This is a genomic window from Caulobacter sp. GW821-FHT10C03 (genome assembly GCF_059415485.1).
This window is the reverse complement of the sequence record NZ_JBWKNI010000002.1, coordinates 367,445-414,583: the sequence shown is the minus strand read 5'-3', so window position 1 is coordinate 414,583 and position 47,139 is coordinate 367,445. Positions and strand designations below refer to the sequence as shown.

General features: G+C 68.7%; 43 protein-coding genes and 1 pseudogene (1 of these 44 running past the window's edge). 13 read left to right on the top strand and 31 right to left on the bottom strand.

The window, feature by feature from the left end; genetic code table 11:
- Positions 1 to 600: glucose PTS transporter subunit IIA (locus AC07NG_RS03980; protein ID WP_494592321.1), on the bottom strand; the 600-nt coding region annotated here is incomplete at its 3' end.
- Between the two features lie 271 nt (positions 601 to 871).
- Here AC07NG_RS03980 and AC07NG_RS03975 point away from each other — a divergent pair.
- From AC07NG_RS03975 to nagA, 3 genes are all read left to right on the top strand, one after another.
- Positions 872 to 1,612 carry a GntR family transcriptional regulator gene (locus AC07NG_RS03975; protein ID WP_487292608.1) on the top strand — a complete coding sequence of 247 codons (741 nt, stop codon included), beginning with the start codon at positions 872 to 874 and terminating at the stop codon, positions 1,610 to 1,612.
- Positions 1,613 to 1,704: 92 nt separating this feature from the next.
- The gene (locus AC07NG_RS03970; RefSeq protein WP_494592342.1) at positions 1,705 to 2,712 is read left to right on the top strand and encodes an SIS domain-containing protein; all 1,008 of its coding nucleotides are present in this window, start codon (positions 1,705 to 1,707) and stop codon (positions 2,710 to 2,712) included.
- Positions 2,712 to 3,860, top strand: coding sequence for an N-acetylglucosamine-6-phosphate deacetylase (gene nagA, locus AC07NG_RS03965; RefSeq protein WP_494592319.1), 1,149 nt, complete (start codon positions 2,712 to 2,714; stop codon positions 3,858 to 3,860). The genes AC07NG_RS03970 and nagA overlap by 1 nt, the downstream gene beginning before the upstream one ends.
- Positions 3,861 to 3,939: 79 nt before the next feature.
- On the opposite strand, the gene AC07NG_RS03960 is transcribed toward nagA, so the two are convergent.
- The 13 genes and pseudogenes from AC07NG_RS03960 to AC07NG_RS03900 all read right to left on the bottom strand — a co-directional run bounded on the left by AC07NG_RS03960 (position 3,940) and on the right by AC07NG_RS03900 (position 16,899).
- The gene (locus AC07NG_RS03960) at positions 3,940 to 6,789 is read right to left on the bottom strand and encodes a TonB-dependent receptor (protein WP_494592317.1); all 2,850 of its coding nucleotides are present in this window, start codon (positions 6,787 to 6,789) and stop codon (positions 3,940 to 3,942) included.
- Between the two features lie 266 nt (positions 6,790 to 7,055).
- A complete protein-coding gene (locus tag AC07NG_RS03955; RefSeq protein ID WP_110118610.1) occupies positions 7,056 to 7,511 on the bottom strand; it encodes a chemotaxis protein CheE in 456 nt (151 codons plus the stop codon).
- The gene (locus AC07NG_RS03950) at positions 7,508 to 8,110 is read right to left on the bottom strand and encodes a response regulator (protein WP_110118611.1); all 603 of its coding nucleotides are present in this window, start codon (positions 8,108 to 8,110) and stop codon (positions 7,508 to 7,510) included. The genes AC07NG_RS03955 and AC07NG_RS03950 overlap by 4 nt, the downstream gene beginning before the upstream one ends.
- A 7-nt stretch (positions 8,111 to 8,117) precedes the next feature.
- On the bottom strand, positions 8,118 to 8,507 hold the full coding sequence (locus tag AC07NG_RS03945; RefSeq protein WP_487289011.1) for a DUF8776 family protein: 390 nt from the start codon (positions 8,505 to 8,507) through the stop codon (positions 8,118 to 8,120).
- Between the two features lie 5 nt (positions 8,508 to 8,512).
- Entirely contained in the window at positions 8,513 to 9,091 is a 579-nt protein-coding gene (locus AC07NG_RS03940; RefSeq protein ID WP_110118613.1) for a chemotaxis protein CheD, read from the bottom strand.
- On the bottom strand, positions 9,088 to 9,477 hold the full coding sequence (locus tag AC07NG_RS03935) for a response regulator (protein WP_007675655.1): 390 nt from the start codon (positions 9,475 to 9,477) through the stop codon (positions 9,088 to 9,090). The genes AC07NG_RS03940 and AC07NG_RS03935 overlap by 4 nt, the downstream gene beginning before the upstream one ends.
- A gap of 4 nt (positions 9,478 to 9,481) precedes the next feature.
- Complete coding sequence (locus AC07NG_RS03930; RefSeq protein WP_494592313.1) at positions 9,482 to 10,510, bottom strand: protein-glutamate methylesterase/protein-glutamine glutaminase; 1,029 nt, start codon at positions 10,508 to 10,510, stop codon at positions 9,482 to 9,484.
- Positions 10,511 to 10,512: 2 nt separating this feature from the next.
- Entirely contained in the window at positions 10,513 to 11,391 is an 879-nt protein-coding gene (locus AC07NG_RS03925) for a CheR family methyltransferase (RefSeq protein WP_487289007.1), read from the bottom strand.
- Entirely contained in the window at positions 11,391 to 11,855 is a 465-nt protein-coding gene (locus tag AC07NG_RS03920; RefSeq protein WP_110118616.1) for a chemotaxis protein CheW, read from the bottom strand. The genes AC07NG_RS03925 and AC07NG_RS03920 overlap by 1 nt, the downstream gene beginning before the upstream one ends.
- Before the next feature lie 4 nt (positions 11,856 to 11,859).
- Entirely contained in the window at positions 11,860 to 14,178 is a 2,319-nt protein-coding gene (locus AC07NG_RS03915) for a chemotaxis protein CheA (protein WP_492854275.1), read from the bottom strand.
- Positions 14,179 to 14,235: 57 nt separating this feature from the next.
- Positions 14,236 to 14,601, bottom strand: a complete 366-nt coding sequence (locus AC07NG_RS03910) for a response regulator (protein WP_058347355.1) — start codon at positions 14,599 to 14,601, stop codon at positions 14,236 to 14,238.
- On the bottom strand, positions 14,598 to 14,882 hold the full coding sequence (locus tag AC07NG_RS03905; protein WP_370443997.1) for an STAS domain-containing protein: 285 nt from the start codon (positions 14,880 to 14,882) through the stop codon (positions 14,598 to 14,600). Before AC07NG_RS03905 ends, AC07NG_RS03910 begins: the two co-directional genes overlap by 4 nt.
- Positions 14,882 to 16,899 (bottom strand): annotated as a pseudogene (locus AC07NG_RS03900) (methyl-accepting chemotaxis protein). The gene AC07NG_RS03905 and the pseudogene AC07NG_RS03900 overlap by 1 nt, the downstream one beginning before the upstream one ends.
- 301 nt (positions 16,900 to 17,200) lie before the next feature.
- Between AC07NG_RS03900 and AC07NG_RS03895 the strand changes: the two are divergent.
- Entirely contained in the window at positions 17,201 to 17,512 is a 312-nt protein-coding gene (locus AC07NG_RS03895) for a hypothetical protein (protein ID WP_110118619.1), read from the top strand.
- A 251-nt stretch (positions 17,513 to 17,763) separates the two neighbouring features.
- On the opposite strand, the gene AC07NG_RS03890 is transcribed toward AC07NG_RS03895, so the two are convergent.
- The 5 genes from AC07NG_RS03890 to AC07NG_RS03870 form a co-directional block, all read right to left on the bottom strand.
- Complete coding sequence (locus tag AC07NG_RS03890; RefSeq protein ID WP_492854274.1) at positions 17,764 to 19,353, bottom strand: methyl-accepting chemotaxis protein; 1,590 nt, start codon at positions 19,351 to 19,353, stop codon at positions 17,764 to 17,766.
- A gap of 120 nt (positions 19,354 to 19,473) precedes the next feature.
- Positions 19,474 to 20,622, bottom strand: coding sequence for an acyl-CoA dehydrogenase family protein (locus tag AC07NG_RS03885; RefSeq protein ID WP_110118620.1), 1,149 nt, complete (start codon positions 20,620 to 20,622; stop codon positions 19,474 to 19,476).
- Positions 20,623 to 20,706: 84 nt separating this feature from the next.
- On the bottom strand, positions 20,707 to 22,962 hold the full coding sequence (locus AC07NG_RS03880) for a S8 family peptidase (protein WP_494592307.1): 2,256 nt from the start codon (positions 22,960 to 22,962) through the stop codon (positions 20,707 to 20,709).
- 33 nt (positions 22,963 to 22,995) lie between these two features.
- Complete coding sequence (locus tag AC07NG_RS03875) at positions 22,996 to 24,414, bottom strand: amino acid permease (protein ID WP_492854271.1); 1,419 nt, start codon at positions 24,412 to 24,414, stop codon at positions 22,996 to 22,998.
- 157 nt (positions 24,415 to 24,571) lie between these two features.
- The gene (locus AC07NG_RS03870; protein WP_494592305.1) at positions 24,572 to 24,835 is read right to left on the bottom strand and encodes a DUF6356 family protein; all 264 of its coding nucleotides are present in this window, start codon (positions 24,833 to 24,835) and stop codon (positions 24,572 to 24,574) included.
- A gap of 124 nt (positions 24,836 to 24,959) precedes the next feature.
- Here AC07NG_RS03870 and AC07NG_RS03865 point away from each other — a divergent pair, with 124 nt between their 5' ends.
- Positions 24,960 to 25,424: an Lrp/AsnC family transcriptional regulator gene (locus tag AC07NG_RS03865; RefSeq protein ID WP_494592303.1), complete on the top strand. Its 465-nt coding sequence runs from the start codon at positions 24,960 to 24,962 to the stop codon at positions 25,422 to 25,424.
- Between the two features lie 117 nt (positions 25,425 to 25,541).
- Here the strand turns inward: AC07NG_RS03865 and AC07NG_RS03860 are convergent, their stop codons facing one another.
- Positions 25,542 to 26,171 carry a TetR/AcrR family transcriptional regulator gene (locus tag AC07NG_RS03860; RefSeq protein WP_110118625.1) on the bottom strand — a complete coding sequence of 210 codons (630 nt, stop codon included), beginning with the start codon at positions 26,169 to 26,171 and terminating at the stop codon, positions 25,542 to 25,544.
- A gap of 310 nt (positions 26,172 to 26,481) precedes the next feature.
- On the opposite strand from AC07NG_RS03860, the gene AC07NG_RS03855 reads away from it, so the two are divergent.
- Positions 26,482 to 27,306, top strand: coding sequence for a UDP-2,3-diacylglucosamine diphosphatase (locus AC07NG_RS03855; RefSeq protein ID WP_110118626.1), 825 nt, complete (start codon positions 26,482 to 26,484; stop codon positions 27,304 to 27,306).
- The gene (locus tag AC07NG_RS03850; protein ID WP_492854268.1) at positions 27,306 to 28,397 is read left to right on the top strand and encodes a glycosyltransferase family 4 protein; all 1,092 of its coding nucleotides are present in this window, start codon (positions 27,306 to 27,308) and stop codon (positions 28,395 to 28,397) included. Before AC07NG_RS03855 ends, AC07NG_RS03850 begins: the two co-directional genes overlap by 1 nt.
- Before the next feature lie 11 nt (positions 28,398 to 28,408).
- On the opposite strand, the gene AC07NG_RS03845 is transcribed toward AC07NG_RS03850, so the two are convergent.
- The 9 genes from AC07NG_RS03845 to phnC form a co-directional block, all read right to left on the bottom strand.
- Positions 28,409 to 29,119: a hypothetical protein gene (locus tag AC07NG_RS03845; protein WP_494592300.1), complete on the bottom strand. Its 711-nt coding sequence runs from the start codon at positions 29,117 to 29,119 to the stop codon at positions 28,409 to 28,411.
- Between the two features lie 77 nt (positions 29,120 to 29,196).
- The gene (locus AC07NG_RS03840; RefSeq protein ID WP_494592298.1) at positions 29,197 to 30,006 is read right to left on the bottom strand and encodes a TIGR02281 family clan AA aspartic protease; all 810 of its coding nucleotides are present in this window, start codon (positions 30,004 to 30,006) and stop codon (positions 29,197 to 29,199) included.
- Positions 30,007 to 30,043: 37 nt separating this feature from the next.
- Positions 30,044 to 31,351 carry a hemolysin family protein gene (locus tag AC07NG_RS03835; protein ID WP_110118628.1) on the bottom strand — a complete coding sequence of 436 codons (1,308 nt, stop codon included), beginning with the start codon at positions 31,349 to 31,351 and terminating at the stop codon, positions 30,044 to 30,046.
- Positions 31,352 to 31,517: 166 nt separating this feature from the next.
- A complete protein-coding gene (locus AC07NG_RS03830; protein WP_494592296.1) occupies positions 31,518 to 32,561 on the bottom strand; it encodes a substrate-binding domain-containing protein in 1,044 nt (347 codons plus the stop codon).
- Between the two features lie 66 nt (positions 32,562 to 32,627).
- Positions 32,628 to 33,887, bottom strand: coding sequence for an OprO/OprP family phosphate-selective porin (locus AC07NG_RS03825; protein WP_494592294.1), 1,260 nt, complete (start codon positions 33,885 to 33,887; stop codon positions 32,628 to 32,630).
- A 221-nt stretch (positions 33,888 to 34,108) separates the two neighbouring features.
- The gene (locus AC07NG_RS03820) at positions 34,109 to 35,101 is read right to left on the bottom strand and encodes a polysaccharide deacetylase family protein (RefSeq protein ID WP_494592292.1); all 993 of its coding nucleotides are present in this window, start codon (positions 35,099 to 35,101) and stop codon (positions 34,109 to 34,111) included.
- A gap of 43 nt (positions 35,102 to 35,144) precedes the next feature.
- Positions 35,145 to 35,963, bottom strand: a complete 819-nt coding sequence (gene phnE, locus AC07NG_RS03815) for a phosphonate ABC transporter, permease protein PhnE (RefSeq protein ID WP_492854263.1) — start codon at positions 35,961 to 35,963, stop codon at positions 35,145 to 35,147.
- Positions 35,964 to 35,970: 7 nt separating this feature from the next.
- Positions 35,971 to 36,981, bottom strand: a complete 1,011-nt coding sequence (phnD, locus tag AC07NG_RS03810; RefSeq protein ID WP_492854262.1) for a phosphate/phosphite/phosphonate ABC transporter substrate-binding protein — start codon at positions 36,979 to 36,981, stop codon at positions 35,971 to 35,973.
- Positions 36,978 to 37,772 (bottom strand): phosphonate ABC transporter ATP-binding protein, encoded by a 795-nt coding sequence (phnC, locus tag AC07NG_RS03805; RefSeq protein WP_494592290.1) that lies wholly within the window; start codon positions 37,770 to 37,772, stop codon positions 36,978 to 36,980. The genes phnD and phnC overlap by 4 nt, the downstream gene beginning before the upstream one ends.
- A gap of 262 nt (positions 37,773 to 38,034) precedes the next feature.
- Between phnC and AC07NG_RS03800 the strand changes: the two genes are divergently transcribed.
- The 6 genes from AC07NG_RS03800 to AC07NG_RS03775 all read left to right on the top strand — a co-directional run bounded on the left by AC07NG_RS03800 (position 38,035) and on the right by AC07NG_RS03775 (position 45,293).
- Positions 38,035 to 39,294, top strand: coding sequence for a type III PLP-dependent enzyme (locus tag AC07NG_RS03800; RefSeq protein WP_487288984.1), 1,260 nt, complete (start codon positions 38,035 to 38,037; stop codon positions 39,292 to 39,294).
- 238 nt (positions 39,295 to 39,532) lie between these two features.
- Complete coding sequence (locus AC07NG_RS03795; protein WP_110118635.1) at positions 39,533 to 40,585, top strand: 1,9-bis(guanidino)-5-aza-nonane synthase; 1,053 nt, start codon at positions 39,533 to 39,535, stop codon at positions 40,583 to 40,585.
- 115 nt (positions 40,586 to 40,700) lie between these two features.
- Positions 40,701 to 41,183, top strand: coding sequence for a Fur family transcriptional regulator (locus tag AC07NG_RS03790; protein WP_110118636.1), 483 nt, complete (start codon positions 40,701 to 40,703; stop codon positions 41,181 to 41,183).
- A 70-nt stretch (positions 41,184 to 41,253) separates the two neighbouring features.
- Positions 41,254 to 42,201 carry a thioesterase family protein gene (locus AC07NG_RS03785; protein WP_494592287.1) on the top strand — a complete coding sequence of 316 codons (948 nt, stop codon included), beginning with the start codon at positions 41,254 to 41,256 and terminating at the stop codon, positions 42,199 to 42,201.
- Positions 42,202 to 42,216: 15 nt separating this feature from the next.
- Positions 42,217 to 42,828 carry a GyrI-like domain-containing protein gene (locus AC07NG_RS03780; protein ID WP_494592285.1) on the top strand — a complete coding sequence of 204 codons (612 nt, stop codon included), beginning with the start codon at positions 42,217 to 42,219 and terminating at the stop codon, positions 42,826 to 42,828.
- A 116-nt stretch (positions 42,829 to 42,944) separates the two neighbouring features.
- Positions 42,945 to 45,293, top strand: coding sequence for a glycoside hydrolase family 95 protein (locus AC07NG_RS03775; RefSeq protein WP_494592283.1), 2,349 nt, complete (start codon positions 42,945 to 42,947; stop codon positions 45,291 to 45,293).
- Positions 45,294 to 45,815: 522 nt separating this feature from the next.
- Here the strand turns inward: AC07NG_RS03775 and hisG are convergent.
- Together hisG and AC07NG_RS03765 are read right to left on the bottom strand one after the other, a co-directional pair.
- Positions 45,816 to 46,784, bottom strand: a complete 969-nt coding sequence (hisG, locus tag AC07NG_RS03770; protein WP_494592281.1) for an ATP phosphoribosyltransferase — start codon at positions 46,782 to 46,784, stop codon at positions 45,816 to 45,818.
- Positions 46,781 to 47,139, bottom strand: the final stretch of a protein-coding gene (locus tag AC07NG_RS03765) for an ATP phosphoribosyltransferase regulatory subunit (RefSeq protein WP_494592340.1). 814 nt of this gene lie beyond the right edge of the window; the window shows 359 of its 1,173 coding nt (coding positions 815-1,173); the start codon falls outside the window, past its right edge — the gene reads right to left on this strand; the stop codon is at positions 46,781 to 46,783. The genes hisG and AC07NG_RS03765 overlap by 4 nt, the downstream gene beginning before the upstream one ends.

The window sequence follows — 47,139 nt, the reverse complement described above, 5'->3', positions numbered from 1 at the left end:
GATGGCGACCTCGGCGGCGAAACCCCGCGCCGTCTCGGCGATCCGCGCCGCCGGACGGGCGTGGATCCCGTGCGCCAACGGCACGACGATCGCGCGGCTGATCTCGGCTTCGGCGGCGGTTTCGACCACCGCCGCGCCCGCCACCGGGACCAGCTCCATCAGGAAGCCACCGGCTAGCGTCTCGGCGTCCTGCGTCCGCCGGACGATCGAGAACGCCTCCGGATTGGTAATGACCACCGGCGTGATCAGGCTCTTGGCCTTGCGGGCCAGCAGGTCGAGATCAAAGCCGATCAGCGCCTGACCAGCCGCAACCGCCTGGCCCTCGGCGACGTGGACCTCAAAGCCCTCCCCGCCCAGCGCCACCGTCTCCAGCCCCACGTGCATCAGGATCTCCGCGCCGTTGCCGGCCCGGATCGTCACCGCATGACCCGACCGGTGCACGCTGAGAACCACGCCGTCGCAAGGCGAAACCAGCACCGACCCCACCGGATCGATCGCCACCCCGTCCCCCAGCATCCGCTGCGCGAACACCGCGTCCGGAACCTCCTCCAACGGTCCCGCCCAGCCCGCCAACGGCGATTGAAGCACCAGACCCGACATCGATGACTCCCCCGAAACCTGTCGCAGCGCAGCCTGTCCCGGCGCGCTTGCCTCTCTTGATCGAAGGCTGAGCATAGATGCCATTTTAATACCACTCAAAAAACGAACACCGACACCGGAAGCCGAAAATCGTTTGACACAAAAGCGATTTATCGCCCTGGTGCGATTTATCGGATCGAAGCGGCGGACAAAAAGGACTTAGATTGGTATGTGCGCAGTGAGATGCCCCGAAACGCGGCGCCTGGCTCCACTGGAGATGGAAATCTAACCCATGCTGCTCTCCGAACGCATCGGCCCGATCGAGACCACCGCCTCCGCGCCGCTCTATCTGCAGCTCCAGCGCGCCCTGCGCGAGGCGATCCAGCACAAGATCCTGACGCCGGAAGACGCCCTGCCGCCCGAGCGCGACATGGCCGAGGATTTCAACGTCTCGCGCATCACCGTGCGCAAGGCGCTTGAGGGCCTGGTCAGCGAGGGTCTGCTCACCCGTCGCCAGGGCGCGGGCACCTTCGTCGCCTCGCGAGTCGAGAAGAACTTCTCCAAGCTGACCTGCTTCACCGAGGACATGATCTCGCGCGGCCGCAGCCCGCACAGCGAGTGGCTGGCCAAGATGGAAGGCTCGGTGACGCCCGAGGAGTCGCTGACCCTGGGCCTGTCGCCCAGCACGCCGGTCTACCGCTTCCATCGCATCCGCTATGCCGACGGCGCGCCGATGGCCGTCGAATATTCGACCATCGCCGCCTTCGCCCTGCCCTCGGTCGAGGTAGTCGAGCACTCGCTGTACGAAGCCATGGCCGACGCCGGCTACCGGCCGGTGCGGGCGCTGCAGCGCCTGCGCGCGGTGCTGATCACCCCGCAGCACGCCACCCTGCTGGGCGTGAAGGCCAAGGACGCCGGCCTGCTGGTCGAGCGGCGCGGCTTCCTCAAGGACGGCCGGGCCGTCGAGATCACCCAGTCCTACTACCGCGGCGACACCTACGACTTCGTGGCCGAACTCAACGACCCCGCCTGACCCCTCCCTCTTTGTTTTTGTGTCCTGGAGTACGGCCCGTGACCGCGCAGCCCCTTTCCCATTTCCAAGCCCTGACGCCCGAAGCGACCCGCATGTTCCAGGAGGCCGGCGAGGCCTCGGGCGTGGTCGCCCGGCAGCTGGCGACCAATGCGGAGATCGTCGCCAAGGTGGCCGAGCGCCTGCGGAGCACGCCGCCCCGGGCCGTGGTCACCTGCGCGCGCGGATCCAGCGACCATGCGGCGACCTTCGCCAAGTACCTGATCGAGACCCGGGCGGGCGTGCTGACCTCGTCGGCGGCTTTGTCGGTGTCTTCAGTCTATGCCGCCCCGCAGGATCTGGAGGGGGTGCTCTATCTGGCCATCTCGCAGTCGGGGAAGAGTCCCGACCTGCTGGCGGCCGTCGAGGCGGCCAAGCAGGGCGGCGCTTTCGTGGTCGCCCTGGTCAATGACGAGAGCTCGCCGCTGGCGGCTCTGGCCGACGCGGTTCTGCCACTGCACGCGGGACCAGAGCTGAGCGTCGCGGCGACGAAATCCTACATCGCCGCCCTCGTGGCCATCGCCCAGCTGGTCGCGGCCTGGACGGGCGATGAGGACCTGACCACCGCCCTGACCGCCCTGCCGCAGGGCCTGGCGGCCGCCTGGGAGCAGGACTGGAGCGCCGGGATCGCGGCGCTGTCGGACGCGACCAACCTCTATGTCCTGGGTCGCGGCGTCGGCTTCGGCGTCGCCCAGGAGGCGGCCCTGAAGTTCAAGGAGACCTGCGGCCTGCACGCCGAGGCCTTCAGCGCCGCCGAGGTGCTGCACGGCCCGATGGCCCTGGTGAAGGACGGCTTCCCGGCCCTGGTCCTAGCCCAGCAGGACGAGACCTACGCCTCGACGCTGAAGATGGCGCAGGGCCTGGCCGAGCGCGGCGCGACCGTGCTGCTGGCGGGGGGCGAGGTTTCGGGCGCGACGACGCTGCCGAGCCAGTCCGGCCATCCGCTGCTGGAGCCGATCCTGCTGGTCCAGAGCTTCTACCGCATGGCCGCCGGCCTGTCGGTGGCGCGCGGCTACGATCCCGACAGCCCGCCCCACCTCAACAAGGTGACCCAGACCGTCTGATGGCCCCCGTCGCTCCAGTCACCGCGCTCGTAAACGCCGAGATCCTGACCCCGGCCGGCGTCGTCGCCGGCCGGGCCCTGCTGGTGCGCGACGGCGTCATCGTCGGCCTGGTCGCGCCCGAGGCCGTCCCGGCCGACGCCCAGGTCGAGGATCTGGCCGGCGGCCTGCTGGTTCCCGGCTTCATCGACACCCAGGTCAATGGCGGCGGCGGGGTGCTGTTCAACGACGCCCCCACCGTGGAGACCATCGCCGCCATCGGCGCGGCCCACCGGCCGTTCGGCACCACCGGCTTCCTGCCGACCCTGATCAGCGACGACCTGCACGTCGTCGACGCGGCCATGCGGGCCACGGAAGACGCCATAGAGCAGGGCGTGCCCGGGGTGCTGGGCGTGCACATCGAGGGCCCGTTCCTCAACGCGCAGCGCAAGGGCATCCACGACGCGGGCAAGTTCCGCGTCCTCGACAACGAGGCCATCGCCCTGCTGTCGTCGCTGAAGCGCGGCAGGACCCTGGTGACCCTGGCCCCAGAGACCACCACGCCCGACATGGTCGCCCGCCTGACCGAGGCCGGCGTCGTCGTGGCCGCCGGCCACACCAACGCCCGCTACGAGACCGTCCGCGCAGCGCTGGACGCCGGCCTGACCGGCTTCACCCACCTCTTCAACGCCATGTCGCCCCTGACCAGCCGCGCTCCGGGCGCGGTGGGCGCAGCCCTGGAGAGCCAGTCGGCCTGGTGCGGGATCATCGTCGATGGCCGCCACGTCGATCCGGCCACGCTGAGGATCGCGCTTCGCACCCGGCCGCTGGACCGCTTCATGCTGGTCACCGACGCCATGCCCACCGTGGGCATGAGCGACAAGCGCTTCGTCCTGCAAGGCCAGCCGATCACCGTCGAGGACGGCGTCTGCGTCGGCCCCGGCGGCACCCTGGCCGGCTCCGACCTCGACATGATCGGCGCCGTCCGCAACGCCGTCGCCATGCTGGGGCTCAGCCTGGAGGACGCGGTGATGATGGCCGCGGCCGCCCCGGCCGCGTTCCTGGGCCTGTCGGCTGCGCGCGGCTCCATCGCCCCGGGCCAGGCCGCCGACCTCGTGCTGCTCGACGAGGGCCGCAATGTCCTGCGCACCTGGATCGACGGGCGGGAATAAGAAAAGGGCGCTGGTCTCCCGACCAGCGCCCCTTCCCTGCCGCCCTCCCCCAAGGGCGGCGCGCGAAAGTCCTAAGCCCCTAGAACTTGTAGCGGACGCCCAGCAGGATCTCGCGGCCGGTGTGGTGATAGACCACCGGCATGTTCTGCTCGCCGCTGAACTGGTCCTGGTACTCGTCGGTCAGGTTCACCCCTTCCAGGGTGATCTTGAACTGGTCGTTCAGGGTGTATTGCAGCGAGGCGTCGACGTTGAAGGTCTCGTTGGTGCCGTCATAGAGCACCGGCGCGGCCGTGGTGTTCTCCTGGCCCAGCACGCGGGTCAGGTACTTGTCGCGGTACGAGGCCGAGACGCGGCCGCTGAACTTGGCGTCCTCATAGTAGAGGGTGGCGTTGTAGCCGTTGCGCGACAGGCCGGTCAGGTCGCCGGTGGCGACCACGGCGCCGGTCGAGTTGACGTACTTCACGTCCGACTTGACGTAGGTGTAGTTCAGCAGGACGCCGGTGTTGGCCAGCGGGCCCGGCAGGAACTTGAACGGCTGCTGGTAATTGATCTCGAAGCCCTTGACCTTGCCGCCGTCGGTGTTGACCGGGGTCGAGAAGTTCCATTGCGCCGAGGGGCTGCAGCCGGTGGTCGTGCCGCAGGCGGCGATGGCCACGCTGTCGGGAATGCCGAACGGATTGCCGGTGAAGGTGGTCGAGGTGGTGACCGTCTGCACCAGGCTGCCGATGTCCTTCTGGAACAGGGCCAGCGACAGCAGGGCCTGGCTCTGGAAGTACCATTCGAAGGCGATGTCGTAGGTCTTGGCGCGGAACGGATCCAGGTTCGGGTTGCCGGCGGTGACGCTGCGGGCGGTGCCCGAGACGCTGACCGTCGAGCCCGGGGTCAGGCTGCCGAGGTCCGGACGCGACATCACCTTGGCCGCGCCGAAGCGGATCAGGAAGTTGTCGGTCGGCTCGACCACCAGGTTCAGGGCCGGCAGGGTGTCGTCATATTCGCGGCCGGCCGTGATGCCGACGGGCGAGCCGCCGACATAGGTGAAGCCGCGGGCGTACTGCTTGGTCTTCACGTAGCGGACGCCGAGATTGCCGCGCACGCCGACGCCGCCGATCTCGGTGCGCAGGTCGCCCTGCAGATAGGCGCCGCGATCCTCTTCGGAAACGCCGCGGTTGTTGCCCAGCGACGGCTCGGCGCCGAGCTTGAAGGCGCCGCCATAGGCCGACTGGTCGTAGAGGCTCAGCACGCTGGCGGCCTTGGCCAGGTCCGGAATGATGGTCTGGACGCCGTTGAAGGTGGCCAGACGGCTGAAGCTGGCCAGCGACATCGCCGCGATCGCCGCCGGGATCACCGTTTCCTGGTTGGTCGTGGTGCCGATCGTGCGGCGCAGTTCGGTGGTCTCAAACTCGTACTGCTTGAAGTTCAGGCCGCCGCTGACGCTGAGCGCGTCGTTGAGCTTGTACTCCGCCCAGGCCTGGGCCGTGTCGTAGGTGTTGACCGCCGACTGCGGGCGCAGGCGGATCTGGGTCAGCTTCCACTTGGTCGGGTCGGTCAGGGCGGCGTTGCCGTAGCTGAACTTCGGATCGCGGCTGTTGGTGTAGTCGTAGCTGTAGCCGTCGACGTTGAAGTAGTCGAAGCGCAGCGTCGTCTGGACCGGGTTCTGGTGGTCCGACTTGGAGTGGCCGACGAAGCCGTGGATCGTGAAGTTGTCGCTGATCTGGTGGTCGCCGGTCAGCGAGAACTGGGTGAACTTGGTGTCGAGCTTGTCGAAGCGGTTCTCGACGGCCAGGTCGACGTCGTCGAACGTGCCCTTGACCATCACGCCGTTCTCGATGGTGCGCGCGGTCACGTTGGTGTCGGCGATGCCGCAGCTGCTGGCGACGTTGGCGGCCGTACAGGCGCCGCCGGTGCTGAAGGACGGGGCCTCCAGATAGGTCTCCTGGCGCGTGCCCTTGAAGTCGGCGTAGAGGGCGTCGAACGACAGGGTCGTGCCTTCGAACGGCTGGAACTGCAGGGCCAAGGTGGCGCCCAGACGTTCCTGGTCGCTCTCGAAGCGGTCGAGGCGCGGGAAGCGCGGGTGGAAGGCGGCATTATCGGCCAGGGCCTGGGCCGAGGGATTGACCGTGGTCGGCAGGCCCGCGCCGTTGTTGACGGCGTCGAAGCCCGGCGAGAAGGCGTTGCCCGTCGCCCAGCGCACGGTGCTGTTGCCCTCTTCGAGGATCTTGCGCTTGGTGTAGGCCACCGAGAACAGCGCCCCGAACCGGCCGTCCTGCCAGGTGTTGGAGATCATGAAGGCGCCGCGCGGCGTGGCCTTCTCGGAGAGGTCGTTGTAGCTGCCCTGCAGCGAGGCCGACATGGCGAAGCCGTTGTAGTCGAACGGCCGGGCGGTGCGCAGGTCGACCGTGGCGCCCAGCGAGCCTTCTTCCACCGACGCCTCGCCCGTCTTGCGCACGGTGATCGAGTTGAAGAGGTCCGAGGCGAAGATGTTGAAGTCGAACGAGCGGCCGCGGTTGGTGCCGCCCGAGGCGTCGGCGCCGCCGGCGGTCGTCAGGGCTTCCATGCCGTTGATGCGCACGCGGGTGAAGGTGGGGCCAAGGCCGCGCACCGAGATCTGGCGGCCTTCGCCGCCGTCGCGCGCCAGGGCCACGCCGGGGATGCGCTGGATGGATTCGGAGAGGTTGAGGTCGGGGAACTTGCCGATGTCCTCGGCCAGGATCGAGTCGGTGGCGGCGGCTTCCTCGCGCTTGACGTTGAGGGCCTTGGCCAGGCTGTTGCGGAAGCCGGTGACCACCACCGCCTCGACTTCGGAGTTCTCGGTCGTCGCACCGGCGTCCTGCGCCATGGCCGAGCCCGCAGCCGCCAGGGCCAAAGCCACCGCGCCGGCCGACACGCCGATCTTCAGAGCGCGCAGACGCGCGTTATGTCCGTAAGACATCCAGTCCTCCTCCCATACGTTTCGTTGCAACGCGGTCTCACAGACCCCGTCGTGGCTTCGAAACGACCGCGCGTCCTTCCCACGCGGCCGCTCTCGGCCGTCATTATGGAAACCGGTGTCATTGGCGTTTGCAACGCCCTGACACCGGTAGCAACTAACGCGTAACAAACACTGGAAGGCGTATCAAGCTGTGGGACCGGTAACAGTTGCAACGACCGACGCGAACGTGGCGCCGGCGCTACGCTAGGGTCTCATGGGGCGCTGCTTCAGCGCTGGGCGACCTTGTGCAGGCCGTCGAGCATGCCCCGGCGGTGCTCGGCCGGCAGGCTGGCGCCGACGTTGCGCAGCAGGCGCAGGGCCGAAAGGTGGACATCCACCGCGTCCCAGCGCCAGGCGCCGGCCTCGGCGCAGTTGTCGACCAGGGCGCACAGCGACACCGCCGCCTCGTCGACCCCGGCGTCGGCGGCGAAGCCGGCCACGTCGATGATCTTCAGGGTCAGGGTGTAGAGCGTCTCGAAGTCCTCGCCGGCGCGGCCGGCGGCCGTGGGGCCAAAGCGCGCCTCGATGGCTTCAAGGGCCTCGTCCAGGGCGGCGAGCGAGCTGTCGCGCAGCGTCTCGACATTGGCCTCGGCCGCGGCGACCGCGTCCTTGGCCAGGATCCCGCCGCGATCCTTGATCATGGCGGCGAGGCGGTTCGGCGGCCGGAACTTGCGGACGGTCATATCTGCACCTTCGCGACCTTCATCAGGCTGTTGATTTCTTCCTGCGACATGTTCGGCTCCTGAGCGTCGCCGACCTCCCCCGCCAGGTCGTCCTTGCGTCGGCCGTCCGTCCCCGGCGGCGGCCCCTCGTGCTTGAAACGGCGATCGGGCCCGACATAGGTGTCGCACTCGATGAAGGCTCGCTCTTCCCGCGCCACCCAGAAGATCCGCTCCAGCAGCACCTTGGGCGTGATCGGCTTGGCGACGGTGAAGTTGGATCCGGCGTCGCGGTTCTTGAACACCTGCGAGGTGCGGGTGTGGCCCGTGACCAGGATCACCGGAACATAGCGGTTGGTTTCGGGCCCCTCGCGGCGGAGCCACTGGATGAATTCGTAGCCGTCGACCTCGGGCATCTGCACGTCGCTGATGATCAGGTCGAAGGTGTGGATCTTGATCAGGGCCTGGGCGTCCTTGACCGACTCCGCGCGGTGCAGGGAGCGCACGCCGAAGCCGGAGACCACCCCCGACAGGATGTCCAGGGACGCGCCGTTGTCGTCGAGCACCAGCACGGTGGCCCGCTCGAGATTGATCCGAGTCGATGGATTTAGCGGCTCGGGCATCGACGCCTCAGAAGAAGTCGAGTTCGCCGGCCTCGGCGCCCCAGCCCGCATGGTCCTTGTCGGAACGCAGGCGGCCCACCAGGTCGGCCAGGCCCAGGCCTTCGAGCAGGGGCTCGATCGCCAGGTTCCATTCGCCGGATGCGTGCTGGCCGATGCGGGCCAACACGTCCGACAGGCCGTGCAGCCGCTGGCTCAGCTCGTCGAGCGCCTGCAGGCGGGTGATGTTCTCGAGCGCCGCGCCGCCGGTGGCCAGTTCGCCCGCCACGTGCTCGCAGTCGCGGCAGATCATCGCCGCGGCCGCCAGCTCGGCCGCCAGCCGACGCGACAGCTCGCCCACCGGAAGCTGATGATCCGGGGAGACGATGATATCGGCGGCGGCGGTCGACGTGGCGGTCATGAGGTCTAGAACAGCTCCAGGTCGCCGGCGTTGGACGCGGGCTGAGGAATCGGGGCGGGACGACGCACTTCTTGCGGCGCATTGTCGACGGCCACAAGGCGTTGACGCACCCGGCCGGTCACCGGCCAGAACTCGACTCGGCGGGCCGAGACGCCGCCGACGCTGGACGACACGATCGGAATGCCTTCGTCGCGCAGGAAACGCTCGGCGAAAGCCGCGTTGCTGGCGCCGACGTCCGACAGGCTGTCGAACAGCTTGCCGCCGCCGAAGATCTTGGCTTCCAGCCGCTCGCGGCGGGCGCCCTTCTTCAGCAGGCCGTTGATCAGCAGTTCCATGGCGTAGGCGCCGTAACGCACGGCGTCGCCGCCGCTACCGCTGCTGCGGCCGTCGCCCGCGTCGGGCAGCAGGAAGTGGTTCATGCCGCCGACGCCGGCCTGCGGATCGCGGATGCAGGCGGCGATGCACGAGCCCAGAACCGTGGTCATCACCACGTTCGGGTCGGTCGAGACGTGGCTTTCGCCCTGGGTCACGTGGACCTTGGTCGCGCGCAGCTCGTCGTCGTGAGAGTAGTCGCGCCCGATCATGTCAGCTGCCCGAAAACTTGTTCGATCTTGTCGCGCAGACCCTGCACGGTGAACGGCTTGACGCAGTAGTTGTTGACGCCGAACTGCACGGCGCGCTGCACGAGCTCGCGGTCGGCCCGGCCGGTCAGCATGACGAAGGCCGTCTGCCGGATCGGCGGGTGCGAGCGCACGGCGCGCAGCAGGGCCAGGCCGTCCATCTTCGGCATGTTGAAGTCCGAGATGACCAGGTTGGCCGGCTTGGCCAGGAGGTTCTTCAGAGCCTCCTCGCCGTCGGGCGCCTCGCGGATGTCCTTGAAGCCGATCTGCTGCAGGGCGTTTCGGATCAGCGCCCGCATGGTCAGCTGGTCGTCGACGACGAGAACGGAAATGGTGCTTGCTTGGGGCATGGGTCTATCGCCTCGCGGAGGCTAGATCGAGAATGGATTGGCCGATGGAGGACAGGGAAACCTGCTTCTCCACGGCCCCGAGTTCAAAGGCGGCGCGAGGCATGCCGTAGACGACGCAGCTGGCCTCGTCCTGGCCCACCGTGCGGGCGCCGGCCTGACGCATCTGCAGCAGGCCCTGGGCGCCGTCGCGGCCCATGCCGGTCAGGATCGCGCCCACGGCCTTGTCGCCGACGGCCTGGGCCACCGAGCGGAACAGCACGTCGACCGAAGGGCGGTGGCCGCTGACCGGGTCGCCGGCCGTCAGGCGGCAGCGCAGGCCGGCCGAGCGGACGACTTCCAGGTGCGTGGCGCCGCCCGGGGCGACATAGACCTTGCCGACTTCCAGCAGCGCGCCGTCGGTGGCTTCCTGCACCTTGGCCCCGCTGGCGCGGTCGAGGCGCGCGGCGAAGCTGGCGGTGAAGGTCGCCGGCATGTGCTGGGTGATGACCGTCGGCGGGCAGGTCTCGGGAAACTGGGTCAGGATCGACAGCAGGGCTTCCACCCCGCCGGTCGACGAGCCGATGGCCACCACGTCGCCGGTCGGCACGTAGGCGCCGCGGCGAACCGGGGTCGGGGCGGCGTCGGCCTTGGTGCGCACCGAGGCGCGGGCCGCGGTCTTCACCTTATCAGCGACTTCTGCGAGCGCTTCAGCGGTGCCGGTGGCCGTGGTCGGCTTGCCGACGCAGTCGACGGCGCCCAGCTCCAGCGCGCGCAGGGTCATCTCGGCCCCGGCCTGGGTCAGGCTGGAGACCATGACCACCGGCATCGGCCGCAGGCGCATGATCTTCTCGAGGAACTCGATGCCGTTCATGTTCGGCATCTCGATGTCGAGGGTCACGACGTCCGGGTTCAGGGCCTTGATCATGCCCCGGGCCTCGAACGGGTCGCCGGCGGCGCCGACCACCTCGATCTCGGAGTCGCGGTTGAGGGCGGCCGTGATCAGGCCGCGCATGGTCGCCGAGTCGTCGACGACGAGGACGCGAATCTTGGCCATGCTCAGACCCCCGTCTTGCGATAGGCGGTCAGGCCGCAGCTCTCGAAGCCGCGCACATTGGCGCCGACGCGTTCGGAGTGGCCCACATAGAGCTTGCCGCCCTGCGCCAGCAGAGGCTGGAAGCGGCTCCAGACCCGCTCCTGGGTCGGTTCATCGAAATAGATCACGACATTCCGGCAGAAGATGGCGTCGAACGGCCCCTTCATCGGCCAGGACGGGCCGTTGAGGTTCAGTTCGCGGAAAGCGACCAGGCGGCGGGCGGCCTCGCAGACGCGATAGGCCCGGCGGTCATTCGAATCGCGCTCGAAGAACTGGCCCCGCTGAGCTGGCGAAATGCCTTCCAGCAGGTGTTCGTCGTAGACGGCCTGACGGCCGGTCGCGAGCACGTTGGTGTCGATGTCGGTGCCCAGGATGCGGATGTCGAGCTCGGCCGCGTTGGGCCAAACCGACAGCACCGTGAAGGCCATCGAATAGGGTTCCTGGCCCGACGAGCTGGCGGCGGACCACAGGCGCAGGCGGCGGCCGGCGCGCACCTGGTCGGCGATCGGCTCCAGGATGTTGGCGCGCAGGTCGTCGAAGTGGTGCGGCTCGCGGAAGAAGCGGGTGACGTTGGTCGTCAGGGCCCGCAGCATTTCCTGGCTCTCGTCGTGACCCTGTTCGCTGGTCACGAAGGCGCAGTACTCCTTGAACGACCGCAGGCCCAGGGCGCGCAGGCGCTTGGCCAGGCGCGAATAGACCAGCGTGGCCTTGGTGTCCGGCAGGCTGATGCCGGCCATGCCGTAGAGGATCTCGGCGATACGCTTGAAGTCCTGGGTGGTGAAGGCGAACTCGCCGTCGACCAGGGCCTCGCGCCGATCAGTGGAGGAGGGAGCGAAGGTCATCAGGCGGCCAGGGCCTCGCGCTCGGGCAGCAGGCGATCGAGCGAAATCTCGCTGATCATCCGGCCGTCGATGGAAATGATGCCGCGGATGAAGTTGCGCACCATGTCGCAAGCCAGATCCGGGGTCGGTTGAACGAGATCGTCGGTGATCGACAGGATGTCCGACACCGCGTCGACCAGCATGCCGATCATGCGGTCGCCCGCCTTGACCACGATGAACACGCTGCGGACGGTCGGCTCGACCATCGGCATGCCCAGGCGGCAGGCCAGGTCCATGATCGGCAGCACCGCGCCGCGCAGATTGATGACGCCGCGCATGTAGCCGGGCGACTGCGGAAGCGTCGTGGCCGGGCTCCAGCCGCGAATCTCGCGGACAGCCATTATGTCCACGCAATATTCCTGGTCGCCGACCCGGAAGGAGATCAGTTCCCGGCGCTCGCCCGTGGTGATGATTTCTTCGGTCATCGGGTTACTCCGCGGCGATCAGAGTGGGTTCGACGGGGCGGGGCGGTTCGCGACGGCGCAGGCTGATCACCGCGTCGACGTCGAGGATGAGGGCCACGCGGCCGTCGCCCAGGATCGTCGCGGCGGCCACGCCGTCGACCTGCTGGTAGTTCTGCTCCAGCGACTTGATGACCACCTGGCGCTGACCGTGGATGGCGTCGGCCACCAGGGCGGCGCGCGAGCCGTCCTCGCCCTCGACCAGCAGCACCACGCCTTCGGTCGGCGGCGGCGAGCTGTCGCGATAGCCGAGGGTCAGGCCGACGTCGATCAGCGGCACGAAGCTGTCGCGGACGGCCAGCACGGCGCCGACCGGGCCCAGCGGGCGAACTTCTTCCGGCTTGGGACGCAGGCTCTCGACGATGGCGGCCAGCGGCACCACCAGGGTCTCGCCGGCAACGTCGACCACCATGCCGTCGAGGACGGCCAGGGTCAGCGGCAGGCTGAGGCTGAAGGTCGAGCCATGGCCCGGACGCGAGGTGATCGAGATGCGGCCGCCCAGGGCCTGCACCGAGCGCTTGACCACGTCCATGCCGACGCCGCGGCCCGAGACGTCCGAGATCTTGTCGGCGGTCGAGAAGCCCGGGAGGAAGATCAGGTTGTCGATCTCCTCGTCGGTCAGCTGCAGCTCCGGCGAGATCAGGCCCTTCTTGATCGCGATCGAGTGGACGCGCTCGCGGTTGATGCCCTTGCCGTCGTCGGAGACCTCGATGACGATCCGGCCGCTGCGGTGCAGGGCGGCCAGGCGCACGACGCCTTCCGGATTCTTGCCGGCCGCCTTGCGCTCCTCGGGGCTTTCCAGCCCGTGGTCGATGGCGTTGCGCAGCATGTGGGTGATCGGGTCGGACAGACGCTCGATGACCGTCTTGTCGACCTCGGTGTTCTCGCCGTCCATCACCAGACGGGCCTGCTTGCCCGTCATGCTGGCGACTTCGCGGACCAGGCGCGGCATGCGCTGGAACACCGACTTCACCGGCTGGGCGCGGATGGCCATGACGCTGTCCTGGATCTCGCGCGTCAGCTGTTCCAGCTCGTCGAGGCCCATGGCCAGGTTGGAGGACGGGGCGATGCCGTATTCGCCGACGCGCTGCGCCAGCATGGCCTGGTTGATGACCAGCTCGCCGACCAGGTCGATCAGGCGGTCGATGCGCTCCGGGTCGACGCGGATGACCGACTGGCCCGGACCCGGGACGTCGATCTGCTGGGTCTTGGCGGCGGCGGCCGGAGCAGCAGCCGGAGCCGCGGCGGCCACGGGGGCCGGAGCGACGGGCGCGGCGACCGGGGCCGGGGCGGCCTCGACGACCGGCGCGACGGCGACCGGCTCGGGCGCGGCTTCGACCAGCGCGGGTTCGAAGGTTTCGATGACCGGAGCGGCCTCGATCACCGCCGGCGCGGGGGCCGGAGCCGAACCGGCCAGCAGGGCGGCCAGGGCGTCGTCGGACGCCACGGCTTCGCCGCGGGTGATTTCCAGGTCGCAGTCGCCGTCGACGAATTCGAAGACTTCGCGGATGGCGTTCTCGTCTTCGTCGGTCTCCAGGCGGACGGTCCAGGTCGCGTAGGCGGCCTCGGCGTCCAGCTGGTCCAGCGGCGGGATGGCGCTGGCGTCCAGCGTGGCCTCGATCGGGCCCAGGCGCGCCAGTTCGCGCAGCAGCAGGGCGGTCTCGTTGGCCTTGCGGTAGAGGTCCGATTTCGGACGGATCGACACCGTCCAGACGTTGCCGGCCGCGGCGGCGACGTCGGCCGCCTGCTCGTCGATGGTGATCGTCATCGGCTGGAAGTCGAAGCCGAGGTCGTCATCGTCCAGGGCGTCGTCGGCCCCGATCAGAGCCGGCGCGGCGGCTTCCACCACCGGCGCGTCCGCTTCAACCACGACCGGCGCGGCGGCGGGAGCCGGCGCGGCGTTCGGGTCGGTGCAGGCCTTCAGCTCGGCGGCCATCGAGGCCGAGACGGCCTCGTCGACGTCGCCCAGCCCGCGGGCCGAGCTGACGTGATCGGCCAGCACGTCCGAGGCGCGCAGCAGAGTCACCACCAGGTCCGGGGTCGCAGGCACCTCGTTGGAGCGCACGGCGTCGAGCAGGGTCTCGAACACGTGGGCGAAGCGGACCAACGGCTCGAGGCCGAAGGCGCCGGCGCCCCCCTTGATCGAGTGGACGGCGCGGAACACGGCGTTGACGGTGTCGCCATCGTCGTTGCCGTCCTGCATGGCCAGGAGCCCGCCTTCGAGGTCGGCGAGCAATTCCTCGCATTCCTGGAAGAAGGTGACCTTGATGGCCTCTAACTCGTCCATTCCAACGTTCCTAAAACGAGAGAGTCTTCAGTACCCGAGACGAAAAGAAGAGAGACGTCAGGCCGCGACGCGGCGGATGGCGTCGACCAGCTTCTCGGGGTTGAACGGCTTGACGATCCAGCCCGTGGCGCCGGCGCGGCGCGCGCGGTCCTTCTTGGCGGGGTCGCTTTCGGTGGTGAGCACCAGGATCGGGATGGCGCGATAGTCGTCGTCGACCCGCACCGCCTCGATGAAGCCGAAGCCGTCGAGCTTGGGCATGTTGATGTCGGTGATGATTACGTCGGGGCGATGGGCCGAAAGAACTTCCAGCCCGTGCTCGCCGTCGACAGCTTCGACGACGTTGAACCCGGCGCCGGCGAGGGCCATGCGAAGCATGTCCCGCATCGTCCGGGAATCATCGACCGTGAGGACCGTCCGCGTCACGATTGAACTCCATGGATATCCGCCGAGAGAAGCGCCCCTTCGGCGCCGAATAGACGGGTGGTTTCGACAAAGGCCTCCGAAGGGGCCCGGATAGAGAAGGACTTTCCGTCCGCCGCCCAGGCGGTCTTGGCCGCGAGCAGCACCTGCAGGCACAGGCCGCCGAGGCGCCGGACGTTGCCGGCCTCGACCTCGACCGCCTCGCCGCGGCGTTCCAGGAACGCCGCCTTGAGGGGGCCCGACGCCTTCAGATCAAGCGTCTCGGGCAGCGAAAGGACAGTCATCAAAACTCCTCCCAGCCGTCGCTGACCGGGGCGGCCGCTGCGGCGGCTCCGCCACGGCCAGGCCGGGCGAAGGCGCCGAGCCGGGCGCGTTGCTCGGCGACGGGGTTGCGGGCCGGCGAGTCGACATGAGCGTCGGCTTCGCGCGGGCGTTCAAAGCGTTGGGTAGAACCCTCACCCACTCGGAAGCGACCGATCAGGCGCACCAGCTCCGCGGTCTCGCCCTTCAGCGAGTGCGTCGCGGCGGTCGATTCCTCGACCATGGCGGCGTTCTGTTGGGTCACCTGATCCATCTGGTTGACGGCGGTGTTCACTTCGTTGAGGCCGGTCGCCTGCTCGGCCGCCGAGGCGGCGATCTCGGTGACCAGGGCGTCGATCTCGCCGACCTTCACCACGATCCGCTGCAGGGCTTCCCCGGTCTGGCCGACCAGGCTCACCCCGGCAGAGACCTGCTGGGTCGACGACGAGATCAGGGTCTTGATCTCCTTGGCGGCCTCGGCCGAGCGCTGGGCGAGCGCGCGGACTTCCTGAGCGACGACAGCGAAACCACGTCCCGCTTCGCCCGCCCGGGCGGCCTCCACCCCGGCGTTGAGCGCCAGGAGGTTGGTCTGGAAGGCGATCTCGTCGATCACGCCGATGATCTGGCTGATCTGCTTGGAGGAGTTTTCGATTTCGCCCATCGCGGACACTGCCTGATGGACGACCTGACCGGAATGCGTCGCTTCGCCACGGGTGGTCGAAACCACGTCCGAGGCCTGGCGGGCGCCCGAGGCCGTGCGGCGCACGGTGGCGGTCAGCTCGTCGAGGGCGGCGGCGGTCTCTTCCAGGCTGGCGGCCTGTTGCTCGGTGCGGCGCGAGAGGTCGTCGGAGGCGTGGGCGATCTCGTCGGCGCCGGTGCGCAGGCCGTCGGTCGAGGCCGCGATGACCTTCACCGTGTCCTGCAGCTGGGCGATGGCGCCGTTGAAGTCGTCCTTGAGCTTGGCGTACTCGCCCGGGAAGGCGGCGGTGACGCGGAAGGTCAGGTCGCCCGAGGCCAGGCGCTCCAGGCCCTCGGCCAGCGAGCTGACGACCAGGGCGCTCTCGCGGGCGGCGGCCGCGGCGGCCTCCTCCTTGGCGCGGCGCTCGTCGGCGGTCAGGGCGGCGGTCTTCTCCTGCTCGGCGCGCAGCTGCTCGAGATGCAGCTGGTTGTCGCGGAAGACCTTCAGCGAGCGCACGATGGCGCCCAGTTCGTCACCGCGAGTCAGGCGCTCCAGGTCGATGGTGTTTTCACCCTTCGACAGCTTCTCGGTGGCGCCGGCGATGTCGCCGATCGACTTGCGGACGTTCATCACCGTCAGGAAGGCCAGCGCGGCCACCGAGGCCAGGGTGATCAGCGAGAGGATGACCGTGATGCTGATCGCGGCGGCGGCCTCGGCCTGCTTCTTGGCGGCCTGGGCGACGACGCGGGTGTTGGCCGCGGCCACCACCTGGTCCAGCTGGGTGGTCATCTTGGCGTATTGTTCTTCGAACGGCGCGATGAAGCCGACGGCCATGTTGAAGTCGACGCCGATCATGCCGCTCACCGTGTCGATGGCGCTGCGGCATTCCTCGAGCGACTTGATCAGCTCGGCGATCTTCGGCTGCTCGCTGGCCGGCAGCTTGCCCTTCAGAGCCCCCAGCTCCTTCTTGACCGACTCGGTCTCGGCCAGGACGGCGGCCATGCGGGCGTCGTTCTTGTCGACGTCGATGTTGCCGGCCTTGTGGGTCATCACGGTGTAGAGTTCACCGTTGATGTTCGAGATGCGCTTGGAGAGCTTCTGGATCTCCATGTTCTGGGCCATGTCGTTCTCAACGACCTGGCGCAGCGCGGCGGACTGGCTCTTCTGGATCATGATCGCCCCGCCGGCCATCAAGGCCAGCATCACCAGGGCGAAAGCCGGTGCGAAGCCGATTTTTATGATCAACGGCAGATCGACTAGTCGAAAGCGCTTCATCTCGAGATCCCCTCCAAGCGACGGCCGTGCCCACGGACCGCCTGCAATGAGGTCGGATCATCACGATAGATTCCTAATAGTTCCTGACTTTGGTTAAGAACGATGGCCGCACCTTGTCGCACCCCCTCCCCGCCGCCGGTGCGCAGGCGCGTTTCGCGCGCGTTTTGAGTCTAGAGACGGGCAATTGCGGCGACATGGCGCCAGCCGCAAGTCACCTTGGTTATCGACAAGTAAATATCGATTATTCTTCGCTGACTCAGACTATCTTAACTCGCGGCTGCGAGAAGGTGCAGGCGTCCGGTTGGCGCAACGTCCATCGGACGAAGAAAAAATACTAGGAGCAGCGGGATGAAATATCCGATCGCTATTGCCGCGGGAATCGCCGGCAGCTTTTTCGTCGCTCAGGCCGCTTCGGCCGCTGGCGGCTTCGAAGATCAAATGGGCCGTTGCCTGCAGCAATTCGCCAACACCAAGGACGCCGCCCAGGTGATGCTTGAGTGCACCGCCGACGCCGGCAAGCTCTCGGCTTGCAAGGTCGTCGACAACAGCGCGGCCGGCAAGGGCTTCGACAAGGCCGCCATGTGCATCGCTGAAAAGCTGCCGATGGGCGCCAAGACCGGCACCGTGAAGGTTCCGTTCCGCTTCCCGGGCGGCGCGTAAGACTTACGCGCCCACCCAACGGGGGTCCAAGCGCCTCCGCTGGTCCAGGCCGGCGTCTCCCAGACGGGAAACGCCACGGCCGGACCGGCGGGGGCGTTTTGCTGTTTGAACACCTGCGCCCAAAGACTAGACAACCGCCGCCCAAGAAAAAGGCCCGCCTTGCAGGGCGGGCCAGGGTCTAGGAGGGAGAACGCAACGAAGAAATATCCGGAGCGCGCTACGCTACGCCGCGCCCGGTCACCGACAAAAACTCAGTATTCTTCCCAGTCCTGGTCGATCGCGACGGCGGTCGAGCCGCGCGAGACCACCGCGCCGGGACGGGACGCCACGCGGGCGGCCGCGGGCGGACGCGGCGCGGGCCGCGCGACCGGAGCCGGAGCCGCCTGGCGAGAGGTCTTGAAGCCGCCGATCAGGCGCGTCAGCTCGGCCGACTGGCCTTTCAGGGAATGGGTGGCGGCCGTGGTCTGCTCGACCATGGCGGCGTTCTGCTGGGTGACCTGGTCCATCTGGTTCACGGCGATGTTGACCTGGGCCAGGCCGCTGGACTGTTCCTGGGCCGAGGACGAGATCTCGCCCACCAGGCCGTCGATCTCGCCGACCTTGTCGACGATGCCCCGCAGGGCCTCGCCGGTCTGGCCGACCAGGGCGACGCCAGCCTCGACCTGCTTGGACGAGGCGCCGATCAGGGTCTTGATCTCCTTGGCCGCTTCGGCCGAGCGCTGGGCCAGGGCCCGCACTTCCGAGGCCACCACCGCGAAGCCCTTGCCCGCGTCGCCCGCCCGCGCGGCTTCGACGCCCGCATTCAAGGCCAGAAGGTTGGTCTGGAAGGCGATCTCGTCGATCACCCCGATGATGTTGCTGATCTCGCGCGAGCTGGTCTCGATCTCGCCCATGGCGGCGACCGCGTCGTTGACAACCACGCCCGAGCGCTCGGCCTCGGTCTTGGCGCCGGCCACCACGTCGGAGGCCTTGCGGGCCCCGGCGGCCGAACGCTTCACCGTGGCGGTGATCTCATCGAGGGCGGCGGCGGTCTCTTCCAGGCTGGCGGCCTGCTGTTCGGTGCGACGCGACAGGTCGTCGGCGGCGACGCCGATCTCGTCGGCGCCCATGCGGATGCCGTCGCTGGCCTGGGTCACGGCGGCCATCGCCTCCTCCAGCGTCGCCACGGCGGCGTTGAAGTCGCCCTTCAGCTTCTGGAAGTCGGCGGCGACCTCGATGTCGAGGCGCGAGGCCAGGTCGCCCTCGGCCAGGCGGGCGAGGGCCTCGCCCAGCGCCTGAACCGCCACGGCCTGGCTGCGCTCGTTGGCCTGGCGCACCTCTTCGAGGCGCTTGCGCTCGTTCTCGATAGTCTCGAGATAGATCGAGATGGCGAAGTCCATGTCGAGCATCACGGCCTTGATCAGGGCCGAGACGGCGTCGCCGGCCTTGTCGGCGCCGTCGCCCTTGGCCATGAAGCCCTTGGGCCAGGCCTCCTTGATCGCCGCCCGCGCCAGGTGCTCGCTGACCAGGGCGTAGCCGCCGATGTACCAGCGCGGCTCCAGGCCGATGCGGGCGTGGGTCTCGCCGATGGTGCGCACGGCCTTGACGTAGGTGTCGCTGAACTCGGCCTGGGCGATCACGCCCCAGTGCGACTTCTGGCGCGAGCCGGCCGCGTCCATGTGGCGCTCGTCGCCGAAGAACTTGCGGGTCTCCGGCGTCGCCTTGACCTTGTCGTAGAAGCCGGCCAGCGCCGGGCCGATCTCGCGCTCGATGAGTGGACGCAGCGCCCGCAGAGACGCCCGGGCCCGGTCATCCAGGCCCATGAACGCGACGCGGTCATTCAGTGCGTAGTCCTGGCTCATCTGCCGCATCCCCGGTCTTGAATATCGGGGTTAAATCTCACGACTGATGGTTAATGGCAGCACAACTTTTCCCGTTATGAGCGCGTCATACCGCCGCACTCTCGTCGGATGTGCTTGCGGCTATCCGCCGCGACGCAGGGTTTCTCTGGCGATGACCAGTTGCTGGATCTGGCTGGTGCCCTCGTAGATCCGGAAAATCCGGACATCTCTGTAAAGACGCTCGATGCCGTAGTCGGCGACATAGCCGGCGCCGCCGAAGATCTGCACCGCCCGGTCGGCCACCCGTCCGACCATCTCAGAGGCGAACAGCTTGGCGGCGGCCGCCTCCAGGGTCACGCCCTCGCCCGCATCGCGCTTGCGGGCGGTCTCCAGCACCAGGGCCTTGGCGGCCAGGGCCTCGGTCTTGCTGTCGGCCAGCATCGCCTGGATCAGCTGGAAGCTCGCGATCGGCTGGCCGAACTGCTTGCGCTCGGAGGCGTAGGCCACGCAGTCGGCGATCAGCCGCTCGGCGACCCCCGTGCAGACGGCGGCGATGTGCAGGCGGCCGCGATCGAGCACCTGCATGGCGACCTTGAAGCCCTCGCCTTCCGCGCCCAGCCGGTTCTCGACCGGAACCCGCACGTTGTCGAAGGTGACGTCGTGGATGTGGGCGCCCTGCTGGCCCATCTTCTTCTCGGCCTTGCCCACGTGCAGGCCCGGCAAACCGGCTTCGACCAGGAAGGCCGACACGCCCGAGCCGCCCTTGGCCTCGGGGTTGGTGCGGGCCATCACCGTGAACAGCGAGGCCTTGCCGGCGTTGGTGATGAAGCGCTTGGTCCCGTTCAGCACATAGGCGTCGCCGTCCAGCGTGGCGCGGGTCTGCACGGCGGCGCTGTCGGAGCCGGCCTCGGGCTCGGTCAGGGCGAAGCTGGTGACGGTCTCGCCCGAGGCTATGCCCGGCAGCCATTTGGCCTTCTGGGCCTCGGAGCCGAACATCACCAGGCCCTGGCTGCCGATGCCGACATTGGTGCCGAACACCGAGCGGAAGGCCGGCGAAGCGCGGCCCAGCTCGATCGCCACCAGCGCCTCGTCCTCCATGGACAGGCCAAGCCCGCCGTATTCCTCGGGGATCGACAGGCCGAAGAGGCCCAGATCGCGCATCTCGGCGATCACGCCTTCGGGCACCGCGTCGTTCTCGGCCACCTGGGCCTCGATCGGCCGCAACCGTTCGGCCACGAAGCGGGCGACCATCTCGAGCAGCTGGTCGCGGGTTTCGCGGTCGAGGGCCATGGCGGTTCCTTCCTGTCAGTCGTCGCGTCAAACGATCGTTTTATTCGCCGACTGTACCCGCCGCTCGCGGGAATGGAAGAGCCGTCAGAAGCGGGCCCGATAGGTGGCCGCCAGGTTCAGTTCCGGATCGGCCGAGGCGTCGTGTCCCGGCTGCAGGGCCACGCCGCCACGCACGCTGATCCGCCGCTCGCCGCCCAGCGACCGCTCCATGCCCAGCCGCAGGTCGATCTCGCGCCCGTCGGGCGAGGCGCTGAAGCGGCGGGTCGAGTAGGTCAGCGGGTCGTCGTATGACAGCGGCGCGTCGGCCAGGGTGGCGGTGAACCGGCCGCGCTCGACGCGCAGGGGCTGGCTGACCTCGAAGGTCAGCAGGGCGCAGGACCAGCCGATCAGGTCGCAGTCGGCGGCCGCCATCAGCCGCCAGGCGCCGCTGACCGCGCCGTCCAGGCCCAGCAGCCCGCCCTGGGCCGACATCCGCCCCATCGAGGCCTCGGCCCGCAGGCTGACCCCGGGACGCGGCGACAGGTCGAAGGCGGCGGCGGTGAAGCGGGTCGAGGTCGGCAGGGCGAAGGTCGAGCCCGGCGCCAAGAACGAACCCAGCGGGCCGAGCGGCTCGTCCAGAGTCCCGGCGGTGACGCTGAGCACGCCGCCGGCGAGCGCGGTCTGGCCGGTGGCCGCGACGTAGCTGGAGGCCTTGATCTCCGTGGTCTGCATCGGGCGGCGGCGCACGGCCTCGCCTTGCTCGGCGCTGAAGGCGAAGCGGCCCAGGCGCACAGCGGCCTGCACCGTCTGATCGGGATGCGCGACGAGGCGGAAGGCGTCGCGGCCCTCCGGACCGGCCGGGGCCGGCGCGCCGCCCTCGCCCTTCCAGGTCGAGAAGCTGAACCGGCCGAACGCCGCCTGCATCCGCGCCGAGCGCATGGGCTGGGGCCCCAGCAGCATGTCCGGCGCGCTGGCGTTGGGCGTCGGCTCGAACAGCGGCGCCTCGGCGCTGAAGGCCAGTTGGGCCCCGCCCAGGCTCGGGCCGCCCAGCACCACGGCGCTGGAGGCGGTCGGCGGCGGCAGGTCGCCCACGCCCCGGCGCGACGCACCTGGCACGGAGCCTGCCAGGTCGACCACGAAGCGGCGGTGATAATCGTCGGTCAGCACCGTGCTCAGAGCGTCGGTGCGCGCAAGGGCCTGGCCGAACGGACCGGCGAGGCTGGTCCCGGGCTCGTTGGCGTCGAGCGCGACCGATTCGCCCTCGCCCACGGCCAGGCTGCTGGTCCCCACCGGCTGGAAGGCGCGGGTCAGATCCAGCGAGCCGCGACCATAGGTGCTGTCGGTCCCGGTCGTCCCGAGGTCGGCGGCCGTGCGTAGCAGGATCGAGACCGCGTCGCGGCCGGAGATGTTGGGGAAGGCCTGCAGCAGCAGGGCCAGGGCCCCGGCCACGTGCGGAGCCGAGAACGAGGTGCCCGAGATCCGCCAGCAGCTGCCGGCCGTGTCGCAGTCGGTGATCACCTGGTCGCCCGGGGCGACGATGTAGCCGTTGGCCGCCACCCCGGCCTTGTTGGAGAAGCTGGCCAGGGTTCCGCTCTGCGACAGGGCCCCGACGGCCAGCAGCGCGCCTTGGTAGCGGGTGTCGACGGCGTAGCGCGCCGGCCAGCCCGGATCGGCCTCGCCTTCGTTGCCGGCCGAGGCGGCGATGACGACGCCGGCGGCCGTGGCCCGAGCCAGAGCCGCCTCGAAGGTCGCGCCCAGCGGCGTGTCGCCACCGAGAGACAGGTTGATCACCTTGGCGCCGTTGGCGACCGCGTAGTCGATCGAGCGCGCCAGGTTGCTGGAGGTGAAGATGCACTCTTCGCAGTCGGGATCGGTCGAGGCGGTGTCGGCGCGGATCGACAGGATGGTCGAGCCGTAGGCCACGCCGATCGTGCCCGTCCCGTTGAAGTTGGAGGCGATGATCCCGGCCACCCTGGTGCCGTGGCGGTCGGCGTTGGCCAGCTCGTTGCGGCCGGTGACGATGTCGGTCGAGGCGGCCGACACCCGGCCGGCCAGGTCGGCCTGGGATTGATCGACGCCGGTGTCGACCACGGCCACCGTGATCCCCGCGCCGGTGTAGCCGGCGTCATAGGCGGTGTTGGCGCGGATAGCGGCCAGGCCCCAGCTGCGCGTGTATTCGGCGCTGGTGACGCTGGGCGGAGGCGGCGGGGGTGGAGGCGGCGCGGGCGGCGTGACCGGCGTCGTCACGCCCGTCGAAGGAGCGCCCCCCCCGCCGCCTCCACCGCAGCCCGTGACCAGGAGCGCGCCGCCCATGACCAGGGCGACAGGCCAGATGCGCAGGATACGGTCGAAGCCGGTCATCAGAACCCCTCCAGCCCGTCCCCGCGCCCGAGCTTACACCGTCGGCGGCGAGCCTTTCGCGAGGACACTGCGGCGCACGCCGTAAACGAAATATATCAGCAAGCCCACAATCTGCGCGCAGAGGAAATAAAGCTGCGTCTTGGCCGGCAGGCTGGCGAACAGATAGAGGCAGCCGAGGATCGCGCCCGAGGCCACGACCGGCCAGGCCGGGACCGAGAACACCCGCGGGCGGTTCGGCTCGCGCCGGCGCAGCACGATCACCGAGGCGCCGACGGCGATGAAGGCGGCCAGGGTGCCGGCGTTGGCCAGCTCGGCGATCTCCTTCAGCGGCAGCAGGCCCGACAGGAAGGCCGACAGCAGGCCGGTCAGCAGGGTCATCAGCACCGGCGTGCCGGTCTTGGCGTTGACCCGGGCCAGGGCGCGCGGCAGCAGGCCGTCGCGGGCCATGACGAAGAAGATCCGGCTCTGGCCGTACATGAAGGCCAGGATCACGGTCGGCAGGGCGACGACGGCGGCCAGGGCGACGATCTGGGCCACCTTCGGGTGCTTGAGGCTCTCCAGGATGAACACCAGCGGCGCTTCGCTGGCCGAGAACACCTCGGTGCGCGAGGCCCCGATCGAGACGGCGGCGACCACCATGTAGATCAGCGTACAGGCGGCCATCGAACCGACGATGCCGATGGTCAGGTCGCGCTTGGGGTTCTTGGTCTCCTCGGCGGCGGTCGACACCGCGTCGAAGCCGTAGAAGGCGAAGAAGATCAGGCTGGCGGCGGCCATGACGCCGACCTTGACCCCGTCGGGGCCAGGCGTGGCGGCGAAGCCCTTGGGCATGAACGGGGTGAAGTGGCTGGCGTCGAAGGCCGGCAGGCAGAGGGCGACGAAGATGGCCAGGGCGGCGATCTTGATCACCACCAGCACCATGTTGACCGTGGCGCTCTCGCGGGTGCCGAGCGCCAGCAGGCCGGCGACCGCCATCGAGATGATCACGGCCGGCAGGTTGACGATGCCGCCGGCGTGCGGACCGGCCAGCAGGAACTCGGGCGTGCCGATCATCCGGAACAGCCCCTGGGCGTGAGCCGACCAGCCCACCGCCACGGCGGCGCAGACCAGGGTGTATTCGAGGATCAGGCTCCAGCCGATCACCCAGGCCACCGGCTCGCCCATGGCGACATAGCTGTAGGTGTAGGCGCTGCCCGAGGCAGGAATCATGGTCGACAGCTCGGCGTAGCAGAGCGCCGCGCAGGCGCAGACCGCGCCGGCGATCAGGAACGACAGGATCACGCCCGGCCCGGCCAGGCCCGCGCCCACGCCGGTCAGGGTGTAGATGCCGGTGCCGACGATGGCGCCGACGCCCAGGGCCACCAGGTGCGGCCAGCTCAGGGTCTTCTTCAGCTCATGGCCGCCATGGCCCGCCGCCCCGTCGATCGCCTTGCGGCGCGTCCAGAAACTCATGCTCGTCCTCCCGACTGCCGGGCGACCATGGCTGGGGATCGGCGCCCCGCCAAGAGGGCGGACCGCAAAGACGACATATCTTCGGCCGCGCCGCGAAATCGCGCCTTCCACGGACGAAACGCCGGAAAAGGCCCGGATCGACCGAAGGATCGTCGGATCAGATCGCGGCGTCGAACGCCTGGTAGCCGATCGGGCCGCTGGCGGGAGCGCTATGCATCTGGGCCCCGCGCCCCTTCATCCGCGCATGCAGGCGCTTCACGCAGTCGCTGCCGGTGCGTTCGAACAGGAAGGGCAGCAGGCCGTGAACCAGGCAGGCCAGGCCCGCGGCGACCATCGGCAGGCCGAAGCTCCAGGCCATGGCGAAATGCTCGCCATAGGTTTCGCCGACCTGGCGCGGGTGGCGGGTGAACAGCGCGAACATCAAAGGTCCCCTTGCTTCGATGGAGGACGCCAGGATGCGGCGCGCCGGCGAGAAAGGCATTGTCGAACTTCGGGCGAACGCGCAGGTTTGGAGAACTTCAATCTCCAGATTCCGAAATTGAGAGATGATCGATCTCGATTCCATCGACCGCCGCCTGCTCGCCATCCTGCAGGAGGACGCCACCGTCTCGATCGCCGAGCTGGCCGAGCGGGTGGGCCTGTCCCAGACCCCGTGCTGGAAGCGGCTGAAGCGGCTGCAGGACACCGGCGTCATCACCGCCCGCGTCGCCCTGCTCGACCGCGAGGCCCTGGACGTCTCGCTGACGGTGTTCGTGGCGGTCAAGACCGGCCGCCACGACGAGGCCTGGCTCGAGACCTTCGCCAAGGGCGCTTCTGCCCTGCCCGAGGTGGTCGAGTTCTACCGGATGAGCGGCGAGGTCGACTATCTGCTGAAGGTGGTGGTCAAGGACATCGCCGCCTACGACCGCTTCTACAAACGCCTGATCGCCACCGCGCCGTTGAGCGACGTATCGTCGAGCTTCGCGATGGAACAGATCAAGTTCACGACGGCGCTGCCGATACCCTCGTAGCCGCTGCGCGGCCCCCTCAGTCGCTCTGCGACAGCTCCCCCAGAGGGGGAGCATCCGCGGCGTAAATCCTCCCCCTCTGGGGGAGGTGGCCCGGAGGGCCGGAGGGGGTCCTCACCGTCAGTCCGGCCACAGGTCCTGGATGTCGCCCTTGCGGTTGAGCATGTGCGTGGCGCGCTTGATCAGCATCAGCAGTCGCTCGCGGCGGCCTTCGCCGTCATAGGTCAGGGTGGTGCGGGCCAGGCCTTCGAGCATGAAGCGGGCGAGGTCGCGGCTGGCCTGGAAGCGCGGGCCGGCGCCGGCGTGCAGGATCTTCAGGAAGTGGTCGCCGGCCTGGGCGCGATCGAACTCGGCCTGGGCCGGGGCCAGCAGGGCCTGGATGGCCGGGTCGGTGCGGCCGGCGGCCTCCAGCTCGGCGAAGGCCAGGAAGGGCTCGCTCTGCAGCAGGTCCCAGTAGCTGTCGATGGCGTGCTCGGTGACGTCGGCCCCGGCCGGGATGCTGTCGGCGGCGGCGCGGAACAGGGCCGAGCGGGCGGCCTGGACGTGGGCCACGGCGGCCTCGACCAGGGCTTCGCGGGTCGGGAAATGATAGAGCATCGCCCCGCGCGTCAGGCCCGCGGCGTCGGCGATCACCGGGTTGGTGGCCGCGTGGTAGCCGGTCTCGGCGAACAGACGCATGGCGCAATCGAGAATCCGCGCGCGCGTCTTCAGCGATTTCGGCGTGTCCTTGGCGAGGCGGGCGGCGTCCATGGGCGTGATCTAGTGCGGAGCATGCTGCGCTGCAACAGCCGTTTTCCCAAAGAACACAAGGGATGAGGCCGGTGTCGCGCCGTCGCGGACGCGCCTGCCGCACGCGCAGGAACTGGTCGAAAGGGAGGCTGACCCTACGGCGCCTACCCTCGTTCGGCCACCACCGGGCGATTCGCCGCGCCCTCGAAGGACGCCGAACCCGGACGGTTTCATCAAAGCGACATGCAATCAGCTTATCCGCCACCCTCAGTTCTCGCTTGGGGAGCGGCCATCGCGGGGGCGAAGGCCGCACAGCGCTGGGGAGCCGGTCATGGCCGCCGAGATCGAAGTCCGCCGCTATCGCAGCATCTTCATCAGCGACATCCATCTGGGCACGCGCGGCTGTCAGGCCGAGCTGCTGCTCGACTTCATCCGCCACGTCGAATGCGACCGGCTGTATCTGGTCGGCGACATCATCGACGGCTGGAAGCTGCGCAGCGGCTGGTACTGGCCCCAGAGCCACAACGACGTGGTGCAGAAGATCCTGCGCCTGGCCCGCAAGGGCGTCGAGGTGATCTACGTGCCCGGCAACCACGACGATCGGGTCCGTGACTTCTGCGGCACCCACTTCGGCGGCGTGGTCGTGGCCCGCGACGTGATCCACGAAGCCGCCGACGGCAAGCGCTACCTGGTGGTCCACGGCGACGAGTTCGACGGCGTCGTGCAGCACGCCAAGTGGCTCGCCTTCCTCGGGGATTGGTCCTATAGAACCATCCTCATGCTGAACACCTTGCTCAACCGCGCGCGGCGGAGAATGGGGTTCGGATACTGGAGTCTCTCGGCCTATCTGAAGGTCAAGGTGAAGAACGCATTGCAGTTCATCGAGAACTTCGAGGCCGCCGTCGCCGACGAGGCTCGCCGTCGCGGCGTCGACGGCGTGATCTGCGGCCACATCCACAAGGCCGAGATGCGAGAGATCGACGGTATTCTTTACGTCAACGACGGCGACTGGGTTGAAAGCTGCACCGCTCTGGTGGAGCATATGGACGGCCAACTCGAAATCCTCGAATGGTCGAAGATGAGGTCCTGGTCGGTGATCGACCGGGCCCGGGCGCTCGCCGTCGAGCCCCCGTTGCCGGAGCCTGCCGCCGCCTGATGCGGATACTTCTCGCCACCGACGCATGGGAGCCGCAGGTCAACGGCGTGGTTCGGACCCTCACCAAGGTGATGGCCGAGCTTCGCGCCATGGGCCATGAGGTGGACGTGGTCAGCCCTGACCAGTTCCCCACCTTCCCGCTGCCCACCTATCCCGAGATCAAGCTCGCCATCGGCGCCTACGAGCCGGTGCAGGAGCGCTTCAAGTCGTTCGAGCCCGAGGCGATCCACATCGCCACCGAGGGTCCGATCGGCCTGGCCGCGCGCCGCATCTGCCTGGAGTGGAAGCTGCCGTTCACGACCAGCTACCACACGCGCTTTCCCGAGTACGTCTCGGCCCGCCTGCCGCTGCCGCTGGCGGCCGGCTACACCTACATGCGCTGGTTCCACAAGCCGTCGGGCCGCCTGATGGTGGCCACGCCGACCATGCGCGACGAGCTGGTGCGCCACGGCTTCCGCAACATCTCGCCCTGGTCGCGCGGCGTCGACACCGACGTCTTCAAGCCGCGCCTGCCGGGCGAGCCGGACCTGTTTGAGGGCCTGGCCCGACCGATCTTCCTCAATGTCGGCCGCGTGGCCGTCGAGAAGAACATCGAGGCCTTCGCCAGCCTCGACCTGCCGGGCACCAAGGTCGTCATCGGCGATGGTCCCCAGCGCGAGGAGCTGGCCGAGAAATATCCCGAGGTGAAGTTCCTGGGCGCCAAGTTCGGCGACGAACTGGCCCGCTACTTCGCCTGCGCCGACGTCTTCTGCTTCCCGTCGCTGACCGACACCTTCGGCCTAGTGATCCTGGAGGCCATGGCCGCCGGCGTGCCGGTGGCGGCCTTCTCGGCGCCCGGGCCCATCGACATCATCCCGGGCTCCGGCGCCGGCGTGCTGGCGCCCGGCCAGACCGACGGCCTGCGCGAGGCGTGCCTGGCCTGCCTCGACATCGACCACGCCACGGTGCGCAAGTTCGCCGAAGGCTTCTCGTGGCGCGCCTGCGCCGAGGAGTTCTTCAAGAACCTGCAGCCCTACCCCGAACCGGAAAAGACCCGCTTCTGGCGGCGGCTTCGGCGGCTGGCGCGGATCCGCCGGAAGACGGCGGCCTAGGGGCCCAGGCTCTATCGCTCCTCAGGCGACTTGGCCTCGCCCTCTTCACGGCGGTGGCGCTCCCAGGCCTTCACGGCCTGGCGCAGGTCGCCGCGCAGCCGGTCTCCGTTCTGCACCATAGCGAAGGCGGCCGCCCAAACCCCGGGGGACGATTGCGGGTCCGCCCCAGGCTGGACATAGGCGCCCGGCTTCAGCAGCAGCACATACTCCCGGCGCGGGTCGAGCGAGACGATGGTCGGCGAGAAATAGGGCGTCCCGCCGCTGCTATCGAACTCGTTGGCCTGCCGGCAGGCCGAGAGCGAAGACTTGGCCCGATATTCGGCGTTGAGCAGCACGCGCACGCCGGCCTCCGGCGCCACCTCGATCTCCTTGGTCGGCGCGCCGATCAGCGTCTCGACGACGGTGAAGGCGAGCGCGCCGCTGACGACGGGGGGATTGCCGTCCTGCCGGCAGGTGGCCGGATCGACGTCCTGGGACATCATCGCGCGGCACCAGGACAACGGCGGCGGACCGGGCCGGACCTTCGGCGCGCGCACCACGCCCATCCAGGTCGCTGTCTGGATTCCCTCGCCTAGCCGAAAGTAGTTCAGCTTGGTCTCCTGGGCCTCATCCGACAGCTCGCCGCAATAGAACACCCGGACCGCGGCCTTCACGGGCTCGGCGGCAGCCTGACTGGAAAGGGCCAGGACCGTCACCACTAAGAGGCTGGACAGCTTGATCATGCGCTCAGATTAGTAGCGAGCACTCACTTACACAACCTTGAATGTTTGACCGCCGGATGATGCGCGCCAAGACAGCGCTACTCCCGCCACCTCAGGATCAGCACCCCGTCGCGGACCTCGTAGGACTCCAGGGTGTCGAGGAAGCTCATGCCCAGCAGGGAGCCGCCCATCGGGGCCTTGTTGACGTCCATGGTGAAGTCCTTGCGGACGATCGGGCCGATGGCCAGGCGATCGGCGGTCCAGACCGCGCCGTAGCCCAGGCCGTTGGCGGTCTCGGCGGTCTGGTCGTAGTTCAGGGTCTCGATCGGCACGCCGATGCGCTGGGCGTCGGCGGGGCTGAGCACGGTGTGGCTGGCGCCGGTGTCGACCATGAACGGCACCCGCTGGCCGTTGACCTCGCCGATGATGACGAAGGCGCCGCCGGCGTTCTTGGCCACGCGCAGTTCCCGCTCGCCCGTCGTCACCGGCGCGCCGACATTCAGCGCCATCAGAAGGCGCTGCGGCGCCTCGGCCAGTTCGGCCCGGTAGAGATAGCCCATGCCCAGGACGGCGGCGATCACCAGCCACAGGGCCACGAAACCGACGCCCCGGAGGGCCTCGCGCCGGGTCGCCCGCAGCAGCGCGCCCGAGAACAGCACGATCGCGCCGCCCCACATCAGGATGTAGGTACGGTCGTAGCCGTCCCGCGGTCCCCAGGGCGCGAAGCGGCCCAGCAGGACGAGCACCGCCACGATGCCGCCAGCCAGCAGCGCCCAGGCCAGCCAGCGCCGCCAGGACGGCCGCGACGGCCCTTCCGGCTTGGCGACCTTAGCGACTTTGGCGGCCTTGGCGGGCGCGACCTCGGTTTCCGGCGGCGGCTCGACGCCCCAGGGTCCCGGCTGGCTCATCTGACTATCCCCCGCGTCTTCCCCTCGCGCCCGACGCTCAGTCCTCGTTGTCCTCGCGGCGCTTGCCGGGCTTGAGGATGACCTTGTCGATGCGCGAGCCGTCCATGTCGACGATCTCGACGTCGAACGCCCCCAGGTGAAGGATCTCGCCCTCGGCCGGGATGCGGCCCAGGCGGTCGAGGATCAGGCCGGCCACGGTGTGGTAGCCGCCCTCGGCCTCGAAGTTCTCGCCCAGGGCGTCGTTGAGCTCCTGGATGTCGAGGCGGGCGTCGACCAGCCAGCTGCCGTCCTCGCGGCGCAGGATGCGGCGTTCGCCCTCGTCGTGATCCTCGGGGAAGTCGCCGGCGATCATCTCCAGCAGGTCCAGCGGCGTGATCACGCCCTGCACCGAGCCGAACTCGTCGACCACCAGGGCCATGTGCAGCGAGGTCTGCTTGAAGACGGCCATGGCGCGCAGCAGCGACATGGTCTCGGGGATGGCGATCGGCTGCTGGATATGGGCGCGCAGGTCCAGCGGCTCGCCGCCCAGGCAGGAGTCCAGCAGGTCCTTCTTCAGCACCACGCCGATCTCGCCGTCGAGGTCGCCTTCCAGGGCCACGACGATGCGCGAATAGGGGCACTCGCGGACCTCGGCCTGCACGGCCTCGGGCTCGTCCGACAGCGAGATCCAGTAGAGGTCGCGGCGCGGGGTCATGGCCACGCGCACCGGACGGTCGCCCAGGCGCAGCACCTCCTGGATCATGGTGCGCTCTTCCGGCTCGATCAGGCCGGCGTCGGCGCCTTCGGCCAGCACGGTCTCGACCTCTTCGGAGGTGATGCCGCTGTTGCGCTCGTCGCGCACGCCCATCAGCTTGAGGATGGCCGCCGTCGAGACGGTCAGCAGGGTGACGAACGGGCGCAGCATCGTGGCCACGAAGGCCAGGAACGGGGCCATGGCGCGGGCGATGGTGTCGGGAAAGATCAGGGCCAGGCGCTTGGGCACCAACTCGCCCAGGATCACCGACACGTAGGTCAGGCCGATGACGACGATGGTGGTGGCGATCGCCTCGGAGTGCGGGCCGATCACCGGCATCGGCTCCAGCCACTTGTCCAGCGCGCCGGCGATCGTCGCCTGGCCGTAGGCGCCGGCCAGGATGCCGATCAGGGTGATGCCGACCTGCACGGCCGAGAGGAAGCGGGTTGGATGTTCGGCGAGGGAGAGGGCGATCTTGGCGCCGCGGTCTCCCCGGTCGGCCTGGCTCTGCAGTCTGGCCCGCCGCGCGGAGACCACCGCGAGTTCGGACATGGCGAAGACCCCGTTCAACAGAACGAGGAACAGAACGACGGCGAGCGCGAGGAGTATCATTGTCCCTAGGGGCAAGTGACGCGGCGCCGGACGGCGGCCACGGCCCAGACTTTCTTGACGCGGCGCGGGCGGACCGGAGGACACTATACAAAAGAAAACGCCGCGGCCCATAGGACCGCGGCGCAATCTTCGGTCGCGCGGCGAAAACCGCGCTTATCCGGGCCGATTAAGCGGCCGGACGCGGCATCGTGGCCTTCTTGGCGACGACGTCCTTCTGGGCCTGGTGCTGGCCCGGGGGCAGCGGGATCAGACCGCGGCCCTGCAGGTAGCCGCCGCGGCCCGTGGCGGCGTCGGAGGTGAACTCCTTCAGGAAGTCTTCCAGGCCCGGCGTGACGCCGATGTTGGCCTTCTTGACGTAGATGAACAGCGAGCGCGACAGCGGGTAGGAGCCGTCGGCGATCGTCTGGGCCGAAGGACGCACGCCGTTGATGGTCGCGCCCTTGATCTTGTCCATGTTCTCTTCGAGGTACGACCAGCCGAAGACGCCCAGCGAGCCCGGGGTCTTGGTCAGGGTGCCGACGATGGCGTTGTCGTTTTCGCCGGCGTCGATCCAGCCGTCGTTACGCAGCGGGTCGACCAGTTGCTTGAACTTCTTTTCGTTGTCCGAGCGGATGGCGTCGGCGGTCGGGAACTTGCGGGCGCCGGCTTCGATGGCCAGTTCCACGAAGGCGTCGCGGGTGCCCGAGGTGGGCGGCGGGCCGTAGACTTGGATGCGGTTGCCCGGCAGGCCGGCGCCGACGTCGTCCCAGCTGTTGTACGGGTTGGCGACGAACTGGCCGCCCTTCAGCACGGTCTTGGCCAGGCCGAGATAGAGGTGCTCGGTCTTGAAGTTGTAGTCGGCGCCGTCCTTGTCGGTGGCGACCACGATGCCGTCGAAGCCGATCTTGATCTGGATGATGTCCTTGACGCCCTTGGCGGCGCACTGGTCGAACTCGGCCTTCTTCATCGGACGCGAGGCGTTGGCGATGTCCGGGAAGCCTTCACCCAGGCCGCCGCAGAACAGCTTGATGCCGCCGCCGGTGCCCAGGCTCTCGACCTTCGGGGCCTTCTTGCCGGTCTTCTTGGCGAAGTTTTCGGCGGTGCGGGTGGCGAACGGGAACACGGTCGACGAACCGGCGGCCCAGACGTAGTCGCGGGCGGCGTTGGCGGGGACGGCGGCCAGGCCCGACAGGGCGACGGCGGCGGCCGCGCAGGACAGGAGCTTTTTCATCGGAAATTCCTGAGAGGAAAAGGAAGTGTCCGGACGGGCGCGACGCCCGTCCGGCGGGGTCGGGCCTTAGAAGTCCAGCTGAGCGCGCAGCTGGAATTGCTTGATGGCGTAGTCTTGGTTGGCGCCGAAGTTATCGACGTCACCGTCCGTGTAGTTCGCCTGGAAGCGGACGTACGAGGTCGGGTAGTAGTTCACGCCCAGGGTGACGCCCGTGTACTTGCCGGCCTGCGAGGTGGCCGGCTTGGTCTTCAGGGTGTCGTAGGCGTCGGTGGTGTCGGCGAGGTCGTAGCGCAGGGCCAGCTCGACGCCGCCCCAGCCGCCGGCCGTGACCGGGTTGAGGATCTTCGGACGCTTGAACTCGCCGGCGGCCGCGTCGTAGTTGCGGATCTCGCCCGTCGGCCAGAAGGTGACGTAGGCGTAGCCGACCTTGACCTTCGGGTCGCCGCCGACAGCCGAACCGCCCACGCGGGTCACGTCGATCGACGAATATTCGCCCTGCACCGAGAACGGGCCGTGCACGTAGGCGCCTTCGACGGCCAGCGTGTTGTCGCGGTTGCCGATGGCGCCCGTGGTGTAGAAGGTGGTGCCGTTGGTGTAGGCGGTGTTGGTGCGGCCGGTGTAGGCGAAGGCGGTCTCGTCGCCGCGGTTGCGGTAACGGTACGACACGGCCAGGTGCAGCTTGTCGATGTCGGTGTTGATCGGGGCGTAGTGGAAGCGGCCGGTGACGGCGATGCGTTCCTTGGAGTCGGCGCCCGCGTTGGCGACGTCGGCGGTGTTGATGCTGTTGCCCTGCACCGCGCCGGTGAAGCTGTAGTTCAGGCCCTGGTACTTGGCCACGACGCCCAGCAGGTAGGAGTCGACGCCGAAGTCGCCGTACGGACCGCGGTCCATGAAGGTGGTGAAGCGGGTCGAGGTCAGGTTCTCGAGACCGGTCGCCTTGACGTTACCGAACAGCAGCGAGACTTGCTCGACCGGCTTGTACTCGATGACGACGTCGTCCCAGCTCCAGGCGCCGCCGTTCACCGCGCCGCCTTCGGCCTTGTAGGCGAAGTAGTTGTTCAGCTTGCCTTCGACGCCGAGGAAGACCTGGCGGCCGCGGACGTTGCGGGTGTCGAAGTCGCCGCCGGCGCCGTCGCGCTCGACGTCCTGGAACACGGCGTCGATCAGGATGCGGCCGCGGACCTTGAAGGCCACGTCGTCGTTCGAAAATTGCGGCGAGCCGCTCCACTTGACGCCCAGGTCCTGGGCTTGGGCCGCGACGCCGAGACCGAGCGCGAGCATCGCGCCGAGGGCCGAACCGGCGACCAGCGAGGTCTTGTTCCGCATCTGAGAATTCCCCTTGAGGCTTTCCCTGCGCCTCGCCCCCCTCTTAGGTGCGGGATCAGGATGAGAGGGCCTTTACGGACGGGGCATGACGGTTCCGACACCGATCTGTGACAGCCCGATGACACGTGTTTTCAAGGGGTTAATCTGTGTCGTGGGGGACACAGGGGGCGGACTGGAATTGTCCGCGTACGGCGGGGTGCGCGGAGCTCGGCAGTCGCCGCTCAGCCGGCTTCCGGCCCGCAGGGCGCGGCCGCGTCGGCGGCGTAGCGGGCCAGCCAGGGCGGCGGCTCGACTTCCTCCGCGCCGTTGACCTTCACGCCGCGCTCGCGCGCCCAGCGGTATCCCCACATCGGTCCAAAGCGCGACACGAAGGTCGGCCTGGCTGTGTAGGCCGGGTCGCTCTGGGCCTCGTCGAGCGTCACGAACCGGTAGCCGCGCGCCGCGTAGAGATCCAGCAGCTCGTCCAGCGTGTCGGCGTTGATGCGGTTCAGGTGCAGCAGGGCGATCTCGGGCGGCGCGTAACCCAGCACCTTGGCGTCCAGGCGGGCGTAGTAGTCGATCTGGATCGCCGAGTGCCGCAGATAGGCCTCGCGGATCCTACCGGCGCAGACCCCGCCGCCGCGTCCCTGGCCGGCCCGGAGAAGAGCGGCGCGATAGGCGGCTTCGAAGACATAGTCGGAGGTGTCGATCGTCGAGGCCGCGGCCGTGTAGCCCAATCGGTCGAGCAGCGCGGCGATCCCGTCGCGCTTCTCCGCGGTCTCGCCCGTGTGGTTCATCGGAAAGCGCATGAACCGCAGCGGCTTGCCCGCCTTGTCCATGAGCGGACGGATGGAGGCCTCGCCGCGCGTGATCTCCTGCTCGATCCCCGCCAGGTCGAGCGTGTTGGCGTCGGCGTGGGAGTAGCCATGATTGCCGAGCGAGAGATCGCCCCTGGTCCAGGCCGCCAGCACGGGCGCGGCCTTGTCGCCCAGGGCCTGCGCCGTCTGCTCGACGACGAAACCCGTCGCCGGCGCCGAGCGGCGCTTCAGGACCGCGCGGATACGGGCGTTGAGGCGCGCGACCTCGGCCGGCGACAGCGCCGCCTCGCCCGCGCCGATGGCGCCGGCATAGGGCAGATCGTCAAAGGTGATCGCAACGGCGGGACCGGGCGCGGCGGCCGCCGGACCGGCGAGCCAGACGGCGACCAGCGCCAGCGCGAGCGGAATGCGGATCATGACGCTCCCCGGATCGATGCGCCGAAGCCTCGCCCGCCTTCCGTCAGAGCAGCCGCGAGCGGATGGCCTGGGACAGCAGGTCGATCATCGACACGGCCACGACGATGACCAGCACGATGCAGCCGGTCTGGTCGAACTGGAAGGCGTTGATCGAGTCGATGAGGATGGCGCCGATGCCGCCGGCGCCGATCAGGCCCAGCACGGTGGCGGCGCGAGCGCTGCTTTCGAAGCGGTAGAGGGCGTAGCTGGTCCACAGCGGGGCCACCTGCGGGATCACGCCCCAGACGATCTCCTGCAGCTTGACGGCGCCGGTGGCGCGCACGCCCTCGACGGGACCCTTGTCGATCGACTCCACGGCTTCGGCGAACAGCTTGGCCAGCACGCCGCCGGTGTTGAACATGATCGCCATGACGCCGGCGAACGGGCCAAGGCCCACGGCGGTGATGAAGATCAGGGCCACGACCAGGTCGGGGATCGAGCGGATCAGGTCGAGCAGGCGGCGCACCGGCTGCTGGATCCACCACGGCGTGATGTTGCGCGCGCCGAGGATGCCCAGCGGGATGGCCACCAGCACCGCCAGGACCGTGCCCCACAGCGCCATCTGGATGGTTTCCCACATCTTGGCGATGAACAGGCCCCAGCTCATCGACATGAAGAGTTGGGGGTCCGTGAAGGCCGAGAAGAAGCCGCGAGCGAACTCGCTCATGCGGCTGGAGCCGCTGAACAGCTCGGGGAACTTGTCGATCTCGGCCGGCTTGAAGCTGATGATCAGCAGCAGCGCGACGCCGCCCCACAGCAGGGCGTCGAACGCCAGCGCCGTGGCGGAGCGCTTGGGCGGGGCCGGGATCGCGGCGTCGGTCATCGTGAGATCAGTTCGCGGCCGGGAGGCCGGCCTTGGCCTCGGCGGCCAGGCGCTGGGCCCGGATGTCGGCCAGGGCCTTCTCGGCGGCGGCCACCTTGGCCTTGTCGCCGCCTTCCTTGGCCAGACCCAGGCCCTCCAGGGCCTCCATCTCGCGGACGGTCAGCAGGTGGGTGTCGTCGGCCGGCTTGAAACCGCCGATCGACAGGCGCTTGAGGTTGTCGCGCTGCTTCTGGGCCTCGGGCGTGTCGCCCTGCGCATAGGTCAGGAAGAACTGGCGCAGCTTTTCCTTCACGACCGGGTCGAGGTCCTTGCGCCAGATGATCGGATCTTCCGGCAGGGTCGGCGACTCCCAGATCACCTTGACCCGATCGGCCTGGCCGTCCTTGCGGTCGGCGTTGAGGCGCAGGCTGGTGGTGTTGTTGGTGGCCGCGTCGAGCTTGCCGTTGGCCACGGCGAACAGGTTGGCCTGGTGGTTGCCGGTCAGCACGGTCTTGAAGCAGGTCTCGGGCTTCTTGCCGGCCGGGATGAAGACGTAGGTCATCGGGGCCAGGGTGCCGGAGGTCGACTTCTTGTCGCCGATGCCGAAGTTCAGCGACTTGTCGCACTTCAGGAGCTGCTCGAGGGTCAGCTTGCTGTCCTTCGGCACGATGATCACCGACTTGTAGCCGTCGACGCCCGAGGGATCGAAGGTGCGGGCGAAGACCTCGCCGTTCGAGCGGCGCACGGCCTCCAGGCCCGACTGGTTGGAGAACCAGCCCAGGTCCGTCTGCTTGGCGCCCATGGCCACGATCAGCGACGAGTAGTTGGACGAGAAGAACGGCTTCACCTTGAGGCCGGTCTGCTTTTCCATGTCGGCCAGGATCGGACCCCAGTAGCTTTCCATGTTCTGGGCGGACTCGGTCGACAGGATCGAGAAGGTCACCGTGTCGGTCGCCTTGGGGGCCTCGGACGGGCCCGAGCAGGCGGCGAGCGCCAGCGCGGAGAGCGTGAGGCCGGCGATCAGGCTGCGGCGGATCATTGCGGGGCTCCTTCCCAGAACACGTCCTCGAATTCCGGGCCGTAGATGTCGATGAGCTTGTCACGGTCCAGCGCGTCGGCCGGACCGTCGTAGACCTTCTGCCCGGCCTTCAGGGCCACGACCCGGTCGCAATAGCGCAGGGCGTAGTCCACCTGGTGCAGGGTGACGATGACCGTCAGGCCGTCGCTGGCGTTCAGGTCACGGAGGATCTCCATGACCTTGCGGGCCGAAACCGGATCGAGCGAGGCGACCGGTTCGTCGGCGAGGATGATCTTGGCCTTCTGGACCAGGGCGCGGGCGATGGCGCCGCGCTGCTGCTGGCCGCCCGAAAGCGTGTTGGCGCGCTGGCCGGCGTAGTCGGAGATGCCGACGCGGTGCAGGGCGGCCATGGCCGCCTCGCGCGTTTCCCTGGGCCACCAGCCCAGCAGGCCGCGGACCAGCGGGATGCGGCCCAGCGAGCCGAGCGCGACGTTGCTGAACAACGACAGCCGGCCGACGAGGTTGAACTGCTGGGCGATGAAGCCGATGCGGATGCGCGCCTTGCGCACCTGGTCCTCGACGCGGCCCCTGGCCTGCACGGGACCACCGAAGGCCGTGATCGCCCCGTTCCCGTCATCGATGGTCTGCAGACCGTCGATCGAGCGCAGCAGGGTGGATTTTCCGGAGCCGGACGGACCGATGAGCGCGATCATCTCGCCCCGCGCGACGTCGAGCGAAACGGCGTTCAGGGCCTTCCGCGACCCGAAGGTCTTGGAGACGGAACGGATCGAGAGAACTGGGTCCGACGTCATGGTCGGGACGAATCCTTAACGTGGTTTCCGACGCGGGCAAATCCGTTCCCTGCTTTGCGTGCGCCGCGCAACGGATTTGTGACATGCGGTGGATCAATTCGCCCCCCGAGGCGGCGGGGGGCGGTCGGGGAACGGTCGGTTCAAAAGGGACTTTACATCCCTGTCCATTGCCCCTATCTCGCTCGGCTCCGGCGGACCCGAAGTCCTCTAAAGCGCTGCTAACGCCGGCCTGGGTTTAACTTCCAACAGGGGGTTACGTGCATTGTCCACGTACCACACGCCCCTGGACCTGGTCCGCGAGCGGTCACCGGAACGTCCTGTCGCACTCGTGCGACCGGACGCGGTGTCGGTAGCGGCGCGCTGGTTCCAGTCTGAATTCAAAGGCGATGTTTTCTACGCGGTGAAGGCGAACCCTTCCCCGTGGGTGATCCGCGAACTGGTTACGGCCGGCGTGCGATCGTTCGACGTCGCTTCCGTGGCCGAGATCGAACTGGTGGCCGAACACGCCCCCGGCTCGCGCATGGCCTTCATGCACCCGGTCAAGAGCCGGCGCGCCATCTCGGCCGCCTATTTCGACCACGGGGTGCGCACCTTCTCGTTCGATACGCACGAGGAGCTGGCCAAGATCATCGACTCGACCGGCCAGGCCAAGGACCTGAACCTGATCGTCCGCATGGGCGTGCAGGCCGAAGGCGCGGCCTATTCGCTGTCGGGCAAGTTCGGCGTCGACCTGCATACGGCCCCGCCCCTGCTGCTGGCCGCCCGCCGGTCCACCCAGGACCTGATGGGCGTCAGCTTCCACGTCGGCAGCCAGTGCATGCGCCCCACCGCCTACCAGGCGGCGATGGCCCAGGCCTCGCGGGCGCTGGTGCGCGCCGGCGTGCTGGCCGACGTCGTCGACGTGGGCGGCGGTTTCCCGTCGATCTATCCGGGCATGGTCCCGCCGGATCTGTCAGAATACCTGGCCGCCATCGACCGCGGCTTCGCCGAGATGATGGTCCACGAGACCACGCAGCTGTGGTGCGAGCCGGGCCGCGCCCTGTGCGCCGAGGCCTCGTCGCTGCTGGTCAAGGTCGAGCTGAAGAAGGGCGACGCGCTCTATCTGAACGACGGGTCGTACGGCTCGCTGTTCGACGCGGCGCACATGAAGTGGCCCTTCCCGGTGAAGCTGTACCGCAAGAACGGCGAAGTGGTGGAAGAGGGCCTCAAGCCCTTCCGCTTCTACGGCCCGACCTGCGACAGCGTCGACCACATGCCCGGCCCGTTCTGGCTGCCGGAAAGCGTGGACGAAGGCGACTACATCGAGATCGGCATGCTGGGCGCCTATGGCGTCGCGATGTCGACCCGCTTCAACGGTTTCGGCGAAACCGACACCGTGGAAGTGCAGGACGCCCCAATGGCTTCGATGTACGGCCTGGCCAAGCGCTCGATCCCGATGGTCCGCACCGAGACCGAGGAACGCAAGGTCGTTCGCTTCTCGCGTCCGAAGGGCGCGGCCGGCAAGCGCAAGCGCCGTCGCTGATTTGACGTCTTAGGCGTTTAGTTCTCTCAAACGCCGTGCTGACCCCCTCCGGCCCTCTGGGCCACCTCCCCCAGAGGGGGAGGATTTGGAGCGCCAAGATGCTCCCCCTCTGGGGGAGCTGTCGCGGAGCGACTGAGGGGGCCAGCGCGGCGCAAAACCTGTTTCCCCCGTCGGTCGCTCCGTCCCGGCGAAGGGTTCCTATCAACGACGGGCGTCCAAAGTCAGGGAAACCGAAGCGATGAACGCTCCCGTTCCGAACAACCAAAAGGCCGAGCTCCTCCAGAACGTGGTCGAGCACGTCGACATCACGTCGTACGACGCCCGTCCGATCATCGACGCCATGCGCAAGATGTCGTTCAGCTCGCGCGACACCGCCCGCGCGGCCGACATCTTCAACATGGCCCTGGCCGACAAGGGCTGCTCGACCTGGCTGATCCTGGCCGGTTCGACCTCGGCCGGCGGCTGCATGCACGTCTACCGCGACATGGTGAAGAACGGCATGATCGACGCCGTGGTCGCCACCGGCGCCTCGATCGTCGACATGGACTTCTTCGAAGCCCTCGGCTTCAAGCACTACCAGGCCGCCGGCCCGGTCGACGACAACGTGCTGCGCGACAACTACATCGACCGCATCTACGACACCTATATCGACGAAGAAGAACTGCAGGCCTGCGACCACACGATCCTCGAGATCTGCAACCGCCTGGAGCCGCGCGGCTATTCCTCGCGCGAGTTCATCTGGGAGATGGGCAAGTGGCTGTCGGAAGGCAACGCCAAGAAGGAAGGCAGCCTGATCCAGACCGCCTACGAAGAAGGCGTGCCGATCTTCTGCCCGGCCTTCGTCGACAGCTCGGCGGGCTTCGGCCTGGTCAAGCACCAGAAGGAAAAGATCGCCGAGAAGGCGCCCTACCTGATGATCGACGCCGTGGCCGACTTCCGTGAACTGACCGACGTCAAGATCGCGGCCGGCACCACGGGCCTGTTCATGGTCGGCGGCGGCGTGCCGAAGAACTTCGCCCAGGACACCGTCGTCTGCGCCGAGATCCTCGGCGTCGAAGCCGACATGCACAAGTACGCCATCCAGATCACGGTGGCCGACGTGCGCGACGGCGCCTGCTCGTCCTCGACCCTCAAGGAAGCCGCCTCGTGGGGCAAGGTCTCGACCACCTACGAACAGATGGTCTTCGCCGAAGCCACCACCGTGGTGCCGCTGATCGCCAGCGACGCCTACCACCGCGAAGCCTGGAAGGGCCGCGAGAAGCCGCGCTGGAACAAACTGTTCGGCAAGTAAGCCGTTTGGTTTGACGTGATGAACGAGGCCCTCGGAGCGACCGCTCCGGGGGCCTTTTTCTTTGGCCGGGCCGTCGCCCTTGCACGCGCCCCGGCCCGGCTTTACCTGATAGGGCATGGCCCATAACGCGTGCGACCACGACCATCATCACCACGGCGTCGCCGGCGACGCGCTGGCGTCCGAACTGGCGGCCGCCGAGGCGCGCTGCCAGGCGTCCGACCAGCGCCTGACCGCGCCGCGCCGCCGGGTGCTGGAGCTGCTGCTGGAAGCCGGCCAGCCGGTGAAGGCCTACGACCTGATCTCCAGCTTCGCCGTCGACGGCCCGCCGGCCAAGCCGCCGACCGTCTATCGGGCGCTGGAGTTCCTGGAAAAGCAGGGCTTCGCCCACCGCATCGAGAGCCTCAACTCCTATGTCGCCTGCCGACGCGAGGCCGACGGGCATGCCGCAGCCTTCCTGATCTGCGACTGCTGCGGCGCGACCCGCGAGTTCGAGCCGGCGGCCACGGCCGACATCATCGCGGCGGGCTCGGCGGCCGGCTACGCCCTGACCGGCGTGACGATCGAGGCGCACGGCAAGTGCGCGGACTGTAGGGAATAGGCTTCGGCCTTCCACGATTGCGGCGGCGCGGAAAAGCCGTCTAGGCTGACCTCGAATTGAGGGAATCCGCATGACCACCGCCCCAGATCTGCCAGGCGTCGAGATCTGGCGCGGCGGCGTCAACACCTGGGACTGCGACGAGATGGGGCACATGAACGTGCGCTTCTACGTCGTCCGGGCGATGGAGGGCCTCGTGGAACTGGCGGCCGAGATGGGCCTGCCGCACGCCTTCTCCCCGCACGCCAACGCCACCCTGGTGGTCCGCGAGCACCACATCCGGTTCCTCAAGGAAGCCCACGCCGGCGCGCCGCTGCACATGCTGGGCGGGGTGATCGAGATCGGCGAGACCGAGGCCAAGCTGCTGCAGTTGCTGGTCCATTCGGCCACCGGCGAGTTGGCGGCCACCTTCCAGACCACGGTGGCCCACGTCACCCCGCGCGAGGGCGAGGCCTTCCCCTGGCCGTCGATCGTCCGTGAACGGGCCAAGGCCCTGGCGGTCGAGGTTCCCGAGCGCGCCCGTGCCCGCAGCGTCGACCTGTCGCCGGTCGTCTCGCAGGCGAGCCTGGCCCGCGCCAACGACCTTGGCCTGACCCGCATCAGCCTCGGCGCCCTGACGACCGGCGAGGTCGACGCCTTCGGACGGATGCGGGCCGAACAGTTCATCGGCCGGGTCTCCGACGGCATCGGGGCCTTCATCGCTCCCCTGCGCGACATCGTCGCCGAGGCGGCGGAGGCCGCGCCCGGCCGGGTCGGCGGGGCGGTGCTGGAATACCGGATTGTCTATCGGGCCTGGCCGCGCCTGGGCGACCGGCTGGAGGTGCGCTCGGGCCTGATGGGCGCCGACGGCCGCGTCCTGCGCTGCGCCCACTGGCTGCTCGATCCCGCCACCGGCGCGGCCTGGGCCACCTCGACCGTCAGCGCCATCACCTTCGACCTCGACGCCCGCAAGGCGGTGGGGATCTCGGCGAAGGCGGCCGAGCGGCTGAAGCCGGAGACGGTGGAGGGGCTGGGGCTCTAGCGCCCCGATGGGCCCATGGAAAAGCTGGATCTGAAGAAGACGCGCAAGGCGCTGTTCACCGCGTCCCTCGGCCGCTTCGAGACGATCGAGGCGCCGCCGGTCTCCTACCTGATGGTCGACGGCCACGGCGATCCGAACACCGTCCCGGCCTACCGGCTCGCCGTCGAAAGCCTCTATGCGACCGCCTATACGATCAAGTTCGCCCACAAGGCCGACGGCCGCGACTTCGTCGTCGCGCCGCTGGAGGGCCTGTGGTCGGCGCCCGATCCTGAAAGCTTCACCGCCCGGCGCAAGCACGAGTGGGACTGGACGATGATGATCATGGTCCCCGACCACGTAGACGAGGCGACCTTCCAGTCGGCCCGCGCCAAGGCCGCCAGGAAGCTCGGCGCCGTCTCGGAAAGCCTGCGGCTCGAGCGTCTGGAGGAGGGTCTCTGCCTCCAGGCCCTGCACATCGGATCCTATGACGACGAGGGTCCGCTGCTGGCCAGGCTGCACGACGAGATCATGCCCGCCGGCGGCTACGCCTTCGCGGGCCGGCACCACGAGGTCTATCTGGGCGACCCGCGCAAGGTCGCCCCCGAGAAGCTCCGAACCCTTCTGCGGCAACCCGTGCGGCGGATCTGACAGCGCGGTCAGCGAAAATGTCCCCCGGTGTCATCTTGTAATGTTAGCGCTCCCATGAGTTGATGCCCGCGAAGCGCCGGACACAGGCGCGCGCCTTGGGAAGGGACCGACGCTCCATGCAGCTCAACCGACGCCACGCCCTGCTGGGCGGCTCCGCGACCGCGATCCTAGCCGGCGAGGCCCTCGCGACGCCGCTGCCTCCGGCTCCCGCCGGCGACCTGAAACTCTGGTACCGCCAGCCGGCCAAGGAATGGGTCGAGGCCCTGCCGGTCGGGTCCGGACGCCTGGGCGGCATGGTGTTCGGTGGCGTGGCCAGGGAGCGCATCCAGCTCAACGAGAACACCCTGTGGGGCGGCGGGCCCTATGACCCGGTGAACCCCGAGGCGGCCGGCGCCCTGCCGCAGATCCGCCGCCTGATCGAGGTCGGCGACTACGCGGCGGCCACGGACCTGGCCAACGCCAAGTTCATGGCCACGCCCCTGCGGCAGCAGCCCTACAACACCCTCGGCGACCTGGTCCTCACCTTCCCCGGCCTGCCGGAGACCGCCGACGCCTATCTGCGCGACCTCGATCTGGACGCCGCCACCGCCCGCACCCGCTTCGCCCACGACGGCGTCGCCTATGGCCGCGAGGTGATCGCCAGCGCGCCTGACCGGGTGATCGCCATTCGCCTGACCGCTGACAGGCGCGGCGCCATCGCCCTGGACCTGTCCTTCGACAGTCCGCTGAAGCCGACGGTGACCGTCGAGGGCGGCGACACCCTGGTGCTGTCGGGCCGCAACGGCGCGCACTTCGGCATCCAGGGCGCGCTGAAGGTCGACTGCCGGGTCAAGGTGGTGGCCAGGGGCGGCAAGGTCTCGGCAGGCGACAAGGCCGTGTCGGTGCGCGGCGCCGACGAGGTGCTGCTGCTGGTCGCCGCGGCCACCAGCTACCGCCGCTTCGACGACGTCTCCGGCGATCCGGTGGCGACCAACAAGGCGGTGCTGGCCAAGGCGGCCCGCAAGCCGTGGACGGCCCTGCTGGCCGACCACCGCGCCGACCACCGCCGGCTGTTCCGCGCTGTCTCGGTGGACTTCGGGACCACGGCCGCCGCCGCCCGCCCTACCGACGAGCGCATCAAGGCCTCGCCGACCACGGACGATCCGGCCCTGGCGGCGCTCTATTACCAGTACGGCCGCTACCTCTTGATCGCCTGCTCGCGCCCCGGCGGCCAGCCGGCCAACCTGCAGGGCATCTGGAACGACAAGATGAGCCCGCCCTGGGGCGGCAAATACACGATCAACATCAACACCGAGATGAACTACTGGCCGGCCGAGCCGACGGGTCTGTCCGAGTGCGTCGCGCCCCTGGTGGCGATGGTGCGGGAGATGGCGATCACCGGCGCCCGCACGGCCAAGGGCATGTACGGCGCGCGCGGCTGGGTGGCCCACCACAACACCGATCTCTGGAGGGCGACGGCCCCGATCGACGGCGCCAAGTTCGGCGTCTGGCCCACCGGCGGCGCCTGGCTGTGCAAGCACCTGTGGGACCACTACGACTACGGCCGTGATGCGGCCTATCTGGCCACGGTCTATCCGACCCTGAAGGGCGCGGCCCTGTTCTTCGTCGACGCCCTGGTGGTCGATCCCAAGAGCGGAAAACTGGTGACCAGCCCGTCGATCTCGCCGGAGAACGACCACGGCCACGGCTCGTCGATCGTCGCCGGACCGACCATGGACCAGGCGATCGTCCGCGACCTGTTCAGCGCCTGCATCGACGCAGCCAAGGTCCTGGGCGTCGACGCGGCCCAGGCCGCCGAGTTCGCCGCCGCCCGCGACCGCCTGGCGCCCTACAAGATCGGCAAGGACGGCCAGCTGCAGGAGTGGCAGGAGGACTGGGACGCCGACGCCAAGGACATCCATCACCGCCACGTCTCGCACCTCTACGGCCTGTTCCCGTCGGACCAGATCAGCCTCGACACCACGCCCGACCTGGCGGCGGCGTGCCGCAAGACCCTGGAGACGCGCGGCGACCTTTCGACCGGCTGGGCCATCGCCTGGCGGCTGAACCTGTGGGCGCGGCTGGGCCAGGGCGACCACGCCCACAGGATCCTGAAGCTGCTGCTCGGCCCCGAGCGCACCTATCCCAACATGTTCGACGCCCACCCGCCGTTCCAGATCGACGGCAATTTCGGCGGAACCTCGGGCATGACCGAGATGGTCCTGCAAAGCCGCAACGGCGCGATCCACCTGCTGCCCGCTCTGCCCTCGGCCTGGCCGACGGGGCATATGACGGGCCTGAAGGCGCGCGGGGCGGTCGGCGTCGACGTGCGCTGGCGCGACGGGCGGCTGGAAAGCGCGAGGATCACGGCGGCCAAGGCGGGCAGGCACGTGGTGAAGCTGGGCGGGGAGAGCGTGGAGTTGTCGCTGCGGGCCGGCGAGACGGCGACGCTGGGGCTGAAGGACGGGCGGTTGGCGCGGGTTTGATCCTTCTCCCCTTGCGGGAGAAGGTGTCATCCGAAGGATGACGGATGAGGGGTCTCTCAAACGCAAAACGCCGCGACAGCTGAACAGCCGTCGCGGCGTTTCTGTTCGTGCAGCCCCTCACCCGACCCCGCTCCGCGGGGCCACCCTCTCCCGCAAGGGGAGAGGGAAAACATTAACGCTCAAGCTAAAACGCTTGTTCGCCGTTTTTGACTCTTTTGTCGAAAATGGAAAGCAGGGCCCAGATACACCAAGGCCCGCCGCGGGGGATAATCGCGGCGGGCCTGGCTATTTCTCGATCATTCGATCTAGGCGGGCGTTTCCTCCCCGAAACGCCGAAGAGAGGGGGTTCTCTGTGGACCCGTTTCTCTCTTGCCCAGTCAGAAAACGGCAAAACCGAGATCGTGTCAACGGCAACGATCTAGATTCCACAAGGGTTTCGACGTTTTTTTGACATCAGACCCGTAGTTTGGACGCCGAAGTCAAACTAATCACCGTTTGGTTCGGTAATTTTTGACATACTAGTCAAATATCAACCACCAGGCGACCCTTCAGCGTCTCCAGCACCGCCGAGCGGGATTCGAACACGTAGTCGGGACGCGACACGGTTACCGGCTCGACGCCCGCCTGAGCGAGGGCGGCGGCGGCGGCGAAGAGGTCGCCGGTCGCCAGCAGGGCGCCGTTGGCCCGGCGCGAGCCGCCGGCCTCGACGAACGGCGCGACGGCCGCCTGTCCGGCGACGTCCTGTTCGGCCGGCCACACCAGGGTGGCCAGGGTGCGGGCCCGGCCCTTGGCCTCGACCACCGACAGCAGACGGGCCAGACAGTCGAGCTGGCCTTCCGTCCACGGCGTGACCAGCGAGGCGGTCAGCTGGGCCTGGCTCTTGAGGATGACGCCGTCGGACAGCACCTTCAGGCCGTTGGCGGCCAGGGTGGCGCCGGTGGTGGTGATGTCGACCACCAGCTCGGCCGCGCCGGCGGCGGGCGCGCCCTCGGTGGCGCCGCTGCTCTCGACGATGCGGTAGTCGGCGACGCCGTGCTTGGCGAAGAAGGCCCGGGTCTGGGTGACGTACTTGGTGGCCACCCGCAGGCGCCGGCCGGTCTTGGCCAGGTGCAGGTGCCCGACCTCGTCGATGTCGGCCATGGTGTCGACGTCTAGCCAGCTCTTGGGCGCGGTCACCACCAGGTCGGCGCGGCCAAAGCCCAGGGCGCGCAGCAGCATCACCCGGCTGTCCATGTCGTCGCCGCGCTCACGCAGCAGATCCTCGCCGGTGACGCCGAGATGCAGGTCGCCGCTGTCGAGGCCGGCGGCGATGTCGCCCGCGGACAGCAGGCGCACCGAGACGCCGGGCAGGCCCGACAGTTCGGCCGAATAGCCGCGCGCGCCGCCGGTCATCTCGACGCGGAAGCCGCACTCGGCCAGCCAGGCCTCGACCTGTTCCTTCAGGCGCCCCTTGGAGGGGATGGCGAAGATCATCGGGGTGTCGGTGGTCATTCGCCGCCTCCGGCATAGGCGCGGGCCGGGCGCACCATGCAGCCGACAGCCCCGGTTTTCGTTTCGGCCCCGAGCCTTGCCGGCAGACCGTCATAACGGCCGCCGGCGGCGACCGGGCGTTCCTCGCCGAGAGCGGCGCTGCGCACCTCGAACAGGTAGCCGTCGTAATAGCCGAAGGCCCGCCCGAAGGCGGCGTTCAGCACCAGGCGCTCGGCGGGAACGTCGCGAGCGACCATGCCAGCCAGGCGCTTGCGCCAGCCTTCGATGGCCGCGTCGAGCGGCGCGCGGTTGGGACCGGCCAGGGCCTGGATGGCGTCCAGCGCGGCGTCCGGCGCATCACCGACGGCCAGGAAGG

Bases quoted from the DNA above. Each gene is read 5' to 3' on its own strand.
- AC07NG_RS03970 (WP_494592342.1), top strand. From the start codon at position 1,705: ATGTTCCAGGAGGCCGGCGAGGCCTCGGGCGTGGTCGCCCGGCAGCTG.
- AC07NG_RS03875 (WP_492854271.1), bottom strand. From the start codon at position 24,414: ATGAGTTTCTGGACGCGCCGCAAGGCGATCGACGGGGCGGCGGGCCAT.
- AC07NG_RS03860 (WP_110118625.1), bottom strand. From the start codon at position 26,171: ATGGACGCCGCCCGCCTCGCCAAGGACACGCCGAAATCGCTGAAGACG.
- hisG (WP_494592281.1), bottom strand. From the start codon at position 46,784: ATGACCACCGACACCCCGATGATCTTCGCCATCCCCTCCAAGGGGCGC.
- AC07NG_RS03930 (WP_494592313.1), bottom strand. From the start codon at position 10,510: ATGGCCAAGATTCGCGTCCTCGTCGTCGACGACTCGGCGACCATGCGC.
- AC07NG_RS03835 (WP_110118628.1), bottom strand. From the start codon at position 31,351: ATGATACTCCTCGCGCTCGCCGTCGTTCTGTTCCTCGTTCTGTTGAAC.
- AC07NG_RS03955 (WP_110118610.1), bottom strand. From the start codon at position 7,511: ATGACCGTCCGCAAGTTCCGGCCGCCGAACCGCCTCGCCGCCATGATC.
- AC07NG_RS03845 (WP_494592300.1), bottom strand. From the start codon at position 29,119: ATGATCAAGCTGTCCAGCCTCTTAGTGGTGACGGTCCTGGCCCTTTCC.
- AC07NG_RS03890 (WP_492854274.1), bottom strand. From the start codon at position 19,353: ATGAGCCAGGACTACGCACTGAATGACCGCGTCGCGTTCATGGGCCTG.
- AC07NG_RS03915 (WP_492854275.1), bottom strand. From the start codon at position 14,178: ATGGACGAGTTAGAGGCCATCAAGGTCACCTTCTTCCAGGAATGCGAG.
- AC07NG_RS03950 (WP_110118611.1), bottom strand. From the start codon at position 8,110: ATGCCCGAGCCGCTAAATCCATCGACTCGGATCAATCTCGAGCGGGCC.
- AC07NG_RS03850 (WP_492854268.1), top strand. From the start codon at position 27,306: ATGCGGATACTTCTCGCCACCGACGCATGGGAGCCGCAGGTCAACGGC.
- AC07NG_RS03785 (WP_494592287.1), top strand. From the start codon at position 41,254: ATGACCACCGCCCCAGATCTGCCAGGCGTCGAGATCTGGCGCGGCGGC.
- AC07NG_RS03840 (WP_494592298.1), bottom strand. From the start codon at position 30,006: ATGAGCCAGCCGGGACCCTGGGGCGTCGAGCCGCCGCCGGAAACCGAG.
- AC07NG_RS03940 (WP_110118613.1), bottom strand. From the start codon at position 9,091: ATGATCGGGCGCGACTACTCTCACGACGACGAGCTGCGCGCGACCAAG.
- AC07NG_RS03920 (WP_110118616.1), bottom strand. From the start codon at position 11,855: ATGACCGAAGAAATCATCACCACGGGCGAGCGCCGGGAACTGATCTCC.
- AC07NG_RS03925 (WP_487289007.1), bottom strand. From the start codon at position 11,391: ATGACCTTCGCTCCCTCCTCCACTGATCGGCGCGAGGCCCTGGTCGAC.
- AC07NG_RS03775 (WP_494592283.1), top strand. From the start codon at position 42,945: ATGCAGCTCAACCGACGCCACGCCCTGCTGGGCGGCTCCGCGACCGCG.
- AC07NG_RS03825 (WP_494592294.1), bottom strand. From the start codon at position 33,887: ATGCGGAACAAGACCTCGCTGGTCGCCGGTTCGGCCCTCGGCGCGATG.
- phnC (WP_494592290.1), bottom strand. From the start codon at position 37,772: ATGACGTCGGACCCAGTTCTCTCGATCCGTTCCGTCTCCAAGACCTTC.
- AC07NG_RS03865 (WP_494592303.1), top strand. From the start codon at position 24,960: ATGATCGATCTCGATTCCATCGACCGCCGCCTGCTCGCCATCCTGCAG.
- AC07NG_RS03820 (WP_494592292.1), bottom strand. From the start codon at position 35,101: ATGATCCGCATTCCGCTCGCGCTGGCGCTGGTCGCCGTCTGGCTCGCC.
- AC07NG_RS03960 (WP_494592317.1), bottom strand. From the start codon at position 6,789: ATGTCTTACGGACATAACGCGCGTCTGCGCGCTCTGAAGATCGGCGTG.
- AC07NG_RS03975 (WP_487292608.1), top strand. From the start codon at position 872: ATGCTGCTCTCCGAACGCATCGGCCCGATCGAGACCACCGCCTCCGCG.
- AC07NG_RS03780 (WP_494592285.1), top strand. From the start codon at position 42,217: ATGGAAAAGCTGGATCTGAAGAAGACGCGCAAGGCGCTGTTCACCGCG.
- AC07NG_RS03790 (WP_110118636.1), top strand. From the start codon at position 40,701: ATGGCCCATAACGCGTGCGACCACGACCATCATCACCACGGCGTCGCC.
- AC07NG_RS03895 (WP_110118619.1), top strand. From the start codon at position 17,201: ATGAAATATCCGATCGCTATTGCCGCGGGAATCGCCGGCAGCTTTTTC.
- nagA (WP_494592319.1), top strand. From the start codon at position 2,712: ATGGCCCCCGTCGCTCCAGTCACCGCGCTCGTAAACGCCGAGATCCTG.
- AC07NG_RS03905 (WP_370443997.1), bottom strand. From the start codon at position 14,882: ATGACTGTCCTTTCGCTGCCCGAGACGCTTGATCTGAAGGCGTCGGGC.
- AC07NG_RS03885 (WP_110118620.1), bottom strand. From the start codon at position 20,622: ATGGCCCTCGACCGCGAAACCCGCGACCAGCTGCTCGAGATGGTCGCC.
- AC07NG_RS03945 (WP_487289011.1), bottom strand. From the start codon at position 8,507: ATGACCGCCACGTCGACCGCCGCCGCCGATATCATCGTCTCCCCGGAT.
- AC07NG_RS03935 (WP_007675655.1), bottom strand. From the start codon at position 9,477: ATGCCCCAAGCAAGCACCATTTCCGTTCTCGTCGTCGACGACCAGCTG.
- AC07NG_RS03880 (WP_494592307.1), bottom strand. From the start codon at position 22,962: ATGACCGGCTTCGACCGTATCCTGCGCATCTGGCCTGTCGCCCTGGTC.
- AC07NG_RS03795 (WP_110118635.1), top strand. From the start codon at position 39,533: ATGAACGCTCCCGTTCCGAACAACCAAAAGGCCGAGCTCCTCCAGAAC.
- AC07NG_RS03855 (WP_110118626.1), top strand. From the start codon at position 26,482: ATGGCCGCCGAGATCGAAGTCCGCCGCTATCGCAGCATCTTCATCAGC.
- AC07NG_RS03830 (WP_494592296.1), bottom strand. From the start codon at position 32,561: ATGAAAAAGCTCCTGTCCTGCGCGGCCGCCGCCGTCGCCCTGTCGGGC.
- phnD (WP_492854262.1), bottom strand. From the start codon at position 36,981: ATGATCCGCCGCAGCCTGATCGCCGGCCTCACGCTCTCCGCGCTGGCG.
- phnE (WP_492854263.1), bottom strand. From the start codon at position 35,963: ATGACCGACGCCGCGATCCCGGCCCCGCCCAAGCGCTCCGCCACGGCG.
- AC07NG_RS03870 (WP_494592305.1), bottom strand. From the start codon at position 24,835: ATGTTCGCGCTGTTCACCCGCCACCCGCGCCAGGTCGGCGAAACCTAT.